The organism is Streptomyces sp. NPDC039465, from assembly GCF_055639315.1.
Genome location: NZ_JBVKAP010000015.1, coordinates 1 through 53,582 on the forward strand (window position 1 = coordinate 1; position 53,582 = coordinate 53,582).

At 70.9% G+C, this 53,582-nt stretch carries 59 protein-coding genes and 2 pseudogenes (1 of these 61 running past the window's edge); 28 read left to right on the plus strand and 33 right to left on the minus strand.

The window, feature by feature from the left end:
* Positions 1 to 94: 94 nt before the first annotated feature.
* The 4 genes and pseudogenes from ACZ7LT_RS32580 to ACZ7LT_RS32595 form a co-directional block, all read right to left on the minus strand.
* Positions 95 to 778 (minus strand): response regulator, encoded by a 684-nt coding sequence (locus ACZ7LT_RS32580; protein ID WP_471239710.1) that lies wholly within the window; start codon positions 776 to 778, stop codon positions 95 to 97.
* Positions 775 to 2,052, minus strand: a pseudogene (locus ACZ7LT_RS32585) (sensor histidine kinase). The gene ACZ7LT_RS32580 and the pseudogene ACZ7LT_RS32585 overlap by 4 nt, the downstream one beginning before the upstream one ends.
* 10 nt (positions 2,053 to 2,062) lie before the next feature.
* Positions 2,063 to 2,842, minus strand: coding sequence for an ABC transporter permease (locus tag ACZ7LT_RS32590; protein ID WP_471239711.1), 780 nt, complete (start codon positions 2,840 to 2,842; stop codon positions 2,063 to 2,065).
* Complete coding sequence (locus ACZ7LT_RS32595) at positions 2,839 to 3,759, minus strand: ATP-binding cassette domain-containing protein (protein ID WP_471239712.1); 921 nt, start codon at positions 3,757 to 3,759, stop codon at positions 2,839 to 2,841. The genes ACZ7LT_RS32590 and ACZ7LT_RS32595 overlap by 4 nt, the downstream gene beginning before the upstream one ends.
* Before the next feature lie 148 nt (positions 3,760 to 3,907).
* Between ACZ7LT_RS32595 and ACZ7LT_RS32600 the strand changes: the two genes are divergently transcribed.
* Complete coding sequence (locus ACZ7LT_RS32600) at positions 3,908 to 4,462, plus strand: GNAT family N-acetyltransferase (RefSeq protein ID WP_471239713.1); 555 nt, start codon at positions 3,908 to 3,910, stop codon at positions 4,460 to 4,462.
* Between the two features lie 38 nt (positions 4,463 to 4,500).
* Here ACZ7LT_RS32600 and ACZ7LT_RS32605 read toward each other — a convergent pair whose 3' ends face one another.
* From ACZ7LT_RS32605 to ACZ7LT_RS32635, 7 genes are all read right to left on the minus strand, one after another.
* Positions 4,501 to 6,048 (minus strand): type IV secretory system conjugative DNA transfer family protein, encoded by a 1,548-nt coding sequence (locus ACZ7LT_RS32605; RefSeq protein ID WP_471239714.1) that lies wholly within the window; start codon positions 6,046 to 6,048, stop codon positions 4,501 to 4,503.
* A 3-nt stretch (positions 6,049 to 6,051) separates the two neighbouring features.
* Positions 6,052 to 7,449, minus strand: a complete 1,398-nt coding sequence (locus ACZ7LT_RS32610) for an ATP-binding protein (protein ID WP_471239715.1) — start codon at positions 7,447 to 7,449, stop codon at positions 6,052 to 6,054.
* Positions 7,450 to 7,460: 11 nt separating this feature from the next.
* Positions 7,461 to 9,014, minus strand: coding sequence for an SCO6880 family protein (locus tag ACZ7LT_RS32615; protein WP_471239716.1), 1,554 nt, complete (start codon positions 9,012 to 9,014; stop codon positions 7,461 to 7,463).
* Positions 9,011 to 10,366 carry a hypothetical protein gene (locus tag ACZ7LT_RS32620; protein ID WP_471239717.1) on the minus strand — a complete coding sequence of 452 codons (1,356 nt, stop codon included), beginning with the start codon at positions 10,364 to 10,366 and terminating at the stop codon, positions 9,011 to 9,013. Before ACZ7LT_RS32620 ends, ACZ7LT_RS32615 begins: the two co-directional genes overlap by 4 nt.
* A complete protein-coding gene (locus tag ACZ7LT_RS32625; protein WP_471239718.1) occupies positions 10,356 to 11,174 on the minus strand; it encodes a hypothetical protein in 819 nt (272 codons plus the stop codon). Before ACZ7LT_RS32625 ends, ACZ7LT_RS32620 begins: the two co-directional genes overlap by 11 nt.
* A 114-nt stretch (positions 11,175 to 11,288) precedes the next feature.
* On the minus strand, positions 11,289 to 11,597 hold the full coding sequence (locus ACZ7LT_RS32630) for a hypothetical protein (protein ID WP_017945892.1): 309 nt from the start codon (positions 11,595 to 11,597) through the stop codon (positions 11,289 to 11,291).
* A gap of 282 nt (positions 11,598 to 11,879) precedes the next feature.
* Positions 11,880 to 12,449 (minus strand): TetR/AcrR family transcriptional regulator, encoded by a 570-nt coding sequence (locus ACZ7LT_RS32635; RefSeq protein ID WP_471239719.1) that lies wholly within the window; start codon positions 12,447 to 12,449, stop codon positions 11,880 to 11,882.
* A gap of 110 nt (positions 12,450 to 12,559) precedes the next feature.
* Between ACZ7LT_RS32635 and ACZ7LT_RS32640 the strand changes: the two genes are divergently transcribed.
* From ACZ7LT_RS32640 to ACZ7LT_RS32650, 3 genes are all read left to right on the plus strand, one after another.
* Complete coding sequence (locus ACZ7LT_RS32640; RefSeq protein ID WP_471239720.1) at positions 12,560 to 13,432, plus strand: NAD(P)-dependent oxidoreductase; 873 nt, start codon at positions 12,560 to 12,562, stop codon at positions 13,430 to 13,432.
* A gap of 22 nt (positions 13,433 to 13,454) precedes the next feature.
* The gene (locus ACZ7LT_RS32645) at positions 13,455 to 14,249 is read left to right on the plus strand and encodes an SAM-dependent methyltransferase (RefSeq protein WP_471239721.1); all 795 of its coding nucleotides are present in this window, start codon (positions 13,455 to 13,457) and stop codon (positions 14,247 to 14,249) included.
* 113 nt (positions 14,250 to 14,362) lie between these two features.
* On the plus strand, positions 14,363 to 15,085 hold the full coding sequence (locus tag ACZ7LT_RS32650; protein ID WP_471239722.1) for a class I SAM-dependent methyltransferase: 723 nt from the start codon (positions 14,363 to 14,365) through the stop codon (positions 15,083 to 15,085).
* A 95-nt stretch (positions 15,086 to 15,180) separates the two neighbouring features.
* Here ACZ7LT_RS32650 and ACZ7LT_RS32655 read toward each other — a convergent pair whose 3' ends face one another.
* Positions 15,181 to 15,312, minus strand: coding sequence for a hypothetical protein (locus ACZ7LT_RS32655; protein ID WP_471239723.1), 132 nt, complete (start codon positions 15,310 to 15,312; stop codon positions 15,181 to 15,183).
* A 214-nt stretch (positions 15,313 to 15,526) separates the two neighbouring features.
* On the opposite strand from ACZ7LT_RS32655, the gene ACZ7LT_RS32660 reads away from it, so the two are divergent.
* Positions 15,527 to 16,546: a C40 family peptidase gene (locus tag ACZ7LT_RS32660; RefSeq protein WP_471239799.1), complete on the plus strand. Its 1,020-nt coding sequence runs from the start codon at positions 15,527 to 15,529 to the stop codon at positions 16,544 to 16,546.
* 213 nt (positions 16,547 to 16,759) lie between these two features.
* Entirely contained in the window at positions 16,760 to 17,467 is a 708-nt protein-coding gene (locus tag ACZ7LT_RS32665; protein WP_471239724.1) for a phosphatase PAP2 family protein, read from the plus strand.
* A 32-nt stretch (positions 17,468 to 17,499) separates the two neighbouring features.
* Here ACZ7LT_RS32665 and ACZ7LT_RS32670 read toward each other — a convergent pair whose 3' ends face one another.
* Complete coding sequence (locus tag ACZ7LT_RS32670; protein WP_471239725.1) at positions 17,500 to 17,670, minus strand: hypothetical protein; 171 nt, start codon at positions 17,668 to 17,670, stop codon at positions 17,500 to 17,502.
* Positions 17,671 to 17,788: 118 nt separating this feature from the next.
* Here ACZ7LT_RS32670 and ACZ7LT_RS32675 point away from each other — a divergent pair, with 118 nt between their 5' ends.
* Both ACZ7LT_RS32675 and ACZ7LT_RS32680 read left to right on the plus strand, forming a co-directional pair.
* A complete protein-coding gene (locus tag ACZ7LT_RS32675; RefSeq protein WP_471239726.1) occupies positions 17,789 to 18,616 on the plus strand; it encodes an SCO4651 family lipoprotein in 828 nt (275 codons plus the stop codon).
* Positions 18,617 to 18,806: 190 nt separating this feature from the next.
* Positions 18,807 to 19,013: a hypothetical protein gene (locus ACZ7LT_RS32680; RefSeq protein WP_471239727.1), complete on the plus strand. Its 207-nt coding sequence runs from the start codon at positions 18,807 to 18,809 to the stop codon at positions 19,011 to 19,013.
* 5 nt (positions 19,014 to 19,018) lie between these two features.
* Here the strand turns inward: ACZ7LT_RS32680 and ACZ7LT_RS32685 are convergent, their stop codons facing one another.
* Positions 19,019 to 19,408, minus strand: coding sequence for a metal-sensitive transcriptional regulator (locus ACZ7LT_RS32685; RefSeq protein WP_471239728.1), 390 nt, complete (start codon positions 19,406 to 19,408; stop codon positions 19,019 to 19,021).
* Between the two features lie 194 nt (positions 19,409 to 19,602).
* Here ACZ7LT_RS32685 and ACZ7LT_RS32690 point away from each other — a divergent pair, with 194 nt between their 5' ends.
* Both ACZ7LT_RS32690 and ACZ7LT_RS32695 read left to right on the plus strand, forming a co-directional pair.
* Positions 19,603 to 20,223, plus strand: coding sequence for a DUF47 domain-containing protein (locus tag ACZ7LT_RS32690; RefSeq protein ID WP_189204381.1), 621 nt, complete (start codon positions 19,603 to 19,605; stop codon positions 20,221 to 20,223).
* Between the two features lie 5 nt (positions 20,224 to 20,228).
* Positions 20,229 to 21,227 (plus strand): inorganic phosphate transporter, encoded by a 999-nt coding sequence (locus tag ACZ7LT_RS32695; protein WP_471239729.1) that lies wholly within the window; start codon positions 20,229 to 20,231, stop codon positions 21,225 to 21,227.
* A gap of 221 nt (positions 21,228 to 21,448) precedes the next feature.
* Here ACZ7LT_RS32695 and pstB read toward each other — a convergent pair whose 3' ends face one another.
* The 11 genes from pstB to mshD form a co-directional block, all read right to left on the minus strand.
* Complete coding sequence (gene pstB, locus ACZ7LT_RS32700) at positions 21,449 to 22,225, minus strand: phosphate ABC transporter ATP-binding protein PstB (protein WP_471239730.1); 777 nt, start codon at positions 22,223 to 22,225, stop codon at positions 21,449 to 21,451.
* 29 nt (positions 22,226 to 22,254) lie between these two features.
* A complete protein-coding gene (gene pstA, locus ACZ7LT_RS32705) occupies positions 22,255 to 23,328 on the minus strand; it encodes a phosphate ABC transporter permease PstA (RefSeq protein WP_471239731.1) in 1,074 nt (357 codons plus the stop codon).
* Complete coding sequence (gene pstC, locus ACZ7LT_RS32710) at positions 23,325 to 24,317, minus strand: phosphate ABC transporter permease subunit PstC (RefSeq protein WP_471239732.1); 993 nt, start codon at positions 24,315 to 24,317, stop codon at positions 23,325 to 23,327. The genes pstA and pstC overlap by 4 nt, the downstream gene beginning before the upstream one ends.
* Positions 24,318 to 24,419: 102 nt before the next feature.
* A complete protein-coding gene (gene pstS / locus ACZ7LT_RS32715) occupies positions 24,420 to 25,553 on the minus strand; it encodes a phosphate ABC transporter substrate-binding protein PstS (RefSeq protein ID WP_471239733.1) in 1,134 nt (377 codons plus the stop codon).
* Between the two features lie 225 nt (positions 25,554 to 25,778).
* Positions 25,779 to 26,204: an NUDIX hydrolase gene (locus tag ACZ7LT_RS32720; protein ID WP_471239734.1), complete on the minus strand. Its 426-nt coding sequence runs from the start codon at positions 26,202 to 26,204 to the stop codon at positions 25,779 to 25,781.
* On the minus strand, positions 26,201 to 27,199 hold the full coding sequence (locus ACZ7LT_RS32725; protein WP_471239735.1) for a CHAD domain-containing protein: 999 nt from the start codon (positions 27,197 to 27,199) through the stop codon (positions 26,201 to 26,203). Before ACZ7LT_RS32725 ends, ACZ7LT_RS32720 begins: the two co-directional genes overlap by 4 nt.
* Complete coding sequence (locus tag ACZ7LT_RS32730) at positions 27,186 to 29,426, minus strand: RNA degradosome polyphosphate kinase (RefSeq protein WP_471239736.1); 2,241 nt, start codon at positions 29,424 to 29,426, stop codon at positions 27,186 to 27,188. Before ACZ7LT_RS32730 ends, ACZ7LT_RS32725 begins: the two co-directional genes overlap by 14 nt.
* Positions 29,427 to 29,625: 199 nt before the next feature.
* Entirely contained in the window at positions 29,626 to 30,540 is a 915-nt protein-coding gene (locus ACZ7LT_RS32735; protein WP_471239737.1) for an ABC transporter permease, read from the minus strand.
* Positions 30,537 to 31,406, minus strand: coding sequence for an ABC transporter ATP-binding protein (locus ACZ7LT_RS32740; RefSeq protein WP_471239738.1), 870 nt, complete (start codon positions 31,404 to 31,406; stop codon positions 30,537 to 30,539). The genes ACZ7LT_RS32735 and ACZ7LT_RS32740 overlap by 4 nt, the downstream gene beginning before the upstream one ends.
* Entirely contained in the window at positions 31,403 to 31,789 is a 387-nt protein-coding gene (locus ACZ7LT_RS32745) for a GntR family transcriptional regulator (RefSeq protein ID WP_471239739.1), read from the minus strand. Before ACZ7LT_RS32745 ends, ACZ7LT_RS32740 begins: the two co-directional genes overlap by 4 nt.
* A gap of 125 nt (positions 31,790 to 31,914) precedes the next feature.
* On the minus strand, positions 31,915 to 32,847 hold the full coding sequence (gene mshD / locus ACZ7LT_RS32750) for a mycothiol synthase (protein ID WP_471239740.1): 933 nt from the start codon (positions 32,845 to 32,847) through the stop codon (positions 31,915 to 31,917).
* Positions 32,848 to 33,004: 157 nt separating this feature from the next.
* Between mshD and ACZ7LT_RS32755 the strand changes: the two genes are divergently transcribed.
* Together ACZ7LT_RS32755 and ACZ7LT_RS32760 are read left to right on the plus strand one after the other, a co-directional pair.
* On the plus strand, positions 33,005 to 34,846 hold the full coding sequence (locus ACZ7LT_RS32755; RefSeq protein WP_471239741.1) for a bifunctional metallophosphatase/5'-nucleotidase: 1,842 nt from the start codon (positions 33,005 to 33,007) through the stop codon (positions 34,844 to 34,846).
* Positions 34,847 to 34,988: 142 nt separating this feature from the next.
* Positions 34,989 to 35,855, plus strand: coding sequence for a phosphatidylinositol-specific phospholipase C (locus ACZ7LT_RS32760; protein ID WP_471239742.1), 867 nt, complete (start codon positions 34,989 to 34,991; stop codon positions 35,853 to 35,855).
* Here the strand turns inward: ACZ7LT_RS32760 and ACZ7LT_RS32765 are convergent.
* The 5 genes from ACZ7LT_RS32765 to ACZ7LT_RS32785 form a co-directional block, all read right to left on the minus strand.
* Entirely contained in the window at positions 35,829 to 37,247 is a 1,419-nt protein-coding gene (locus ACZ7LT_RS32765; protein ID WP_471239743.1) for a sensor histidine kinase, read from the minus strand. The two genes, ACZ7LT_RS32760 and ACZ7LT_RS32765, sit on opposite strands and share 27 nt — an antisense overlap.
* A complete protein-coding gene (locus tag ACZ7LT_RS32770) occupies positions 37,244 to 37,966 on the minus strand; it encodes a response regulator transcription factor (RefSeq protein WP_471239744.1) in 723 nt (240 codons plus the stop codon). The genes ACZ7LT_RS32765 and ACZ7LT_RS32770 overlap by 4 nt, the downstream gene beginning before the upstream one ends.
* 20 nt (positions 37,967 to 37,986) lie before the next feature.
* Complete coding sequence (locus tag ACZ7LT_RS32775; protein ID WP_471239745.1) at positions 37,987 to 38,982, minus strand: S1C family serine protease; 996 nt, start codon at positions 38,980 to 38,982, stop codon at positions 37,987 to 37,989.
* Between the two features lie 360 nt (positions 38,983 to 39,342).
* Positions 39,343 to 40,365, minus strand: a complete 1,023-nt coding sequence (locus ACZ7LT_RS32780) for a LacI family DNA-binding transcriptional regulator (protein ID WP_471239746.1) — start codon at positions 40,363 to 40,365, stop codon at positions 39,343 to 39,345.
* Between the two features lie 24 nt (positions 40,366 to 40,389).
* Positions 40,390 to 41,172: a response regulator transcription factor gene (locus ACZ7LT_RS32785; RefSeq protein ID WP_471239747.1), complete on the minus strand. Its 783-nt coding sequence runs from the start codon at positions 41,170 to 41,172 to the stop codon at positions 40,390 to 40,392.
* A 273-nt stretch (positions 41,173 to 41,445) separates the two neighbouring features.
* Here ACZ7LT_RS32785 and ACZ7LT_RS32790 point away from each other — a divergent pair, with 273 nt between their 5' ends.
* The 8 genes from ACZ7LT_RS32790 (at position 41,446) to ACZ7LT_RS32825 (ending at position 46,585) form a co-directional block, all read left to right on the plus strand.
* Positions 41,446 to 42,273, plus strand: a complete 828-nt coding sequence (locus ACZ7LT_RS32790; RefSeq protein ID WP_471239748.1) for an alpha/beta hydrolase family protein — start codon at positions 41,446 to 41,448, stop codon at positions 42,271 to 42,273.
* Positions 42,274 to 42,317: 44 nt separating this feature from the next.
* Complete coding sequence (locus ACZ7LT_RS32795) at positions 42,318 to 42,572, plus strand: MoaD/ThiS family protein (RefSeq protein ID WP_019887518.1); 255 nt, start codon at positions 42,318 to 42,320, stop codon at positions 42,570 to 42,572.
* A gap of 10 nt (positions 42,573 to 42,582) precedes the next feature.
* Positions 42,583 to 43,797: a hypothetical protein gene (locus ACZ7LT_RS32800; RefSeq protein ID WP_471239749.1), complete on the plus strand. Its 1,215-nt coding sequence runs from the start codon at positions 42,583 to 42,585 to the stop codon at positions 43,795 to 43,797.
* A 120-nt stretch (positions 43,798 to 43,917) separates the two neighbouring features.
* Positions 43,918 to 44,607, plus strand: coding sequence for an LmeA family phospholipid-binding protein (locus ACZ7LT_RS32805; RefSeq protein WP_471239750.1), 690 nt, complete (start codon positions 43,918 to 43,920; stop codon positions 44,605 to 44,607).
* A gap of 204 nt (positions 44,608 to 44,811) precedes the next feature.
* Entirely contained in the window at positions 44,812 to 44,892 is an 81-nt protein-coding gene (locus tag ACZ7LT_RS32810; protein WP_350497993.1) for a putative leader peptide, read from the plus strand.
* Between the two features lie 139 nt (positions 44,893 to 45,031).
* Positions 45,032 to 45,871, plus strand: a complete 840-nt coding sequence (locus ACZ7LT_RS32815; protein ID WP_471239751.1) for a sulfurtransferase — start codon at positions 45,032 to 45,034, stop codon at positions 45,869 to 45,871.
* Positions 45,872 to 45,920: 49 nt separating this feature from the next.
* A complete protein-coding gene (locus ACZ7LT_RS32820) occupies positions 45,921 to 46,208 on the plus strand; it encodes a DUF1416 domain-containing protein (RefSeq protein WP_471239752.1) in 288 nt (95 codons plus the stop codon).
* Between the two features lie 113 nt (positions 46,209 to 46,321).
* A complete protein-coding gene (locus tag ACZ7LT_RS32825) occupies positions 46,322 to 46,585 on the plus strand; it encodes a DUF3099 domain-containing protein (protein WP_471239753.1) in 264 nt (87 codons plus the stop codon).
* Positions 46,586 to 46,631: 46 nt separating this feature from the next.
* Here the strand turns inward: ACZ7LT_RS32825 and ACZ7LT_RS32830 are convergent, their stop codons facing one another.
* Positions 46,632 to 46,997: a DsrE family protein gene (locus ACZ7LT_RS32830; RefSeq protein WP_019887509.1), complete on the minus strand. Its 366-nt coding sequence runs from the start codon at positions 46,995 to 46,997 to the stop codon at positions 46,632 to 46,634.
* On the opposite strand from ACZ7LT_RS32830, the gene ACZ7LT_RS32835 reads away from it, so the two are divergent.
* The 4 genes from ACZ7LT_RS32835 to ygfZ all read left to right on the plus strand — a co-directional run bounded on the left by ACZ7LT_RS32835 (position 46,998) and on the right by ygfZ (position 49,385).
* Positions 46,998 to 47,132: a hypothetical protein gene (locus ACZ7LT_RS32835; protein ID WP_471239754.1), complete on the plus strand. Its 135-nt coding sequence runs from the start codon at positions 46,998 to 47,000 to the stop codon at positions 47,130 to 47,132. It abuts the gene before it with no gap.
* A 215-nt stretch (positions 47,133 to 47,347) separates the two neighbouring features.
* On the plus strand, positions 47,348 to 47,920 hold the full coding sequence (locus ACZ7LT_RS32840) for a heme-binding beta-barrel domain-containing protein (protein ID WP_471239755.1): 573 nt from the start codon (positions 47,348 to 47,350) through the stop codon (positions 47,918 to 47,920).
* A gap of 51 nt (positions 47,921 to 47,971) precedes the next feature.
* Positions 47,972 to 48,409 carry a Fur family transcriptional regulator gene (locus ACZ7LT_RS32845; protein ID WP_471239756.1) on the plus strand — a complete coding sequence of 146 codons (438 nt, stop codon included), beginning with the start codon at positions 47,972 to 47,974 and terminating at the stop codon, positions 48,407 to 48,409.
* Between the two features lie 10 nt (positions 48,410 to 48,419).
* Positions 48,420 to 49,385, plus strand: coding sequence for a CAF17-like 4Fe-4S cluster assembly/insertion protein YgfZ (gene ygfZ, locus ACZ7LT_RS32850; RefSeq protein WP_471239757.1), 966 nt, complete (start codon positions 48,420 to 48,422; stop codon positions 49,383 to 49,385).
* A gap of 25 nt (positions 49,386 to 49,410) precedes the next feature.
* On the opposite strand, the gene dtd is transcribed toward ygfZ, so the two are convergent.
* A complete protein-coding gene (gene dtd / locus ACZ7LT_RS32855) occupies positions 49,411 to 49,836 on the minus strand; it encodes a D-aminoacyl-tRNA deacylase (protein ID WP_028797698.1) in 426 nt (141 codons plus the stop codon).
* A gap of 117 nt (positions 49,837 to 49,953) precedes the next feature.
* On the opposite strand from dtd, the gene ACZ7LT_RS32860 reads away from it, so the two are divergent.
* Positions 49,954 to 50,583, plus strand: a complete 630-nt coding sequence (locus ACZ7LT_RS32860) for an RsiG family protein (protein WP_471239758.1) — start codon at positions 49,954 to 49,956, stop codon at positions 50,581 to 50,583.
* 103 nt (positions 50,584 to 50,686) lie between these two features.
* Positions 50,687 to 51,931, plus strand: coding sequence for a GNAT family N-acetyltransferase (locus tag ACZ7LT_RS32865; RefSeq protein ID WP_471239759.1), 1,245 nt, complete (start codon positions 50,687 to 50,689; stop codon positions 51,929 to 51,931).
* Positions 51,932 to 51,944: 13 nt separating this feature from the next.
* On the opposite strand, the pseudogene ACZ7LT_RS32870 reads toward ACZ7LT_RS32865, so the two are convergent.
* Positions 51,945 to 52,505: pseudogene (locus ACZ7LT_RS32870) on the minus strand (ABC transporter permease); the annotation flags it as partial.
* A gap of 47 nt (positions 52,506 to 52,552) precedes the next feature.
* Here ACZ7LT_RS32870 and ACZ7LT_RS32875 point away from each other — a divergent pair.
* Together ACZ7LT_RS32875 and ACZ7LT_RS32880 are read left to right on the plus strand one after the other, a co-directional pair.
* Positions 52,553 to 53,209, plus strand: coding sequence for a TetR/AcrR family transcriptional regulator (locus ACZ7LT_RS32875; RefSeq protein ID WP_471239800.1), 657 nt, complete (start codon positions 52,553 to 52,555; stop codon positions 53,207 to 53,209).
* A 36-nt stretch (positions 53,210 to 53,245) separates the two neighbouring features.
* Positions 53,246 to 53,582, plus strand: partial view of a TetR family transcriptional regulator gene (locus ACZ7LT_RS32880; protein ID WP_471239760.1) — the 5' portion only. 278 nt of this gene lie beyond the right edge of the window; only the first 337 of its 615 coding nucleotides appear in the window; it begins with the start codon at positions 53,246 to 53,248; its stop codon lies off the right edge, out of view.

The window sequence follows — 53,582 nt, forward strand, 5'->3', positions numbered from 1 at the left end:
GTACTGCAGGGGGGACCCTGTGGGAGAGTAGGACGCCGCCGAACAATCATTGTGGGAAAGCCCCGCACCGTTATGGTGCGGGGCTTTTCTGCGTTTAGGCCGGGGTCACCAATTGGGTGTCGTACGCCAGGATCACCGCCTGGACCCGGTCCCTCGCTCCCGTTTTCGCCAGGATTCGGCTCACGTGTGTCTTCACCGTCGATTCCGCGAGGTGCAGGCGTTCCGCGATCTCCGTGTTCGTCCAGCCCTGGCCGATGACCGTGAGGATCTCCCTTTCCCGCTCGGTGAGCGAGGCGATCCGGATGTCCATGGCGGCCGGCGCACCAGGCGCACCTGTCGCACCCGGGCTCGGCGGGAGGTGCTGTACGTACGCGTCCAGGAGGCGTCGTGTCAGGCTGGGGGCGACGACCGCGTCGCCGCTCGCGACCGCGCGGATGCCCGAGAGGAGCTCCTCCGGGAGGGCGTCCTTGATGAGGAAGCCGCTGGCGCCGGCGCGCAGGCCCTCGTAGGCGTACTCGTCGAGGTCGAACGTCGTCACGATCAGGACGCGAGTGCGCTCGCCCGTGGCGACGATGCGGCGGGTGGCCTCGATGCCGTCCAGGCCGGGCATGCGGATGTCCATCAGCACGACGTCCGGGTGGTGCTGGTCGGCCAGGCGGATCGCCTCGGCGCCGTTCCCGGCTTCGCCGACGACGGTCATGTCGTCCTGGCTCTCCAACAGCATGCGGAAGCCGAAGCGTTGCATCGGCTGATCGTCCGCTATGAGCACGGTCGTCACGACGGGGTGTCCTCCAGGGGCAGTCGTAGATGGACGAGCCAGCCGCCGGTCGGCAGCGGGCCAGCTTCGAGTGTGCCGTCATAGAGCGATGCGCGCTCCCGCATACCCGTAAGTCCCTGCCTGGTCCCATCCGCTGAAGTGCCGTCAGCGTCCGTCCGCTGTCCGGTGTCCGTCACGAGGACCTCCAACTCGCCCTCTCCGTAGGAGAGGGCCACTTCCGCAGTCGCGGCAGGGCCACCGTGCTTGAGGGTGTTCGTCAAGGCCTCCTGGATGACCCGGTAGACGGTGAGTTGGCGCCCGGCCGACAAGGACAAGGGCCCTGGGCCGGCGGGGGCATGGACGTGGTGGCGTACGGGAAGGCCCGCCGTGCGTACGCCGTCGATCAGGGAGGCGAGGTCGTCCAGGGTGGGCTGCGGGGCGCGTACCGCCTCCGGGGGCTGCTCGCGCAGGACACCGAGGAGGCGGCGGAGTTCGTCCAGGGCCTGGCGGCTGGTCGTACCGATGGCGCCGAGGGCCTGGGCGGCGCGTTCCGGGCTCTTGGCGGCCGCCTAGGAGCCGCCGTCGGCAAGGCCGGTGATGACGGAGAGGTGGTGGCCGATGATGTCGTGCATCTCGCGGGCGATACGGGTGCGTTCGGCGGCGGCGGCGAGCTGGGCCTGCTGGTCGCGTTCCACTTCGAGGCGGCGGGCCCGCTCGACCAGGGCGGCTGTGTAGTCCTGCCGGGACCGGACGGCGACGGCGAGCAGGGCGACCATCGCGTACGCCCAGATCGTTGGTACGACGTGCTGGTCCCAGCTGCCCTGCGGGTGGCGGGCGGCGCCGACCACGAGCGGGATGGTGATGGGGGCGAGCGTCCACAGCAGTCTGCGCAGGGGCAGGTGCAGGGCGATGTTGAAGACGACGACCGCTTGGAGGAAGTTGGCCTGGAGGAAGGCGCCCGACCAGGCGTTCACGACGGCCGTGGCCGACATGAAGGTCAGGATCGTCATGGGGTGGCGGCGGCGCCACAGCAGGGGGACGGAGAAGGCGAGGCTCATCATGACGACGAGCCAGACGGGCACGCTCGGGTCGCGGGCCAGGTTGCGCCAGCCGCCGGACGCGTCCACGAGGGCGGCGCCCATCCAGAAGAGGGTCAGCAGGGTGTCCCAGAGCCAGGGGCGGCGCTGGTCGACGGCGCGTACGTGCTGGACCTTCCGCTGGATGTACTGGCTCAGCGGCGGGGCGCCCGCGGTCCATTCCTGGTCCGGGGCGCCCTTCGTCGTCTCCGTCGTCACCTGGTCATCCTCATACGTCGCGGCGCTTGAGCAACAGGGCCGGTACGAGCAGGGCGGCCGCGGCCCAGAGCAGCAGGGCGAGCAGGGCCGCGCCGGGGGTCGCGGCGCCCGGGAGCGGGTCGGCGGAGCCGAGGGCGCCGGCGGCCTGGGTCGGGAAGTACGTGATGGCGGTGTCCACGGCGTCGTACGGCAGCATGCCGAGCACCTCGGGCAGGACCATCACGCCGCCGATGTAGGCGCCGATCGCGCCCGGCACCGAGCGGAGCGCGGCGCCGAGGCCGAGGGCGATGACGGCGAGGAGGGTGACGCCGGTGGCGTTGCCCGCGACCGCGCCGAGGACGCCGGGGTCGGTGAGGGAGGCGGCCTGGTCGGTGTCGGAGAGGAAGAGCTGGGCGGTCAGGAAGGTGATCAGGGCCGTGGTGAGGGAGAGCACGAAGACGGTGGCGGTGAAGACGGCGGCCTTCGCCCACAGGACGGGGAGACGGGTGGGGACGGCGGTGAGGGAGGAGCGGATCATGCCGGTCGCGTACTCGCCGGCGCTGACCAGGATGCCGAGGACGGCGAGGCAGACGCCGCCGAGCTGGGAGCCGTAGAGGGTGAGGATCACGGTGTCGACGTCGGAGTCGCCGCCGTCGCTGGTGTAGGTGGCGCCCATGAGGATGCCGACGCCGAGGACCAGGGTGGCCGCGGACAGGACGGTGATCCAGGTGGAGCGCAGGGACCAGAGCTTGTGCCACTCGGAGCGCAGGACGCGGGCCGGGGTGATCCGGTGGAGGGCGGGGGAGGTCATGCCGCGGCACCTTCCAGGGTGGCGGAGTACTCCACCGAGTCGTGGGTGAGGTCCATGAAGGCCTGCTCCAGGGACGGGGTCTGCGGGGTGAGCTCGACGAGCGGGATGGCGTGGGCGGCGGCGGTGCGGCCGATGTCGGCGGCCTCGGCGCCGGTGACCTGGAGGGCGTCGGCGGTGCGGGTGATGCGTACGCGCGGCTCGGCGGTGAGGAGCGTGAGGAGCCGGTCGGCTTCCGGGGTGACGACTCTGACCGAGCGGCCGCCGGCGTCCCGTACGAGGTCGGCGACGGTGGTGTCGGCGAGGAGCCGGCCACGGCCGATGACGACCAGGTGGTCGGCGGTCAGGGCCATCTCGCTCATGAGGTGGGAGGAGACGAAGACCGTACGGCCCTCGGCGGCGAGGGACTTGAGGAGGGTACGGATCCACAGGACGCCCTCCGGGTCGAGGCCGTTGACGGGCTCGTCCAGGATGATCGTGGCCGGGTCGCCGAGGAGTGCGGCGGCGATGCCGAGGCGTTGGCCCATGCCGAGGGAGAAGCCCTTGATGCGGCGGTGAGCGACGTCGGTGAGGCCGGTGAGGTCGAGGACGTGCTCGACGCGGCGGCGGGGGATGCCGTGGGTGTGGGCGAGCGCCATGAGGTGGTTGAAGGCGGAGCGGCCCGGGTGCACGGAGCGGGCCTCCAGCAGGGCGCCGACTTCGGTGAGCGGGGCGGGGTGGGCGGCGTAGGCGCGGCCGCCGATGGTGGAGCGGCCGCGGGTGGGGGCGTCGAGGCCGAGGAGCATGCGCAGGGTGGTGGACTTGCCGGCGCCGTTGGGGCCGAGGAAGCCGGTGACGCTGCCGGGGTGGACGGTGAAGTCGAGGTCCTGGACGACGGTCTTGTCCCCGTATTTCTTGGTGAGTTCGTAGGCGCGGATCATGTTTTCGACGGTAGGGATCGGGGGGTGGCCGATCGTCCGACCTGGGATGGCTGCTGGGCGGGGGGTGTAGTACCCGGGTACGACGGGGGCCGGGCCGGAGCCGGGGAATCTGGTTGCCCGGGGGGCGGGTGCTGGTCAGGATGCGGTCATGGACTACGTGATACGGGCCATCAGGGCCGACGAGTGGGAGAAGGCGCGCGAGCTTCGGCTTGTGGCGCTGCGGGATCCGGTGGCTTCGGTGGCCTTCCTGGAGACGTACGAGGGCGCTGTCGCCCGTGACGACTCCTTCTGGCAGGAGCGGACGGCCGGGGCGGCGGAGGGGACGTCGGTCCGTCAGTTCGTCGCGGAGGGGCCGGACGGGAGCTGGGTGGGGACGGTGTCGGTGCTGGTCGAGCGGCCGGGCGAGGAGACGCGCTTCGGCGACGCGGCGAGCGTCGACCAGACGCATCTGGTGGCTGTGTACGTCCGCCCCGAGGCTCGCGGGACGGGGGTGACGGACGAGCTGTTCCGGGCGGCGGTGGAGTGGTCCTGGTCGCTTTCGGAGCCGGTGATCCAGCGGGTCCGGCTGTATGTGCACGAGGACAACCCGCGGGCGGAGGCGTTCTACCGGCGGTTCGGGTTCGTGGAGAGCGGAGAGACGGTGGGGGTGCCCGGGGACGAGGGGACGCGGGAGAAGGAGTACGAGCTGAGGCGGGTGGGGTAGGGGGCGGCCCACACAACGGCACGCCCCGCTGCTCCGCCTCAGGGTTGGGGCAGCGGGTCCGGCCAGCGGGAGCGGCCCTGTTCGCGGGAGCGGAGCAGGACCAGGGTGGGCAGGCCCTGCTCCTGGCCCGCTGCCAACAGCTCCGGAAGCCCGGGAAGCGGAGCCACGGCGGCGACGTCGTCGAGGACGAGCGTCATTGGTGGGTCGAGCCGACCGTCGGATGACCGTGCGGCCATGCGGCGGCCGTGCTCGACCACGCTTGAGGCGAGTGCGGTCAGCAGGGGCATCGCGCCGGGGCGGGAGCGCGGGTCCTCGATTGCTTCACCCACCACATACAGAGTGCCCCCCTCGCGGACGAAAGATTCCAGCGTGAGCGAATCCGTTCGATTCGGGGTGCAGGCGTCCCTGATGTGGACCGAGGAGAGCGCGCCGAGCGCCCGGCTCGTCAACTCCTGAGCCATTTCGCGGCGTTCGGGGTGGGCGGTCAGGGCCGACTCCAGCAACCCCGCCTGTCCCCCGGCGGCCTTGGGGTGCGTACGGAGGATCCGTACGGGCTCGTGCGCGCCCGCGCCCTGGGCCCAGCGGTGGACCTGTTTGAAGGGGCGGGCGTCCACGGCGGCGGCGTGCAGCCAGCAGCGCAGGAGCGTTTCCGCGGTGTCGGCCACGGCGGCGTCGAGCCGGGCGTGGGGCCGTACGGGGGCGAGGAGCGCGGCGGCCCGTTCCTGGGCCGTGGCGGGGTCCTCGCAGCCGGTGGCCGGGGACCAGTGGATGCGGCCGGGGGTGTCGCAGAGGTGGCCGGGGTCGTAGACGAGGACGGGGCCGAGCTTGGCCCGGGCGTCCTTGGTGTCGCTCCACAGGGTGGGGTCGGAGGTGACGACGAGGGCGGGGCCTTCGGCGTCGTGGATGGCCTGGAGGGCGGAGGGGCGTCGGGTGGTGGCGTCGCCGTAGAGGAGGCGGGGGGTACGGGTCCGGGGGGCCGGTACGGTCACCGCCGCAGGGGCGGGTTCCACGGCGGCCGGCGCGGGCTCGGGCGCCGCGACGGGTTCCGGTGCGGGTGCGGGCTTGGGGGCCGTGAGTGGTGCGGGCCCGGCGGCCGGCACGGATTCGTACGCCGGCTCGGGCTGGGCCGGCTGGGGCTGAGCCGGTACGGGCCTGGACTCAGCCGGTACGGCCCCGGATGCCGACCCGGGCCTGGACTCAGCCTCTACGACAACGGGGCCGGCCTTCGCTTCCGCGCGCCGCGTCGCCCGTACCGTCCGCCAGCGCGCCAGCGTGCCGAGCACGAACACCGTCAGGACCACCAGCACCATCGCTTCGCCGATGAGCAGGCCCCAGAACAGCCCGTACCCCGACAGCTGCCCGGCCGGGGTCTCCGGCCAGGCGGCCGGGAGGTCGTCGGGCCGGGCCACCAGGTCGCGCATGGCGAAGGGGGTGTTGGTGAAGGTCACCCCGTCCGGCCACGCGCCGTGCGCGAGGAGCCCCGCGACACCGGTGGCCGTCCACACCATCAGCGTCAGACCGAACAGGAGGCCCAGCAGGCCCACCAGCAGACCGTCGGGGATCCCCTGTTCCTCTTTGGGCGGCATGCGTCAGGCCACCGTCGATTCGGGGGACTCGCTCAGCTGCTGCTGTTCGATGAGGGCCGCGCGCTGTTCCGTCTCCCACTCCAGCTCCGGGTCGCTGGACGACGACTCGGTCATGGCGCGGTCGGTGTAGACGAGGGGGCGTTCGGACTCGGTGATGAGGTGTTTGACGACCTGGACGTTGCCGTTGACGTCCCAGACGGCGATGCCCGGGGTGAGCGTGGGGATGATCTCGACGGCCCAGCGGGGCAGGCCGAGCACCCGTCCCGTCGCTCTGGCCTCGTCCGCCTTCTGGGCGTAGATGGTCCGGGTGGAGGCCATCTTCAGGATCGCCGCAGCCTCCCGCGCCGCGGCGCCGTCGACCACGTCGGAGAGGTGGTGGACGACCGCGACGAACGACAGACCGAGGCGCCGGCCGAACTTGAGCAGGCGCTGGAAGAGCTGGGCCACGAAGGGGCTGTTGATGATGTGCCAGGCCTCCTCGACCAGGAAGATGCGCTTCTTCCGGTCGGGGCGGATCCAGGTGTGCTCAAGCCAGACGCCCACGATCGCCATCAGGATCGGCATGGCGATGGAGTTGCGGTCGATGTGGGAGAGGTCGAAGACGATCAGCGGGGCGTCGAGGTCGATGCCGACGGTGGTGGGGCCGTCGAACATGCCGCGCAGGTCACCGTCGACCAGGCGGTCCAGGACGAGGGCGACGTCCAGGCCCCAGGCCCGTACGTCGTCTATGTCGACATTCATCGCCTCCGCCGACTCCGGCTCCGGATGGCGGAGTTGCTCGACGATGTCGGTGAGGACGGGCTGCCGGTCGGTGATGGTGTCGTTGACGTACGCGTGGGCGACCTTGAGCGCGAAGCCGGAGCGCTCGTCGAGGCCGTGGCCCATCGCGACCTCGATGATGGTCCGCAGCAGCGCGAGCTGGCCGGTGGTGGTGATGGCGGGGTCGAGGGGGTTGAGGCGGATGCCGTCGTCGACGGCCACCATCGGGTCGAGCCGGATGGGGGTTATCCCCAGCTGCTGGGCGATGAGGTTCCACTCGCCGACGCCGTCCTCGCCCTGGGCGTCGAGGACGACGACTTGGCGGTCCTTGAACCGCAACTGCCGCAGGACGTACGTCTTCTCCAGCGCGGACTTGCCGTTGCCGGACTCGCCGAGGACCAGCCAGTGGGGGGCCGGGAGCTGCTGTCCGTAGAGCTGGAAGGGGTCGTAGATGTAGCCCTTGCCGCTGTAGACCTCGCGGCCGATGATCACGCCGGAGTCGCCGAGGCCGGGCGCGGCGGTCGGCAGGTAGACGGCCTGGGCCTGGCCCGTGGAGGTGCGGACGGGCAGCCGGGTCGTCTCGACCTTTCCGAAAAGGAAGGACGTAAAGGCTTCGGTGAGGACGGACAGCGGATCTCGCATCGGTCTGGCCCCTATCGGCGGATGCCGGTCGCGAACGGCAAGGTGTTCACAAAGGCCCGGTGGTGCTCGCGGTCGCACCACTCCAGCTTCAGATACGACTTGCCGGCCGAGGCCCTGATCGTCCGCTTGTCCCTGGCCAGGGCCTCGGGCGAACGCGACGACACAGTGATGTACCCGACGAGGTTGACTCCTGCCGCGCCGCTGGCGAGATCTTCACCCCGCTGGTCGAGTCGGCCGTGTGCGGCGATGTCGCGGGGGTCGACGGTCCGGTTCATCTTCGCCTGACGGGAGGCCTCCGCCTCGTCGTTGGTCTTCTCGGTCAGCATGCGTTCGATGGCGACCTCGGTGGGCTCCAGGTCCATGGTGACGGCGACCGTACGGATGACGTCGGGGGTGTGGACGAGCAGCGGGGCGAGGAAGTTGACGCCGACCGGGGTCATGGGCCACTCCTTCACCCAGGCGGTGGCGTGGCACCAGGGGGCGCGGGTGGACGATTCGCGGGTCTTGGCCTGGAGGTAGGTGGGCTCCATGGCGTCCAGTTCGGCCGGCCAAGCGTTTCGTTTCGTCATCGCCTGGATGTGGTCGATGGGGTGGTCGGGGTCGTACATGGAGTGCACGAGGGAGGCGAGGCGGCTCTGGCCGAGCGGCTGGCGGACCCTGATGTCGGCCTCGGCGAGCCGGGCGCAGATGTCGGTGAGCTCGCGGGCCATGACGACGGCGAGGCCGGCGTCCTTGTCGAGCCGCTTGCGGCCGGAGGCGTGGGCGGCGGCGCGGGCCATGGCGTGGGCTTCGGCGGCGAGGTCGCGGGTGTAGTGCATGCAGGCGACGAGGTAGGCGCGGTGCTGCTCGCTGGAGGTGGAGACCATCGACTGGAGCTGGTCGTACGACTCCTGGAGCCAGGCCGGGGCGTCGCGGTCGCCGCGCTGGGCGACGTCCTTGGCGTGGGCGTCGGGGTCGGCGGGGAGGGTGCGGGCGAGCATCTGAAGGCGAGTCACGAAGCCGTCTCCGTTGGCGACATGCTTGAGGAGCGTGCCGAAACGGTCCACCAGGGCTTCTTGGTCCTCGCTGTCCCGCAGTCCGACGCCGGGTCCTTCGATCTCGATGGCGGCGGTGACCGTGCGGCGGTCGGCGTGCAGCAGCACAGCGATCTCGTCGGGGCCGAAGGGGGCGGAGAGCCAGCTGATGCGGCCGATGCCGGGGGGCGGGCCGACCTCGACCTCCCGGCCGTCGAGGCGGGTGCCGGCCTCGACGGCGCTGGAGCGGTAGGCGGTGCCGCGCTTGAGGGACCGCTTGTAGCTGCGGTTGATTTCAAACCACTTGTAGAAGGTCCGCTGCTTGTACGGGACGTAGACGGCGGCGAGCGCCAGCAGCGGGAAGCCCATGAGCAGCACGATCCGCAGGGACAGGACGGGGACCAGCAGTCCGCTCATCATGCCGAGGAACGCGCCGGCGATGATCAGCGCGATCTCGCCGGTCTCGCGGTTCTTGCCGACGATCGCGTTCGGCCTGGCCCGGCCGATGAGATACGTACGGCGGGGCGTGACCGGATGGGACTGGGTCGTCAACGCCCTCCACCTCCTGTGGGTCCTGTGCCTGAGCTCTTGCGGTTGCTGTGCGGGGTGCCTGTGGTGGGCCCGGAGCCGCTACGGGGCGGGGGCGCGGCGGCGGGGACAGCTCCGCCACCGGCTCCGCCGCCCGCGGCCGTGGACGTACGGGCGCTGTGCGCGGCGACGCCGCCGGCGAGCGGGTTCCCGGGCCGGGCGCCGCCACCGCCGCCGCCTTCGGCGCGGGTGCTGTGGGTCTTGATGCCCTGGGAGACGAGGGCGGCGGGGGAGGAAATGACGGCCGCGGCGGCGTTCTCGGTGCCGTGGTGGAGGCGGTTGTTGCGGGAGGCGATGATCTCGTCGCCGAAGCCGGGAACGAAGCGGTAGATCATGGCGGAGGCGAAGATGGCCAGCAGGATGATGGCGAGCCCGGAGACGACGGCGGAGAAGGAGTTCGGCCCTTCGCCGGAGGAGAGCGCGCCGGCCAGTCCGAGGACGATCACGATGACCGGCTTCACGAGAATGACGGCGATCATGATGCCGGCCCAGCGGCGGACGTGGCCCCACATGTTCTTGTCGACGAGCCCGGCGTAGACGACGACGCCGAGGAGGGCGCCGACGTAGAGCAGGACGGCGCGCAGGAACAGCTCGAGGTAGAGCACGCCGGCGGCGAGCACGGTGACGAGCGACACGATGATCAGCATGATCGGCCCGCCGCCGATGTTCTCGCCCTTCTGCAGGGCCTGCTTGAAGCTCCCGAAGAAGACGTCGGTCTGCTCGCCGGTGCCGGAGGCGATGACTTCGGTGACGGCGTCGGTGGCGGAGACGACGGTGTAGAGGATCAGCGGGGTGAAGGCGGAGGCCAGGACGGTGAGCCAGAGGAACCCGATGGCCTCGGAGAGGGCGGTGGCGAGGGGGACGCCGCGGATGGCGCGCTTGGCGACGGCGAGGAGCCAGAGGAGGAGGGTGAGGAAGGTGGCGGCGGCGAAGACGACGGCGTAGCGGGCGAGGAAGGTGGGGTTGGTGAAGTCGACGTCGGCGGTTTCTTTTACGGCGGTGGAGAGGTGGTCGACGATGGTGACGGCGGCGTCGGCGCAGCCGCGGGCGAGGGAGGAGAGGGGGTCGAGGGCGGAGGTGGGGTCGGTGGGGGTGCGGTTGGGGGTGCCGGCCTTCTCGCCCTCCTCGCAGTACTCCCGGGCCAGCCCGACGATCAGGTCGCACGGATTGTTGCTCGCGCCCGGCGACGGCGTCGGGCTGGGAGGGGGCGGCGTGGGCGCCGCCGACGCCCGCGTGGCGAACAGCAGGATCGCTGCCGGAACAGTGGCAGCGGCAGCGCCGAGTGTGCGGGAGCGGAAGCGTCGGCTACCGGGCATAGGTGAAGCCTCCGTATCCCTGGACCGCGCTTGCGATCTCGTCGGACGAGGAGGCGCGGTTGTCGCCGTTGACCGGCGTAGGCCCCTCCTTCTGGCTCGATGACTCGATCTTCCAGTCGTTCCCGACCCACTTGAGCTTCTGCGTGATCGTGAACCAGGTCTCTGTCACCGGCTTGGTGGATTCGGCGCCCGCCAGACCCACGAGTCCGGTGCACCAGACCTCGACGGTGGCCGTGTCGCTGCCTTGCTGCGTCACCTTCGTACCCACCGGGATCGTGCGCGAGACGAACGTGAGTCCCGTCGGGGCGGTGCCGTCCTCGTTCAGGCCGACGGCCTTCAGGAAGTTGCCGGAGTACGCCTTGTCCAGGCTGCTCAGCAAGGAGTCGGTGACGGCGGGGACGTGCATGGAGCGGACGAGGTCGCGGCGGGTCGCCGCTTTGAACATCCCGTCAGACCCCAGCGCCACCGCGTAATTCGCCGCCGCGCTCTGCGCCCCCTGCTCGTCCCGGGCGAAGCCCGACGCGATGCCGCCGTTCTTGCCCGGGACCGGGCGGGTGCCCGTGGCCGCGGTGGGGGTGTCGGCCTGGGGGGTGTTCTTCGAGGTGGCGGGGTCGTCGTCGCCGCGGTTCGCGAATGCGATGGCCGCGATGAGCAGGACGACCACGCCGACGACCGTGATGAGGGATCTCGAGGTGCGGGCCGGGCGGCGTGGGGGGGCGTAGGGGTCGGCGGTGTCGGGGAGGCGGGTGCGGGTCTGGCCCGTGCCTCCCATGCCGTCGAAGCCGTCGTTCTCGTTGCCGAGGCTCATGACGGGTTCGTCCCCTCCTCCGCTGGCGGGTTCTCGTCGGCCGGTCGGGGCCGTGCTGTGTGGTGACTGGACATCAGGGAGACGCAACCTCGGGAGTGGGGGGCCGCGGGGTGGCTAGACGGCCATCCCGTACACGATGGTGAAGAGCGTCCCCAGCGAACCGATGATGAAGACACCGGTCAGGCCCGCCACGATCAGGCCTTTGCCCTGTTCGGCGCTGAAGGTGTCGCGGAGGGCGGTCGCGCCGATGCGCTGTTTGGCCGCCCCCCAGATCGCGATGCCGAGGCAGAGGAGGATGGCCACCGCCATCACGACCTCGATCATCACGCGGGCCTCGTTGCCCAGGCTTCCGAAGGGCCCCCAGTTTGGGGCGATTCCACCGATGATGGTGGTGATGTCGCCTTTCTCGGCCGCCAGGTACATGTAACTCACCGCCCCTGTTGGGTAGTTCGTCGCCCCTGCCGGATGGCATGGGTCGTCGACCCTATCTTCGCTGATGAAACCGCCCACGTATGCCGACTTGGCGGCTCTCTTTACCCGATTCCCGCACGCGTGACCGATCCGACCGCCCTGACCTGCGGAGTGTGGACCGGTTGTATGCGAGGAGCCGTATGGTCACTCTGTGTATCACGGGGGGTGACTGCGGGCAATGACTGTCGTTGGTGCACCTTTGGGGCGCATACGCGTGAGGTTGGTGGGGCTCGGTCAGCGGTACGAGGCGACGAGGCGCGACAAGTGACGGCCCGCCAGGAGGAGCGGGGTGTCGTCGCGGTTGACCTGGGCGGTCACTTCGGCGCCTTCGAGGGTGTTGATGACCGTCACGGCGAGGTTGTGGGCGTCGGGGGTCGGCAGGCCGCAGCGCAGGAGTTTGTCGGCGACCTGGGCCTGCCAGGCGCTCAGGGCGGCGGCGCAGGCGCGCTGGATGTCGTTGTCCGTGCCGAGGGTCTCCAGGGCGGCTGCGGTGATCGGGCAGCCGTCGGTCCAGCCGGAGGCGCGCAGTTCGGTTGCCAGCGTGCGGGCGCAGGCCTCGACGGCGGCGGCCGGGTCGTCCTCGCTGTCGAGGGCGGTGCGCAGGACCGCGGCGAACTCCTCGCGGCTGTACTCCATCGCCGCGACGGCGACGGCTTCCTTTCCGCCCGGGAAGAAGTGGTAGACGGAGCCGAGGGTGGCCTCGGCCTCCTTGGCGATCTGCTTGATGCCCGTGCCGACGTAGCCCTGCCGCTGGATGAGGCGGGCGGCGGCGACGACGATGCGGTCGCGGGTGCTGGTCTGCATGGGGAAAGCGTATCCCCCGATTAATTAGAGCGTTCGTTCCAGTGACGTGCTACGGTCCTTCCATGCTCTGGATAGAGCGTTCGTTCTAGTCGTCCTCGGAGGGATACGACATGGAGAAGCAGAACGTCACCGTCATCGGTCTCGGACCCATGGGGCAGGCCATGGCCGGCGCCTTCCTGGACCGCGGACACCCGGTCACGATGTGGAACCGCACCCCGGGCCGCGCCGACGGCCTCGTGGCGCGCGGGGCGGTACGGGCGGAGTCCGTACGGGAAGCCCTGACCGCGAGCGAGCTGGTCGTGCTCAGCCTGATCGACTACGACGCGATGTACGCGACCCTCGGCGACGTGGACCATGACGCGTTCGCCGGCCGCGTTCTGGTGAACCTCAGCTCCGACACGCCCGACAAGGCGCGCGCGGGCGCCGCCTGGGCCGCCGTGCGCGGCGCCACCCATCTGACAGGGGGCGTCCTCACCCCGCCCTCCGGCATCGGCGGCGCCGAGTACGCCACCTACTACAGCGGGCCCCAGGAGGCCTTCGACACCCACCGACCGGCCCTGGAGGCGCTCACCCGGGCCGAGTACCGGGGCGAGGACCCAGGCCTGGCGGCGCTGCTCTACCAGCTGAACATGGTCATGTTCTGGACCTCCCTGACCAGCTACTGGCAGGCGGTCGCCCTGGCCGATGCCCACGGCCTGACGGCGGGCGACATCCTGCCGCTCGCCACCAGCGCGCTGGACCTCACGCAGTTCCTGGAGTTCTACACACCCCGCGTCGACGCCGGCGACCACTCCGGCGCCGTGGACCGGCTCTCGATGGGCCTCGCCAGCGCGCAGCACGTCCTGGACACCGTCAGGGACGCGGGCGTCGACGGCACCCTCCCGGCGGCGGTCGTCGACCTCTTCCGGCGCGGGGTGGAGGCCGGGCACGCGGCCGACAGCTGTTCCAGCCTCGTCGAAGTCCTGAAGAAGGCGGCCGCGTAAGGCAGTTGGTTACGGTGGTCGGGTGACCGACGACATCCGATCGAGGATCGACACGAGCAGGCCGCACACGGCACGGATCTGGAACTACTGGACCGGCGGCAAGGACAACTACCCCGTCGACCGCGAGGCGGGCGACCGGATACGGGCCCTGCACCCCGGGATCGGCGACTACGCCCGCGCCGACCGGCTGTTCCTGGGGCGCGCCGTGCGCCACCTGGCGGCGGAGGCGGGCGTCCGGCAGTTCCTGGACATCGGTACGGGGCTGCCGAGCGCCGACAACACCCACGAGGTGGCCCAGCGCGTCGCGCCCGAGTCCCGGGTCGTCTACGTCGACAACGACCCCCTCGTCCTCGCCCACGCCCGGGCCCTCCTGGTCGGCACGCCCGAGGGCAGCACCGACTACCTCGACGCCGACCTGCGCGACGTCGACACGATCCTGGAGCGCGCGGCCCGCACCCTCGACCTCAGCAGGCCCGTCGCGCTGATGCTGCTCGGCGTGGTCATCTTCATCGAGGACGACGAGGAGTCGTACGGCATCGTGCGCCGCCTCATGGACGCCCTGCCGTCCGGCAGCCATCTGGTGCTGTCCCACACCATCACCAGCCCGGCGATGCCGGACGTCGACGCGGCCGTCGTCTTCTGGAACGAACACGGCACGCCCCGGCTCACCCAGCGCACCCCGGACCAGGTCGCCCGCTACTTCGACGGCCTGAAGCTGCTGGACCCGGGCGTGGTGTCGTGCTCCCACTGGCGCCCGGAGGGCGGAGAGCTGCCCGCCGAGGTCGCGATGTACGGGGGAGTGGGCCACAAGCCGTAACAGGCCGCGGCCCGCCCGCCCGGCAACGCGCCGACCCGCCCCCGGCCTCCACGTCCGGACCAATGCGGCCGCCGCGTCCGTGCCGTCCCGCCGCCCGGGGGCGTTCACCGGGCATGGAGCAGTACGACATGATCGGGGCGCGCTTCGAGGAGTCGAAGTCGACCGCCGCCTTCTCCGCCGCAGACACCTTCACCCTGGCCGGCGCGCTCGGTGACGTATCGGACCTGGCCGTCCTCGACCTCGCGTGCGGATACGGGTACAACACCCGGCTGCTCGCCGAGCGCGGCGCGCGCAAGGTGCTCGGCGTGGACATCTCGGAGGAGATGGTCCTGCTCGCCCGGGCCCACGAGGCCCGTCGGCCGCTCGGGGTCGAGTACCTGGTCTCCGACGTGGCCCGGCTGCCGCGTGTCGGCCCCTTCGGGCTGGCCACGGCGGTCTATCTGTTCAACTACGCGCCGAGCCGTGCGGCGCTGCGGGACATGTTCCGAGCGATTCACGCCAATCTCGCCGCCGGTGGCCGTCTGCTGGCGATCGTGCCCAACCCCGCTCCCGTCCCCGAGGACGACTGGGAGGCGTACGGCGTACGCCGGCTCGAGCGGATCCCGAACGGCGAGGCGCCGATGCTGCGCATGGAGTTCCTGACCGAACCGCCCACGCCGTTCCTGCACTACGAATGGCAGCTCGCGGACTTCGAGCGCGCGGCGCGGGACGCGGGCTTCGCCGCGGTGGGGTGGCAGCCGGTGTCTCCGCCGCCACCGGACGGGGAGCGTGACGAGGCGTTCTGGCGGGTGTACCGGGAACGCCCCATCAGCTCGCTGATGACGTGCTCCGTGTGATGCCCCTCAGGGATTCACGGCCGACGTCAGCAGGGCGGGACCGGAAGGCCGCCAAGTAGGCAGCTCCGGCCCCGCCCTGTCGGGCGGTCAGCTCGTCACTGGATGGCCACCATGTAGCCGAGCAGTACGACGGCCACCGCGATGAGCGCGATGAACACCACCGTGGCGGTCGTTCCCCCGGCGTCTCCGCCTCGGCGAGCGGTCGCCCTGTTCTCCACGTTCCCCACTTGTATCTCCTGTGTTGCCCGACCCGTCGTTGGTCGTCGACGGGCGCTTTTCCGTGCAGCTTTCCCAGCTGCGTGACACACAGTAATGGCTACTGGTCCAGACCACATGAGCAGGGGGGTGTCTCGGCCTCACCTTCCCGTCCGCCCCTGAAATCGGGGTGCGCCACCTAGACTGATGGGCGGTGGACTGCCATGAGCCGAGGGGTGGTTGACGGTGCGTAAGGCGTGGGTGGTCACGGGGATCTCCATCGGGGCCTGCCTCAGCTTCGTCGCGCTCCTCGTCGTCGGCACCTACACCGCCGCCGCCGGACTCATCGGCGGCGCAGGCAACGGCAAGAACGGCACGATCGCGCTGGCCAAGGGCGCCGTGCCCGCCGCGTACCAAGGGCTCGTGCAGAAGTGGGGGAACCTCTGCCCGGCCATCAACCCCGCCCTGCTCGCCGCCCAGCTCTACCAGGAGAGCGGCTGGAACCCCCGGATCGTCAGCCCTGCCAACGCGCAGGGCATCGCGCAGTTCATCCCGGGCACCTGGGCGAGCCACGGCATCGACGGGGACAAGGACGGAGACCGCGACGTATGGGACCCGGCCGACGCGATCCCGTCCGCCGCCTCGTACGACTGCGAACTCGCGGGGTACGTGAAGAAGGTGCCCGGCGACCCCACCAACAACATGCTCGCCGCCTACAACGCGGGGGCGTATCGCGTCATCAAGTCCGGTGGCGTCCCGCGCATCAGCGAGACGCAGAACTACGTGCGCATCATCAGGAACCTGGAGAAGAGCTTCGCCCGCCCCGTGGGGCGTGTGGAGCCGTCGCGGCAGGCCGCAGGGGCGATCTACTTCGCGCAGAAGAAGCTCGGCACCAAGTACCTGTGGGGCGGCAACGGAACGCCCGAGCAGGGCGGGCGGTTCGACTGCTCCGGGCTCACGCAGGCCGCGTACCGCACCGTCGGCATCGAGCTGCCGCGTGTGGCCAACGACCAGTACAACGCCGGACCGCACCCCTCGCGCGACGAGCTGCTCCCCGGCGACCTGGTCTTCTTCTCCGACGATCTGACCAACTCACGGGCCATCAGGCACGTCGGGTTGTACGTCGGCGGGGGCTACATGATCAACGCGCCCTACACCGGGGCCGTGATCCGCTTCGACAAGATCGACACGCCGGACTACTTCGGGGCGACCCGGGTGACGAAGGAGGGGGCGGCCGCGCTCCCCACGGGCCTTCCGCAGGCCTGACGCCATATCCGCAGGTCGACCGTCTGACGCACCGTCGGCCGTGGCCGGAACTCTCCGTAAACCCAAGGCCCTGAGCTGCGGCAACGCGTCACTCTTCGATAACGTCATGGTGATTTTCGGTGGAGAGTGGAACGCGGGAGCGGAGCAGATCGTTCCCTGATCTGACCACATCTGACCACGGGGGTTGGAACACTAGGCAAGGGGCAGCAGCAGATGGCTGGACTCGCATCGGATGGTTCGAACCCCGATGTCAGCCTGCTCTACGACATCAACGGGCTGGCGAAGGACGCCCCGACGTGGTTCGACCGCGTCATGGAGTTCGTCGGCGAGTACGGAATCCTGCTCGCGATGGTCCTCGTCGTGCTCTGGTGCTGGTGGAGCGTGCGCCGCCAGGGTTCCCTGAGCGACTCCGTGACCGCCCTCGCCGGTCTCGTCTGGGCGCCGCTCGCCGCCGGTATCGCGCTGCTCGTGAACATCCCGATCCGCGGCTTCGTGGAACGGCCGCGTCCGTTCCTGGACCACCAGGGGCTGGAAGTCCTGGTGGCGGGCAAGACCGACTACTCCTTCGTCAGCGACCACGCCACGATGGCGATGGCCATCGGCGTCGGTCTCTTCGTCGCCCACCGGAAGTTCGGTCTCGCCGCGATCGGTCTCGCCCTCGCCGAGGGCTTCTGCCGGGTCTACATGGGTGTGCACTACCCCACCGACGTCGTCGGCGGCTTCGCGCTCGGCACGGCCGTCGCGCTGCTCCTCGCGCCGCTCGCGCTGGCGCTGCTCACCCCGCTGGTGTCGGCCGTCGCCGGGTCGAAGCTGGCGGGCCGGCTCGTACGGTCCCGTAAGGCGCCCGCCTGGGAGCGGGCCGAGCACCTGGACATCCCCGAGCCGCGTATGGACAGCGGCGAGAACGACCTGGCGGCCTGACCCCCGGCCGACGACCTGGTCCGCCTGAAGACTCAGTCGTCGTCCGTGGCGTGCCCCGTGGCGTCCGTACGTGCCCGGTCGCGGGAGCGGCGTGCCGGGCCCGACCAGCCGCAGCTGCAGCGGGCTATGCAGAACGAGCCGCGTTCGGCGGTCGTGGTCCGGTGGACGGCGGGGGCGCCGTCGGGTGGGGCCTGCTGATGCACCCCTCCACGGTACCCGCCTGCCGGTGCCGTCCGGCGTGACGGGGAGCCCGGGTGGTCGTTATCCGGACGAGCGGTGGTCTCGGGCAAACAGCGGTCACGCGTTGGGGGTTGGCAGGCGATGGTGGTGCAGCAGCACAGGCTCAGGTGCGGGGCGGTCGCTGCGGCCGTCGCCGTGGTGGGGGCGGTGGCCAGCGGGTGTTCCGGTGAGGCCGGCGCCCGGACGGACGCCGCGCCCGGCGGGGACCCGGGGCATACGGTCCGTACGGCGTCGGACGTGCTGGCCAGGGCGGGTACGTCCAAGGCGAAGACGTCCATGGAGATGGCGGCCGGCGGGACGCGGGTCACCATCAGGGGCGAGGGGGGCTACGACTTCCGTCGCGCGGTCGGGCGGCTCAAGGTCGTGCTGCCCAAGGACGCCGCGGGCGCCAGCGAGCACCGCCCGATCACCGAGCTCCTCGCGCCCGGCGCGCTCTACATGAAGAACCGCGGCGCGGGCGTCCCCGCCGACAAGTGGGTCAGGATCGACACCACGACCCTGGAGGACGGCAACCTCGTCACCGGCGGGGCCACCGACCCCGCGGCCGCCGTCGAACTGCTGCGCGGCGCGGGGCAGGTGTCGTACGTGGGTCAGGAGCGGCTCGCCGGGGTGGACGTGTGGCACTACCGGGGGGTCACCGACATCGCCCATGCCGCGCGGGCCGCCTCGCCGCGGGTGCGCGGGGCGCTGGCGGCCGCGGCGAAAGGGTTCGCCAAGGACAGCGTTCCGTTCGACGTGTATCTGGACGCGGAGGGGCGGCTGCGGAAGGTGCGGCACCAGTTCAGCGTCGTGAACCAGGGGCGTACGGTCGCGGTCGCGTCGACGACCCTGCTGTACGGGTTCGGTGCCCCCGTCGACGTACGGCTGCCGGATCGGCGGGACATCTACTCCGGGAAGATCAAGGCCTGATCCGGCCAGAATCATGGCGGCGGCGGGAAGACCGGTGGCCGTGGGCGCGGTGGCCGGAAACAGGTGGCCCGGGCACGGTCCTGTGGGGCCATTCCCGGCCTCCGAAGAATGGTCCGGACGTGCCATGCGCGGAATGTGTCCCGATCCCTACGCTAGGAAGTCGACACCGGCCCGGAAGAGGTGACCGCGCGTGGCTCCGCCCAGTTCGACGACCGTCCAGGACCACGTCGCTCTCGCCGAGATCGAGCTGTGCGGTGAGCTGATGATCGCGGCGTCGTCCGCGGACGGGGAACGGCTCAGCCCGGACCGGATCGACGAGGTGCTCAGGGTGGCGGCCGACCGGCTCGCGGGCCCGGCCCCCCGGCCGACGGAGCGCCGGGGTGGCCCGTCGCACTAGGGCTGTCAGGTCCGCATCATCCGGGCGATGGCCTTGGTGGCCTCCTCGACCTTCGTGTCGATCTCGTCCCCGCCCTTGAGGGCGGCGTCCTTGACGCAGTGCCGCAGGTGCTCCTCCAGGAGCTGGAGCGCGAAGGACTGCAGGGCCTTCGTCGAGGCGGAGACCTGCGTGAGTATGTCGATGCAGTAGACGTCCTCGTCGACCATCCGCTGCAGGCCGCGGATCTGGCCCTCGATCCGGCGCAGCCGCTTGAGGTGCTCGTCCTTCTGCTTGTGGTAGCCGTGCACGCCGTGGTCGTGGTCCTGGGCGTCGTCGGCGGGTGTGCCCTCGGCCACGGTGGCCGCGTCGGTGGCGGGGTCCGTGACCGTAAGGCCGGTCGCCTCGGTGGTCGTCATCGCGTCCTCCCGTTGTCCTGAAAGGGTGTGTATACCCCTCGTGGGTATATGGTACCGATCCCCGTCTACCGCTGCGGGGGCCCGTGCGGAACACTGTGCCTGATGGGCGACACTGAAGGGACGCCGGTTAGCCGTGGCCGGATGATGCGCCTAGCATCAGCCTGACCGAAACCCATGCACCCCGAGGACCCCACGTGCGTTTTCGTCTGACCCCCAGGGAGACGAGCTTCTACGACATGTTCGCCGCGTCCGCGGACAACATCGTTACGGGCTCGAAGCTCCTGATGGAACTGCTCGGGGCGGACTCGTCCGCCAGGGCCGAGATCGCGGAACGGATGCGGGCGGCGGAGCACGCGGGGGACGACGCGACCCACGCGATCTTCCACCAGCTGAACTCCTCCTTCATCACGCCGTTCGACCGCGAGGACATCTACTCCCTCGCGTCCTCCCTCGACGACATCATGGACTTCATGGAGGAGGCCGTCGACCTGGTCGTCCTCTACAACGTGGAGGAGCTGCCGAAGGGCGTCGAGCAGCAGATCGAGGTGCTGGCGCGGGCGGCCGAGCTGACCGCCGAGGCGATGCCGCATCTGCGGACCATGGAGAACCTCACCGAGTACTGGATCGAGGTCAACCGCCTTGAGAACCAGGCCGACCAGATCCACCGCAAGCTGCTCGCGCATCTCTTCAACGGCAAGTACGACGCGATCGAGGTGCTCAAGCTCAAGCAGATCGTGGATGTGCTGGAAGAGGCCGCCGACGCCTTCGAGCACGTGGCGAACACGGTGGAGACCATCGCCGTCAAGGAGTCCTGAGCTTCGTGGACACCTTCGCTCTGGTCGTGACCATCGGTGTCGCGCTCGGTTTCACCTATACGAACGGGTTCCACGACTCGGCGAACGCCATCGCCACCTCGGTGTCGACCCGTGCGCTGACGCCGCGGGCGGCGCTCGCGATGGCGGCCGTGATGAACCTCGCCGGTGCCTTCCTCGGCAGCGGGGTCGCCAAGACCGTCAGTGAGGGCCTGATCGCGACGCCCCAGGGCTCGCGCGGCATGGGGATCCTCTTCGCGGCGCTCGTCGGAGCGATCGTGTGGAACCTGGTCACCTGGTACTTCGGGCTGCCGTCCTCGTCGTCGCACGCGCTGTTCGGCGGCATGGTGGGCGCGGCGCTGGCCGGTGGGACGGATGTGATCTGGTCGGGAGTGGTCGACAAGATCGTCATCCCGATGTTCGTGTCGCCGGTCGTGGGCCTGCTCGTGGGCTACCTGGTCATGTGCCTGATCATGTGGATCTTCCGCAAGGCCAACCCGCACAAGGCGAAGCGCGGCTTCCGGATCGCCCAGACCGTGTCGGCGGCGGGCATGGCGCTCGGCCACGGTCTCCAGGACGCGCAGAAGACGATGGGCATCGTGGTGATGGCCCTGGTCATCGCCGACGTGGAGGACGCGGGCGACCCGATTCCGGTCTGGGTGAAGATCGCGTGCGCGGTGATGCTGTCGCTGGGTACGTACGCGGGCGGCTGGCGCATCATGCGTACGCTTGGCCGCAAGATCATCGAGCTGGACCCGCCGCAGGGTTTCGCGGCGGAGACGACGGGCGCGTCGATCATGTTCGGCTCGGCGTTCCTCTTCCACGCGCCGATCTCGACGACGCATGTGATCACCTCGGCGATCATGGGCGTGGGCGCGACGAAGCGGGTGAACGCGGTGCGGTGGGGCGTCGCCAAGAACATCATCCTCGGCTGGTTCATCACGATGCCGGCGGCGGCGCTGGTGGCCGCGTTCAGCTTCCTTGTGGTGAACCTGGCGTTCGGCTGACGCGGGCGCCGGGGGCCTTTCGGGCTGGGGGTCCGGGGGTCATCCCCCGGGAGATGCAGTATCACGATGCCGGCGGCGGCGCTGGTGGCGGCGTTCAGCTGCTTGGTCGTGAACCTGGCGTTCGGCTGACGACGGTACGTACGTGAATGGGCCCGCCCCCCGGGAGAGGGGGCGGGCCCTTCGCCTTGCAGTGGCACCGCCATGCAGCACCGCAAGGGGCTTTATCCGAAGCGGCCGGAGATGTAGTCCTCGGTCGCCTGGACGGACGGGTTCGAGAAGATCCGCTCGGTGTCGTCCAGTTCGATCAGCTTGCCCGGCTGGCCCACGGCCGCCAGGTTGAAGAACGCCGTGCGGTCCGAGACGCGCGCCGCCTGCTGCATGTTGTGCGTCACGATGACGATCGTGAAGCGCTCCTTGAGCTCACCGATCAGGTCCTCGATCGCCAGCGTGGAGATCGGGTCCAGCGCCGAGCAGGGCTCGTCCATCAGCAGGACGTCCGGCTCGACCGCGATCGCGCGGGCGATGCACAGGCGCTGCTGCTGGCCGCCGGAGAGGCCCGAGCCGGGCTTGTTGAGGCGGTCCTTGACCTCGTTCCAGAGGTTCGCGCCCTTGAGGGAGCGCTCGACGATCTCGTTGAGCTGGGCCTTCTTGTACTTGCCGTTCAGCCGCAGGCCCGCCGCCACGTTGTCGAAGATCGACATCGTGGGGAACGGGTTCGGCCGCTGGAAGACCATGCCGACCGTGCGGCGCACGGCGACCGGGTCGACGTGGGAGCCGTACAGGTTCTCGTCGTCGAGCATCACCTTGCCCTCGACGCGGCCGCCGGGGGTGACCTCGTGCATGCGGTTGAGGGTGCGCAGGAAGGTGGACTTGCCGCAGCCGGACGGGCCGATGAAGGCCGTCACGGAGCGGGGCTCGACGGTCATGGAGATGTCGTCGATCGCCTTGTGGGCGCCGTAGTAGGCGGAGAGGCCGCTGACGTCGATTCGCTTGGCCATGGGAATCACTGCTTCTTTCGTGACCGCGGTCAGCGGCCGGTCTTCGGGGCCTTCCAGCGGGCGATGCCGCGGGCCACCAGGTTGAGGATCATGACGAAGGCGATCAGCACGAGGGCGGCCGCCCAGGCGCGGGAGATCGCGGCGTCGGTGCCGACGGCGTACTGCTCGTACACGTACAGCGGCAGCGAGGCCTGAGCGCCTTCGAAGGGGTTTCCGTTGATCAGCTTCGTACCGAAGACGAGCAGCAGCACGGGGGCCGTCTCGCCGGTGATACGGGCGACCGCGAGCATGACGCCCGTGGTGATGCCGCCGATCGCGGTGGGCAGGACCACCTTGAGGATCGTGCGCCACTTGGGGACACCCAGGGCGAGGGAGGCCTCGCGCAGCTCGTTGGGGACGAGCTTGAGCATCTCCTCGGTGGAGCGGACGACCACCGGCATCATCAGGATGGCCAGGGCCATCGCGCCGGCGAATCCGGAGGGCCCGAAGCCCAGCATCAGATTCCAGGTGGCCAGGATGAACAGGCCCGCGACGATCGAGGGGACACCCGTCATGACGTCGACGAAGAACGTGACGGCCTGGGCGAGCTTCCCGCGTCCGTACTCCACCAGGTACACCGCGGTCAGCAGCCCGATGGGGGCGGCGATCAGGGTGGCGAGGAGGACCTGCTCGATGGTGCCGAGCAGCGCGTGGTAGATACCGCCGCCGACCTCGGCGTCGAGGACGCCGTTCATCGAGTGGGACAGGAAGTACGGGTCGAGGGTCTCCATGCCCTTGCTGATCGTGACCCACGCCAGCGAGAGCAGCGGGATGACCGCGAGGATGAAGCAGACCCAGACGAGGCTGGTGGCGACGCGGTCCTTGGCCTGGCGGCTGCCTTCCACCTTCGCGGTGACGGCGTACGTGCCGACGACGAAGAGCAGCGCGGCGAGCAGGCCCCACTGGATGCGGCTGTGCCAGCCGGCGGCGAGGCCGATGCCGATGCCGGCCGCGATGGAGCCGGCGGCGATGGCGAGCGGGGACCAGCGGGGGAGCCGCGCGTGCCGGAGCGGGTCGTGGCGGACCGCGGTCTGGACGGGCCGGTCCTGAATGGCGTGGCTCATGCGTTGGCCCCCGAGTACTCCTTGCGGCGGGCGATGATCCACCGGGCCGCGCCGTTGACCAGCAGTGTGATGGCGAAGAGCACCAGGCCGGAGGCGATCAGCGCGTCGCGGCCGAACTCGTTCGCCTCGTTGAACTTGGAGGCGATGTTCTGGGCGAACGTGCCGCCGCCCGGGTCCAGGAGGTGCCCGGAGATGACGAAGCTCGGGGAGAGGACGACGGCCACGGCCATGGTCTCGCCGAGGGCTCGGCCCAGGCCCAGCATGGAGGCGCTGATGATGCCGGAGCGGCCGAAGGGCAGCACCGACATGCGGATGACCTCCCAGCGCGTGGCGCCGAGAGCGAGGGCGGCTTCTTCGTGCATCTTCGGGACCTGGAGGAAGACCTCACGGGTCACGTTGGTGATGATCGGCAGGATCATGATCGCCAGCAGGACGCCCACGGTGAAGAGGTTGCGGGCCAGGCCGTCGCTGGACTTGTCGAAGATGTAGGTCCAGCCCATGTACTCGTCGAGCCACTTGTTGAGGCCGTCGAGGTACGGGACGAGGAATATCGCGCCCCACAGGCCGTAGATGATGCTGGGCACGGCGGCGAGCAGGTCGACGACGTAAGCGAGCGGCGCGGCGAGCTTGCGCGGGGCGTAGTGCGAGATGAACAGCGCGATGCCGATGGCGACCGGGACCGCGATGAGCATCGCGATGACGGAGCTGACGATCGTGCCGAAGGCGAGGACGGCGATGCCGAAGACCGGCGGGCTGCCCGCCGGGTTCCACTCGGAGGTGGTGAGGAAGTTCGCGTCGTCCTTGGAGATGGCCAGGGCGGCGCGGTAGGTGAGGAAGATCGCGATCGCGGCCATGATCACCAGGAGGGTGATACCGGACCCGCGGGACAGACCGAGGAAGATCTTGTCGCCGGGGCGGGCCGTGCTCTTGGACCGAGGGGCTTCCGCGTCGGTGCCCTTCGGGGGTGGTGATGTGGTTGTCGTAACCATCGAACTCTCCGGTCTGCGGAGCCCGGGGGCTCCTGGCGGCGGTGCACCGGATGCCGGGGCCGGCCCGTCAGGGGTGCTGGACGGGCCGGTCCCGGCCTGGGATCAGGACAGGGTGGGGACGATCTCGCGGACCTTGGTCGCGATCTCGGCCGGGAGCGGCGCGTAGCCGGCGTCCGAGAGGACCTTCTGGCCCTCGTCGCTGACGGTGTAGTTGAGGAACGCCTTCAGGGTCGGCAGGGTCTCCGCCTTGTTGCCCTTGTCGCAGGCGATCTCGTACGTGACCAGGATGATCGGGTAGGCGCCCTCGGCCTTGGTCTTGTAGTCGAGGGACAGGGCCAGGTCGTTGCCGGTGCCCTTGATCTTGGCGGCGGCGATGGCCTTGGAGGCGTTGGCCGTGGTGGCCTCGACCGGGGCGGCAGCACCGGTGTTCAGCTTGACCGTCGAGATCTTGCTGGCGGTCGCGTAGGACAGCTCGAAGTAGCCGATGGCGCCGTTGGCGTCCTTGACCGCGGAGGCGACGCCGGAGGAGCCGTTGGCGGCCTGGCCACCGGGGGCGGGCCACGACTTCGACTTCGGGTCGTGCTTCCAGTCGGCCGGCGCGGCCTCGCTGAGGTACTTGCCGAGGTTCTGGGTGGTGCCCGACTCGTCGGAGCGGTGGAAGGCCTGGATGGAGGTGTCCGGCAGCTTGACGCCCGGGTTCAGCTTGGCGATCGCCGGGTCGTTCCACTTCTTGATCTTGTCGTCGAAGATCTTGGCGATCGTGGGGGCGTCGAGGACGAGGTTGTCCACGCCGTCCAGCTTGTAACCGATGGCGATCGGGCCGCCGACCATCGGGAGGTTGATGCCCTTGCCGCCCTTGCAGATCTTCTGCGAGGCCGCGACCTCCTCCTCCTTCAGCGCGGAGTCGGAGCCGGCAAGGGCGACCTGGCCCTGGTTGAACTTGGTGATGCCGCCGCCGGAGCCGATGGCCTGGTAGTTGACCTCGACACCTTCACAGGCGGCCTGGAAGTTCTTGACCCACAGGTCCATGGCGTTCTTCTGCGCGGTCGAGCCGGCCGCGAGGAGCTGGCCCTTGGCGCCGTCGCACTTGATGTTCGAGGCGGCGGTGGTCTTCTTGTCGCCGTCCTTGGTGCCGGTGTTGTCGTCCGAACCACACGCCGTGAGGACCAGGGCGCCGGAGACGACGAGGGCACCGATCGCAGTGGCGCGAAGCCCGTTCTTGCGCGAAAGCTTCACTTTCGGGTGTTCCTTCCAGAAGCCGCCTGCCGTGAACCTGAATGTCCTGGCCGTTGTACGGCGGCGTGTGTCGGGGTGTGTGGTGCAGCGCATCCACGTGCACCGTGTACGGCCGAAATTAGGCAGATCAGGTGAAGCCGCCGACGGAGGAGAGTGAACGGAGAGTGAACCGTGCCGTAAGGCGCGGTGCGGCAGCGCCGGAGGGGGACGTCCGGGCGGGTGGTTTCAGGCTGCCGCGAGGGCTCTGAGCAGGGCATCGACCAGAATCCGGTCTCGGGGCTGGGTCAGTCGGTCGCGGGCGGCCGCCGGGGGGAGCCACAGGAGGCGGTCGACCTCGGTGGTGGGTGTGAAGGTGCCCGTACCCGCCTCGGCGGCCCAGTAGACGACCTCCTTGTGGCGGCCGTTCGCCACATAGCGGGTCGTGGGGAGGCGGGCACCGAGCACGCACGCGTGCCCGGTCTCCTCGCGGACCTCGCGTACGGCGGCGGTGGCCGCGTCCTCGCCGCGCTTCAGCTTGCCCTTCGGGTGCGACCAGTCGTCGTACTTGGGCCGGTGGACCAGGCAGATCTCGGTGCCCCCGGACCCGTACGGCGAGCGGCGCCACAGCACGCAGCCCGCCGCCAGGACCGTGCCGTCCCGGCCGGTGATCATGGCACCGAGACCGTCGCCCGCCGCCACGTGCGCTGGAAGGCGAACCGGGCCGCCTCGACGTCATGGCGCTGGTCGGCGTGGAGCACGCCGAGGGCGTAGGCGGTGGCCGGGGCGATCCGCGGGGTGCGGGCGGCGGTGGCCGCGGCCGCCGCCGCCTCGGCCGCGTCGCGGTGCCGGTCCAGGGCGTGGCCGGCCTCGCGCAGGGCGGGGTCGGGGTCGGTGGTGGTGCGGACCTCCTCGGCGTAGCGGTGCAGCCGCAGCAGCAGCCGTACGTGGTGCCAGGGCGCGTCCTGGGCCTCTCCGGCGCCGGCCGCGCCCAGGCCGTGGACCAGGGCCTCGGCGTTGTACGGGTGGGCGGCGCGGCCCAGGGGCAGGGCGGCGACCGCGTCCAGCAGGCGCCTCTCGACCGTCTCGGCGGGCGCGTCGAGGACCTCGAGGGCGGGCGCGGCCGCGGCGGGGCCGAGCGGTACCTCGGAGGCGAGGACCGCGACGGCGTCGGCGACCGCGTGGAAGCGGGAGGAGCCCAGGGCTTGGAGCGCCGCGGAGTGCGCCCGCGTACGGGCCAGGGTCAGCTGGCGCTCCAGGAGTGCTCCGGCGCGCGCCGCGCCCACGGTCAGGCCGCCGCCCGCGGACGCGGTGCCCCGGGCGGCGGGCACGGGACCGGTGCCCGACAGGCGGGACAGCGCGTCCAGCAGGCGGACGAGCCGGGCGGTGCAGGCGTGCTCCAGGGCGAGCGTGCCCGACAGCCAGGCGAGCTCGGCCCGCAGCTGGTCCGACCACGCCGTGTCGAGGAGCGGCCGGAAGGTGTGCAGGGTTCCGCTGATCCGCCGGGCCGCGCAGCGCAGCGCCTGGGCGGCCTCGGCGGCGCCGGCCGTGTCGACGCCGGCCTCGGCGTGCAGGCGCAGGCTGCGCAGGAACGCGGCCGCCTGGGTGTGCAGGTAAGGCGCCAGGACCTCCCCCGCGGTCACGTCCCGGGTGTATTCAGGGCTGTGCACGCCGGCGCCTCCGCGCGTCTATGAGCATCGCCTGGACGTGCCGCAGCGGCTGGCCCTCCGCGTCGGTGGAGTGCCGCGTCCAGTTGCCGTCCGGGCCCAGGTGCCAGGACGTGGTGGTGTCGGACATCCCGGTGTCGAGGAGCCGGGTGAGGGCGGCCCGGTGGGCCGGGTCGGAGACCCGGACCAGGGCCTCTATACGGCGGTCCAGGTTCCGGTGCATCATGTCGGCGCTGCCGAGCCAGACCTCGGGTTCGCCGCCGTTGCCGAAGGCGAAGATCCGGGAGTGCTCCAGGAAGCGGCCGAGGATCGAGCGGACCCTGATGTTCTCGGAGAGGCCGGGGACGCCGGGGCGTACGGCGCAGATGCCGCGGACCCAGACGTCGACCTGTACGCCGGCCTGGGAGGCGCGGTAGCAGGCGTCGATGACCGCCTCGTCGACCATCGAGTTGACCTTGATCTTGACGTAGGCGGGCCGCCCGGCGTGGTGGTGGGCGACTTCCTTGTTGATCCGGGTCACGAGCCCGTCGCGCAGCGACTTGGGGGCGGTCAGAAGCCGGCGGTAGGTCTCGCGGCGCGAGTAGCCCGACAGGCGGTTGAAGAGGTCGGAGAGGTCGGCGCCGACCTGCGGGTCGGCGGTGAGCAGGCCGAGGTCCTCGTAGAGCCGGGCCGTCTTGGGGTGGTAGTTGCCGGTGCCGACGTGCGAGTAGCGGCGCAGGGTGTCGCCCTCCTGGCGGACCACCAGCGAGAGCTTGCAGTGCGTCTTCAGGCCGACCAGACCGTAGACGACGTGGCAGCCGGACTCCTCCAGCTTCCGCGCCCATTTGATGTTGGCCTGCTCGTCGAAGCGGGCCTTGATCTCGACGAGGACGAGGACCTGCTTGCCGGACTCGGCCGCGTCGATGAGGGCGTCGACGATGGGGGAGTCGCCGGAGGTCCGGTAGAGCGTCTGCTTGATCGCGAGGACGTCCGGGTCGGCGGCGGCCTGTTCGAGGAAGGCCTGGACGGAGGTGGAGAAGGAGTCGTACGGGTGGTGCAGCAGGACGTCCCGCTCGCGCAGCGCGGCGAAGATGTCGGGCGCGGACGCGGACTCGACCTCGGCCAGGTCGCGGTGGGTGCCGGCGACGAACTTCGGGTACTTCAGCTCGGGCCGGTCCTGGGCGGCGACTCCGAAGAGCCCGGTCAGGTCCAGCGGCCCGGGCAGCGGGTAGACCTCCGACTCGGACACCTTCAGCTCGCGGACGAGCAGGTCGAGGACGTACGGGTCGATGGACTCCTCGACCTCCAGGCGGACCGGCGGGCCGAAGCGGCGCCGCATGAGCTCCTTCTCCAGGGCCTGGAGGAGGTTCTCGGCGTCGTCCTCCTCGACCTCCAGGTCCTCGTTCCGGGTCACCCGGAACATGTGGTGGGCCAGCACCTCCATGCCCGGGAAGAGCTCTTCCAGGTGGGCGGCGATGACGTCCTCCAGGGGGACGTACCGCTGGGGGGAGGCCTCCAGGAAGCGGGTCAGCAGCGGCGGGACCTTCACCCGGGCGAAGTGGCGGTGGCCGCTGACCGGGTTGCGTACGACGACGGCCAGGTTGAGCGAGAGGCCGGAGATGTACGGGAAGGGGTGCGCCGGGTCGACGGCGAGGGGGGTGAGGACCGGGAAGATCTGCTGGCGGAAGAGGGTGAACAGGCGGGCCTGTTCCTTTTCGGTCAGCTCGGGCCAGCGGATGAGGTGGATGCCTTCGTCGGCGAGGGCGGGGGCGACGTCCTGCTGGAAGCAGGCGGCGTGCCGGGCCATGAGCTCGCGCGAGCGGGTCCAGATCAGGTCGAGGACCTCGCGGGGCTGGAGCCCGGAGGCGGAGCGGGTGGCGACTCCGGTGGCGATGCGGCGCTTGAGGCCGGCCACCCGGACCATGAAGAACTCGTCCAGGTTCGAGGCGAAGATCGCGAGGAAGTTGGCCCGTTCGAGGAGCGGGGTCGCGGGGTCCTCGGCGAGTTCGAGGACGCGCTCGTTGAAGGCCAGCCAGCTGCGCTCACGGTCGAGGAAGCGGCCTTGGGGCAGCTCGGCGCCGTAGCCGTCGGCCTCGTAGGAGTCGAGGTCGGCGTCGATCTCCGGCTCCAGGTCGGAGACCGGGTGCGGGGAGACGGTGGGGGCGCGGTGCGCGGCTATGGACCCGACGGACGGCTGGGTGGCGGGCTGTGCGGAGGACTGGACCGGGACCTCGGCGGGCTGCTGGCTCATGGCCCCATTCTTCCGCGCGAAGGGGTGGTCGGGCGCGTCGGAGCGGGCCGTGGTGGAGGGAAGTCTCCCTTTGGGGAGGGCTGGCACGGCGGGCTTCATTCACCGAGCGTTGCAAGCGTGTCTGAATGGCCGGTAACGGTGACATGACGTGCGGGATATCGAGGCGGGCCCGGGAGGTGGGTTTCCCGGGCCCGGCAGGCTACGCGTGGCGGGCGCGCAGCACCTTGAAGGCGGCGACGAGCACGAGGGCCGTCAGCGCGAGGACGATACCCGTCTCGATGAGCTGGGTGGGCCAGAAGTGGGAGGCCGGGTGGTAGTCGACGTACTGGGCGGCGATGTCCACGTCGGACCGGCAGATCCCGTTCTCGTTGAGCGGCTCGGGGCAGTACCAGCCGGGCAGCCGCTGCCCCGAGGTGCTGATCAGCCCGGAGTCCACGTACATGCCCATGTCGGGTACGAGGAGGGTCGGGCCGTACGGGCCGGTGACCGTCCGTACCGCCAGGAAGTCCCAGCGCACCGCGGTGAGCACGAGCAGCACCACGCCCAGGACCACCCCGGACACCGCCATGGCCACCACGGTGCGCCGCACGAGCTGACCGACGAGCGCGCCGACGGCGACGGCGAGCAGGCCGTACGCGACGAGGACGGTGCCGGTCGCTTCGTACGTACCCCGCTCGTCCCAGGTGAACAGGTACTCGTTCGCCACCCGGGGCAGGCCGAGTGCGTAGACCCCCATCAGCGCGAGCGTGCCGACGGCCGTCACGGCGGCCGCCATGACCAGCTTCGAGGCGAGCCAGCGGCTCGCCGTGACGGACTGGGTCAGGGCCAGTTTGTACGTCCCCGATTCCAGCTCGCGGGCGACCATCGGGCCCGCGACGAACACGCCGACGAGGAGCGGGAGGAAGGTCATGCCCAGGGCGAAGTACTCCATGCCCCACCGCAGCAGCGTGTGGCCGTTGTCCTGGTTGGTGCCCGGGATGCGGGAGTCCCACAGCATCAGGCCTCCGACGCAGACCAGGCTCAGGAGCACGACCGCTCCGACGCTCCGCAGCGCCTTGCGGTGCTGGCGAACGACGACCCAGCGGGGGCCGGTCAGGGAGAGGAGGGTGCTCACGCGGCGGCTCCTTCGGTCAGCAGGGTCGGGGCCTGGGGGGAGCGCAGGTGGGCCAGGAGCAGCTCCTCCAGGGTGGGTTCGGAGGTCTCCCAGGGGCCGTCGACCGGGCCTTGGGCGCGGATCAGGGCGGTCAGCTGACGGCCCGTCGTGCGTGATTCGACGACGGTGTGCGGGGCGAGGTCGGCGACCGGGCCGGTGAGCAGGGTGTGGGCGGCGAGGAGGTCGTCGATGGGGCCGCCGAGGCGGATGTGGCCGCCGTCGACGAGGAGCAGATGGTCGCAGGCGCCTTCGAGCTCGGTGAGGATGTGCGACGACATCACCACGGACGTGCCGTGTTCGGCGGCGTCGGCCATGAGGGCGCCCATCAGCTGGTGGCGGGCGAGCGGGTCGAGGTCGGCCATCGGCTCGTCCAGGAGGAGCAGTTCGGGCCGTTTGGCGAGCGCGAGGGCGAGCGCGACGCGGGTGCGCTGGCCGCCGGAGAGGGCGCGGACGCGCGTGTCGGGGTCGAGCCCGCCGTCGGTGACGATCCGCCGGGCGAGGGCTGCGTCCCAGCGTCCGGGGTTGAGTTCGGCGCCCATGCGCAGGGTCTCGTCGACGGTGAGCTGGGGGTAGAGCGGCTTGTCCTGGGCGACGTAGGCGAGCTGGTCGCGGCCGGGGGCCCGGATCGCGCCCTCGGTGGGGCGCAGGAGCCCGGCGGCGAGGGCGAGCAGCGTGGACTTTCCGGCGCCGTTGGGGCCGACGAGGGCGCAGACGCGGCCCGCGGGGAGCTGGAAGGAGCAGTCCCGCAGGGCCCAGCCCCGTCCTTGTGCCCGTCCTCGTCCGTAGCGTTTGCCGAGGCCTTCCGCCTCGATCACCAGCTCGTTCATGCGGTGTCCCCCTTGAAGTGTTCGTCGAGTACGGAGGTGAAGAGCGCGGCCACGTCGTCCCTTTCCAGGCCGGCCGCGCGGGCGCGGCGGGCCCAGTCGGTGAGCTCGTCGTGCAGGGGCGAGTCGGCGGGCGCGCCGCCCAGGGACTTCCGTACGAACGTGCCCAGGCCGCGGCGGGCCTCGACGAGGCCCTCGCGTTCGAGTTCGCGGTAGGCCTTGAGCACGGTGTTCGGATTGATGGCGGTGGCTTCGACGACCTCGCGTGCGGTGGGCAGCTTGTCGCCGGGCTCCAGCAGGCCCAGGCGCAGGGCCTGTTTGGTCTGCTGGACGATCTGGAGATAGGTGGCGACGCCACTGCGCCGGTCGATGCGGTACTCGACCACGATCCTTGCACCACCCTTTCACTAATTGAGTAGTGAAAGGGTGGTGCAAAAGAGGGGGCGGTGTCAACCGCCCCCTCATTCAAGGTTTGTTCGGGGCCCCGATCAGGACTCCGTGCGGACCCGGATCAGGACTCCGTGCGGTACATCAGGTCCACCTCGTGGGTCACGAAGCCCAGCCGTTCGTAGACCGTCAGCGCGGCCACGTTGTCCGCGTCCACGTACAGCATCGCCGTCGGCATCCCCTGCGCCGCCAGGTGGCGCAGCCCGATCGCCGTGAGCGCCTTGCCCAGGCCCCCGCCCTGCGCCTCCGGCAGGATCCCGACCACGTACACCTCGCCGAGCTGCTTCTCGGCGTGCACCTTCGTCCAGTGGAAGCCGACGATCTGCCCGTCCGACTCCCGGACGGCGAGGAAGAAGCCCTTCGGGTCGAACCACGGCTCGGCCTTGCGGTCGTCCAGGTCGCGCTGGGCCAGCGAGCCCTGCTCGGGGTGGTGGGCGAAGGCCGCCGCGTTGGCCGCGAGCCAGGCCTCGTCGTCCTCGCCGGGGACGAAGGTCCGGATGGTGATGCCATCCGGAATCACCGGCTCCGGAATGTCCAGCGGACTCAACGGGCGGCGCAGCTGACGCAGTTCACGGAAGAGGGTGAGCCCGAGCACCTGCGCCAGATGGCGGGCCGCCGACTTCCCGCCGTGCGCCCACACCCGCAGCCGCTTGCCCGAGGCGCCCAGCAGCGCGGAGCCGAGCGCCCGGCCGTGGCCGCGGCCGCGGTGCGCCGGATGGACGACCAGCTCGGCCGCCGGCGCCTCCACCGGGTCGGTCTCCTCCAGCTGCGCGTACCCGAGGAGTTCGAAGCCGACGGTCAGCAGGAAGTGCCGCACGCCCTCGCGCCGGCCGCCCCGCATGTACAGCCGGCCCTGCTCGGAGACCGGCTCCATGCCGTCGGCCCGGGCCGCGGCCGCGAGCAGGGTGTTCACCTGCTCGATCTGCTCCGGGTCCAGCTCGTCGAGGGTGCGGATCTGCCGTCCTGGCTCAAGGGCTGCTGGTGCGTCAGTCGTCATACGTACGAGCGTACGGCGGCAGGGCTCCGCCCCGAGGGCGACCGGGCCCACAGCAATGGCAACCAGCTCGTAACCCGCGCCCCCCTGTTGCGCTACGCGCGTTGACTCTAGGCTGCGCTGGCTACACAAGACTCACGCTGAACTCACGAGGGGACAGATGTCAGCGACACCGCAGAAGAGCCGGGCCATTCGGCGCCTGCTCGCCGCAGCCGCCGGGCTGACCACCGTCGGCGCCCTGGTCGCCGCGATTCCGAACGCCGGTGCCGACGACCGCGGTCCTGGTCAGGCAGCCGCGAAGGGGCGGACGGTCGACGTCCAGCTGCTCTCCTTCAACGACCTGCACGGCACCCTGGAGGAGCCCCAGGGCTCCTCGGGCAATGTGCAGGAGCGGCAGCCCGACGGCACGGTCAAGGCCGTCCCGGCCGGCGGTATCGCCAATCTGGCCGCGCACCTGCGGGAGGCCCGGCAGGGCAACGAGTACTCCATCACGGCCGCCGCGGGCGACATGATCGGCGGCAGCCCGCTGCTGTCCGGTCTCTTCCACGACGAGCCGTCCATCGAGGCGATGAACAAGCTGAAGCTCGATGTGACGAGCGTCGGCAACCACGAGTTCGACGAGGGCCGTGCCGAGCTGCAGCGCATGCAGTACGGCGGCTGCCACCCGAAGGACGGCTGCTACGAGAAGGACGAGAACGGCGAGGAGAAGATCTTCTCCGGCGCCGCCTTCCCCTATCTCGCCGCCAACGTGACGGTCGAGAAGACCGGCCGCCCGCTGCTGCGCCCGTACTGGGTGTGGAACCACAAGGGCGTCAAGATCGGCTTCATCGGTGTGACCCTGGAGGGCACCCCGGACGTGGTCACCGCCGAGGGCGTCAAGGGCCTCAAGTTCGGCGACGAGGTCGAGACGATCAACAAGTACGCCAAGGTGCTCGAGAAGCAGGGCGTGAAGTCGATCGTGGCGCTGGTCCACGAGGGCGGCGCGCCGACCTCGCCCGCGTACAACTACAACTGCGACAGCCCCGGCCCGGGCGACGGCATCTCCGGCCCGATCGTGGACATCGCCAAGAAGGTCACCCCGCAGGTCGACGCCTTCGTCACCGGGCACACGCACCAGGCGTACGCGTGCAGCATCCCGGACCCGTCGGGCAAGCCGCGTACAGTCACCTCCGCCGCCTCCATCGGCCGGCTGTACACCGACACCACGCTCACCTACGACCGCAAGACCAAGGACATCGTCCGCACGAGCGTCCGGTCGATGAACCACGTGGTCACCCGCGACCCGGCGAAGGTCGAGAAGTTCGCCCCGGACATGCCGCTGCTGATCGACCGGTGGAAGACGCTGGCCGCCCCGATCGCCAACCGGCCCCAGGGCTACATCTCCGCGAACATCGACGGCCGCGGCTCGACGGCGTACGAGAAGCCGCTCGGCAACCTGATCGCGGACGCCCAGCTGGAGGCGCTCGCCCCGGCCGACAAGGGCGGCGCGCAGATCGCCTTCATGAACCCCGGCGGAATCCGCTCGGACCTGGCGTACGCCAAGTCCGGTGACGAGGCGGTCGACGGCATCGTGACGTACGGCGAGGCCTTCACGGTCCAGCCGTTCACCAACATGATGAACATCGTCGACCTCCCCGGCTCGCAGGTCATCGCCGCGCTGAAGCAGCAGGTCAGCGGCGCCAACGAGGCCTCGATCCGGATCCTGCAGGTGTCGAAGGGCCTCACCTACACCCTCGACCTGACGAAGACCGGTGCGGACCGTGTGGTCACCGACTCGATCAAGCTGAACGGTGTCGCGATCGACCCGGCGAAGACCTACCGCGTCGCGATGAACGAGTTCCTCGCGGGCGGCGGCGACGGCTTCCCGGCGCTGGGCACCGGCACCAACAAGCTGGTCGGCGCCTCCGACCTGGACGTCTTCAACGCCTACCTGGCCGCGCACTCCACCCCGAGCGCCCCGCTGGCGCCGCCGGCGACGGGCCGGATCACGGTCGTCAAGTAGCCCACGGAGCCGGGTGAGCGCTCCTGGCACATGTCCGGCCCGAAGGGGACGGCGGCTCGTCCGCCGTCCCCTTCGCGCTGCCCGTCCCCTTCGCGCTGCCCGGACCCTTCCGTGCTTGTCGTGCACGCGTCACAATCCGCGCATGGATCGCAGACGCTTCCTCGCGGGCGCGCTCGCCGCGTCCGGGGCCGTACTCCTCGGCGCCGCACCCGCCGCACGGGCCCTCGGCACCCAGGACTGGATGGCCGGCCAGAAGGACACCACCCGCCTCCAGGAACTCACCATCCCCGGCACGCACGACTCAGGCGCCCGCCAGGGCGGCCTCTGGGCGGCCTGCCAGAACATGACCGTCCCTCAGCAGCTCGACGCCGGCATCCGCTTCCTCGACGTGCGCTGCCGCGTGACCGGCGGATCCTTCGCCATCCACCACGGCGCCGCCTACCAGCACCTGATGTTCGGGGACGTTCTCGTCGCCTGCGCCGACTTCCTCGCCGCCCGCCCCTCCGAGACCGTGCTGATGCGGGTCAAGCAGGAGTACTCCACCGACAGCGACCAGACCTTCCGCGCGATCTTCGACGACTACCTCGACAACCGCGGCTGGCGGCCGCTCTTCCGCATCTCCGACACCCTCCCCGCCGACCTCGGCGCGGCCCGCGGCAAGGTGGTGCTCCTCGCCGACAACGGCGGCCTGCCCGGCCTGCGGTACGGCGACGGTTCCGTCTTCGACATCCAGGACGACTACATGGCCGAGCCGTTCGCCAAACGCGGCCGGATCGAGAACCACTTCCGCAAGGCCGTCCAGCAGCCCGGCAAGCTCTACGTGAACTACACCAGCACCTCCGCCTACATGCCGCCGCGCTGGAACTCCGACCGCCTCAACCCCCAGGTCCACGGCTTCGTCGACGGCGGCGAGATGGCCGGCCGGACCGGGCTCGGCATCGTCCCCATGGACTTCCCCGACACCCGCTCCGGCCTCGTCGCCTCACTGCTGCGGCACAACCCCGCCTGACGGTCCCGCGGGCGGTGGTGTCGGCGCCCCCGGCAGCCGCACCACCGCGCGCGTACCGCCCCCCTCGGCCGCGAAGAGGGCCACCGTGCCGCCCGCCTGCTGGACCGTGCGGGCCACGATCGACAGACCGAGCCCCGAGCCCGGCAGCGAACGGGCTGAGGGGGAGCGCCAGAAGCGCTCGAAGACGTGCGGCAGCTCGTCGGCGGGGATGCCGGGCCCGTGGTCCCGTACGGACAGCTCGCCACCGGTCAGCGCCACCTCGACCGTGCCGCCGGGCGGCGAGAACTTCACCGCGTTGTCCAGCACGTTCACCAGCGCCCGCTCCAGAGCGGCCGGCTCCGCCCGTACGTACCAGTGCCGCAGCTCGGCCGTGAAGGTCAGCTCGGGGCCGCGCAGCCGCGCCCGCTCCAGGGCCGCGTCGACGATGTCGTGCAGGGCGACGACCTCCAGCGGCCCCTGGTGGGCGGCGTCCGGCCGGGACAGCTCCTGGAGGTCGCCGATCAGCGCGGCCAGCTCGGTCATCTGCGCCTTCACCGACGCCATCAGGGCCCGCCGGTCGTCCGGCGGGATCGCCCGCCCGGTCTCCTCGCTGCGGGCCAGCAGCTCGATGTTGGTCCGCAGCGAGGTCAGCGGGGTGCGCAGCTCGTGCCCGGCGTCCGCGATCAGCTGGGCCTGCCGGTCCCGTGAGGTGGCGAGCGCGGCGGTCATCGCGTTGAAGGACCGGGAGAGCCGGGCGATCTCGTCCTCGCCCTCGACCGGGATGCGCACGGTCAGGTCCTCCGTACGGGCCACGTGCTCGACCGCGCCGGTCAGCCGGTCGACGGGCTTGAGCCCGGCCCGCGCCACCCACAGCCCGGCGGCCCCGGCGCCGACGACACCGACCCCGGCGAGCAGGCTCAGCAGCAGGGCGAGCTGGTTGAGGGTGGAGTCGATCTCGGTGAGCGGCCGTGAGACGGAGACGGTGAAGCGCTCCACGCCGACCTGCTGCCGGGCGGTGTGCACCCGCACCTCCGTGCCGTCGTCGGTGGTGCTGGTGTGCAGCGCCTCGTCGACCAGCCCGTTCGCCACCCGTACGTCCGCGGTGGTCACCTTCACCGGCTGGTAGTACGGGGGGGTGCAGCGCTGCCCGTCCGGCAGCACGATCTGGATGTACGCGAAGGTCCGCTGCCCCGGGGGCGGGGCGGCCGTCGACCCGCACGCGACGCGGGCGTCGCGGATCGTCCCGGTCGGCGCGCTGGTGTTGCGCAGCGACGTGTCCAGCTCGTCGTGGAGCTGCGCCCGCGTCACGAACCAGCAGACCACCGACACCGCGGCCACCGCCACGGCGACCGCCGTCGCCGTCAGCAGGGCGAGCCGCGAACGCAGCGGCAGCGCCCGGAAGCGACGGATCACCCCTCACCGCCCGAGGCGCCGGTGCGCAGCACATAGCCGACGCCCCGCACGGTGTGCACGAGCCGCGGCTCGCCGCCCGCCTCGGTCTTGCGCCGCAGGTACATCACGTACACATCCAGCGAGTTGGAGCTCGGCTCGAAGTCGAAGCCCCATACCGCCTTGAGGATCTGCTCGCGGGTGAGCACCTGCCGGGGATGGGCGAGGAAGAGCTCCAGGAGCGTGAACTCGGTCCGGGTCAGCTCCACCGTCCGCCCCGCCCGGGTCACCTCGCGGGTCGCCGGGTCCATGCGCAGGTCGGCGAAGGACAGCACGTGCTCCTCGTCGCGCGGGCCGGGCCGCTGCGCGTACGAGCTGCGCCGCAGCAGGGCCCTGATCCGGGCGAACAGCTCGTCCAGTTCGAAGGGCTTCACGAGGTAGTCGTCGGCGCCCGCGTCCAGGCCGGTGACGCGGTCGCCGACGGTGTCGCGGGCGGTGAGCATCAGGATCGGCACGCGCGATCCGCCCGCCCGGATGCGGCGGGCGGCGGTCAGCCCGTCCATCGTGGGCATCTGGATGTCGAGGACGATGAGGTCGGGTGCGTACGCCTCCGCCTTGGCGAGCGCGTCGAGCCCGTCCACGGCGACCTCGGTCCCGTACCCCTCGAAGGCGAGGCTGCGCCGGAGCGCCTCGCGCACGGCGGGTTCGTCGTCGACGATGAGGATGCGGTCGCCTTCGTTCATTCCCTCAGCCTCGCACGCGGTCAGCGGTCGCCGCCGGAGCGGAGGCTGTCCAGGTCCGCCTTGACGGTGTCGACGGGGATGGCGAAGCCGAGGCCGACGCTGCCGGCGTTGGACCCGCCGGTGGAAGTGGGCGAGTACATCGCGGAGTTGATGCCGATGATCTCGCCGTTCATGTTGATGAGCGCGCCGCCGGAGTTGCCCGGGTTGAGCGAGGCGTCGGTCTGCAGGGCCTTGTACGTCGTCTTCGAGTCGCCGGTGTCGCCGTTGAACTGCTGACCGCCGAATTCGAAGGGCCAGCCCTGGCGCGGGTCCTGCCGCTGTCCGCCCTCGTCCTTGGAGACGGTGACGTCGCGGTCGAGCGCGGAGACGATCCCGCTGGTGACCGTGCCGGTGAGGCCCTCGGGGGAGCCGATCGCGACGACCTGGTCGCCGACGCGGACCTTCGAGGAGTCGCCGAGGGTGGCCGCCTTCAGGCCCTTGGCGCCGTTCAGCTTGATCAGGGCGAGGTCCTTGCCGGGGTCGGTGCCGACGACCTTGGCGTCGTACGTCCTGCCGTCGCTGAGCCGGACCTTGACGGAGCTCGCGCCCGCGATGACGTGGTTGTTGGTGACGATCTCGCCGTCCCCGGTGATGATCACGCCGGAGCCGGTGGACTTGCCGCCGCCCCCCGTGGCGTTGATCTCGACGATGCTGGGCGAGACGGCCTGCGCGACCCCGGCGACCGTGCCCTTGCTGGACTGCGCGATGCCGGTGCCGCTCACCCCGGTCGAGGAGGTGCCCTGGTCGCCGGTGAGCTGCTGCACGGCGGTGGCCGCCCCACCGCCGATCGCGGCGGCGGCGAGCGCGACGGCGACGAGCAGCGCGACGGGCCGGCGGGCCCGCGCGGGGGCGGCGTGCGCGGGCCCCGCGGGCGCGGGCGCCGGGGCGTACGGAGGCGGGGGCGGGTAGGCGCCACCGGCCGGCTGCTGGATGGTGTCCTGGCCCTCGGGTCCGCCGTGGCGGTAGTGGTCCGTCATGGATACGACTCTCGGCGGCGTCCATGAGAAACGTCTGAGGACGCCCTGAGAAGCCCGACAGAAGCTCGTATGCCCGATATAAGAGCGGGGCGGGGGCGGGACGGGGGCGCGGGCGTACGCGGTCCCGGTACGGCGGCCCGCGCCCGGCGCACTGCTAGGCCGTCGTGGGGGGGCCCGCTCCAGGCAGCGGGCACCGTGGTCCGGGCGTGCGCCGCGCCGTGCCCGGCGCACTGCCAGGTCGTCGTCATCGCGCCGCGCCGCGCCGCGCCGACCGGCCGGCGGCCGGCCCGGGGCCGGTGGCCGCGGGGAGCCGGTTCGCGCGGGGGTGCGGGTGCCCGCGGGGCCTTCGGTCCCGGCGGGTCAGTTGCAGCCGCAGCTGCGCCGGACCACCAGCGCCGACGGGAACTGCTTGACCCGCTCCCGACGCGACCCCGTCACCCGCAGGCCGTCGTCGAGCACGAGATCGACCGCCGCCCGGGCCATCGCCGGGCGGTCGGAGGCCACAGTCGTCAGCGGCGGGTCGGTCAGGCCCGCCTCCTTCACGTCGTCGAAGCCGGCCACCGCCAGCTCGGTCGGTACGTCGATCCGCAGCTCGCGGGCGGCCCGCAGCACCCCGATCGCCTGGTCGTCGGTCGCGCAGAAGATCGCCGTGGGCCGGTCCGGAGCCGAGAGGATCTTCAGGGCGACGAGGTAGGCGTCGTAGCGGTTGTACGGGGCCTTGAACAGTCGGCCATCGACCGGGCGGCCGGACTCCACCATCGCCCGGCGCCAGCCCTCGACGTGGTCGGCGACCGGGTCGCCGACCGCAGGGGTCGACTCAACACCGCCGAGACAGGCCACGTACGCGTGCCCGTGCTCCAGCAGATGGCGGGTGGCGAGCTGCGCGCCGCCGATGTCGTCCGTGACGACGGCGACGTCGTCGATCGCCTCGGGCCGTTCGTGCAGCAGCACCACGCGCGCGTCCCACGCCTCGATCTCCTGCGCGGCCCGCTCGCTGGGGCCCTGGCTGACCAGGATCAGTCCGGAGACCCGCATGCCGAGGAAGGCACGGAGATAGTGGACCTCGCGTTCGTCGCGATAGTCCGAATTCCCGACGAGGACCATTTTTCCGCGCTCGGCCGCGGCCTGTTCGACCGCGTGGGCCATTTCCGCGAAGAAAGGCTGGCGCGCGTCCGGGACGATCATGCCTATGAGGTCCGTGCGTCGCGATGCCATCGCCTGGGCGACCCGGTCGGGCCGGTACCCCAGTTCCTTGATCGCGGCGAGGACACGCTCGCGCGTGGCCGGGGCGACCGGCCGGGGTCCGTTGTTGATGACGTAGCTGACGACCGCGGTCGAAGTACCCGCCAGTCGTGCCACATCGTCCCGCGTCACCTTGGCCACGCGCGGAAGTCTACGCGGGGTGACCTACCTCTTGGCAGGTCGTACCGCTGCTTCTTCCAGCGTGATCCTGTCGTCCGAAGGAGTGACGGTGGTGCTCGCCTCCTTGACCCGGGCCTCCTCGGCCGCCCTCTCCACCTTCTCCGGGGTGACGAATCGGTAGCCGACGTTGCGGACCGTTCCGATCAGCGACTCGTGCTCGGGGCCGAGCTTGGCCCGCAGCCGCCGTACGTGGACGTCCACCGTCCGGGTGCCACCGAAGTAGTCGTACCCCCAGACCTCCTGGAGGAGCTGGGCGCGGGTGAAGACCCGGCCGGGGTGCTGGGCGAGGTACTTCAGCAGCTCGAACTCCTTGAAGGTCAGGTCGAGGACCCGGCCCTTCAGTTTCGCGCTGTAGGTCGCCTCGTCCACCGACAGGTCGCCGTTGCGGATCTCCATCGGGGAGTCGTCGGAGACGATCTGCTGGCGGCCCGTCGCGAGCCGCAGCCGGGCCTCGACCTCGGCCGGACCGGCCGTGTCGAGCAGGACGTCGTCGATACCCCAGTCGGCGGTGACGGCGGCCAGGCCGCCCTCGGTGACCACGAGGATCAGCGGACAGCCGGGGCCGGTGGAGCGCAGCAGCTGGCACAGCGACCGGACCTGTGGAAGGTCGCGGCGGCCGTCGACGAGGATGACGTCGGCACCGGGGGTGTCGACGAGGGCCGGCCCCTCGGCGGGGGCCACTCGCACGTTGTGCAGCAGCAGACCGAGGGCGGGTAGCACCTCTGTCGACGGCTGGAGGGCATTGGTCAGGAGCAGCAGAGAGCTCATCGCGCCCCACCTGCCCGGGTCGTCGTCTCTTGGTCGTGCACGGTTCGCTCGCCCATAACGTCGGTTCCTCCTCGGTCCCTGCGAGGACGTGGCGGTGCTTCGTACGTATTCCCACGCTCCGGACTCCCGCGCCCTGAGAAGTCCAGTGTGAGCCTTTGTTCACCTGGTCGTAACAACGGTCGGCAAACACAAAAGGACCCGGGGGCTGCGCTGCCCGGATCCTCTGCCAGCAGAATAGCCCACAGGGGTTCCGAGGCAGAGGGCGGATTTCACATGGTGGATGTTTTCTCGCTCACGTCCGGCCTTCGCCGTGCAATCTTGACGACATTCGACGGTGTCCCGATCGAGGCTGTGTACGAGCCGTCGGAGCGGGGAACGGCGGCCACCGCGGTGGTCGTCGCCCATGGCTTCACGGGGTCGGTCGACCGGCCCGCGGTCCGGCGGGCCGCACGCGCGTTCGCCCGGCGGGCGGCTGTGGTCACCTTCTCCTTCCGGGGGCACGGCGGCTCGGGCGGGCGCTCGACGGTCGGGGACCGTGAGGTCCTGGATCTCGCGGCGGCCGTCGCCTGGGCGCGTGAACTCGGCCACGCGCGCGTGGTGACGGTCGGCTTCTCCATGGGCGGCTCGGTGGTCCTGCGGCACGCGGCGCTCCACCGGGAGCACACGGGGCGCACGGAAGCACACGCTCCGGGAGCCCACCGGGCCGGCTCACACGCCGGCACGCACACGGACGCAGTCGCCGCCGTCAGCGCGCCCGCCCGCTGGTTCTACCGGGGTACGGCTCCGATGCGCCGCCTGCACTGGGTGGTCACCAGGCCCGCCGGGCGGCTCGTCGGCCGGTACGGCCTCGGTACCCGTATCCATCCCAGGGACTGGGACCCCGTCCCCCTGTCGCCGGTCGAGGCCGTGCCCCTGATCGCGCCGACGCCGCTGCTGATCGTGCACGGCGACCGCGACCCGTACTTCCCGGTGGACCATCCCCGGATGCTGGCCGCGGCCGGTGACACCGAGCTGTGGCTGGAGCGCGGCATGGGCCACGCCGAGAACGCCGCCGACGACGCCCTGCTCGCGCGGCTCGCGGACTGGCTCACGCGCGCATAGCCCAGAATGGAGGCGGCGCGCACACGAACGAAGGGAGCGCCGCTATGGCAGCGGGGACCATCCGCTACTGGGCCGCGGCCAAGTCCGCCGCCGGTGTCGCCGAGGAGCCGTACGCGGCGGAGACCCTGGCGGAGGCGCTGGACGCCGCCCGCGCGAACCACCCGGGCGAGCTCGTCCAGGTGCTGCGGCGGTGTTCGTTCCTGGTCGACGGTGACCCCGTCGGGACCCGCGGGCATGAGACCGTACGCCTTGCCGAGGGCGGCACGGTCGAGGTGCTCCCGCCGTTCGCAGGAGGGTGAACCACACGTCATGAGCAGCGATCAGCAGTATCCGTACCCCGAGCCCCATCCGCAGGATCCGTACGGACAGCAGCAGTACGGGCAGCAGCAGTACGGGTACCAGGACCCCAACGTCACCCAGACGTGGGAGGGCCAGACGTGGGACACGCAGTACCAGCCCGCCGTCCGTCCGGCCGCCGCCGCGGACACGGCCTACCTGCCGCCCCAGACCCCGGCCCCGCAGACCGCGCACCCGCTGCCGCCGGAGGTGCCCGGCCCCGCCCCCTACGAGCCGCGGCACGCCCAGCCTCAGCCGATGCCGCAGCCCATGCCGCAGGCCGTGGCTCAGCCGTACGAGACGTATGAGGCGTACGAGCCGCACCTCGCGCCCGCGTCGCCCGCGTCGCCCGCGGAGCAGCCCGCCGCGTACGAGCCCCCGGCCGCTGGCGGCCCCTCCTACAGCGCCCCCACGACCATGGGCAACGCCCGCATCACCGACGCGCAACGCGCGCGTGCCGAGGGCCGGTCGCCGATCATCGAGCCCGGCATGCAGCCCGCGGCCCTCACCGCCGTTCTCGGCGTGCTGCTGGCGGTCGGCGCGGGCATCGGCTCGTACGGGCTGCTGGTGCCGCTCGTCCTGCTCCAGGCCGTCACCGCCGCCGGATGGTTCCGGCTCAACGGCATGTGGCCCGCCCGCCAGGGCATCGCGCTCGCCTTCCTCGGCGGCGTCACGGCCGACGTCGTCCTGCTCGCCGTCGGCCGGGAGAACGCACCGGCCGCGATCATCGGCACCCTCGGCGTGTGGGTGCTGCTCACCCTCGTCCTCCAGCTGCGCAGTCGGGCGGCCGCCGACGAGCGGATGTACGGGCTGATGGCCACCGTCGCCTCGGCGGCGCTGACCATCGTCGCGGCCGGGCACCTCGGCGCCGATCCGGACGCCGTCGTCGTCGGCGGGGCCGCCGTCGCCGTCGCCACCCTGGCCCGCGCGCTGCCCCTGCCGGGCCCCGTGTCCGTCGTGGCGTCCCTGCTGGCCGCCACCGGCGCCGGGATCGCCACGGGCGGCCTCACCGACCTGGGCTCCTCGGGTGCGCTGCTCGGCCTCGGGGCCGGGGTGTGCGCGCTGGTCGGGCTGCGGGCGGCGAGCTACGACTACCCGTCGCGGTTCGTGCACATGACCGCCGGTGTCGCCCTGCCGCTCGCCGCGGCCGCGCCCGCCGTCTACCTGCTGGGCCGCGCCCTGGCCTGACCCCGGGCCCCTCTTCCGGTTCTCCCAGGGGAACCATCCGGCCCTCCGGCACGTCGATCATCTTGGACAAAGGGTCGGACGCCGAGGGCCGGGCCGGGGCGGGCGGGGGACTTACAGACCATGCGAGCACTGCGCATTCTGCTGATCGTCGCCGTGATCCTCGGCGGCGTCTTCGTCGCCGTGGACCGAATAGCGGTGAACTACGCGGAGTCCGAGGCCGCGGACCGCATCAAGGTGGGGGCCGCGCGGGCGGCCTCGACGGATGTCTCCATCAAGGGCTTCCCCTTCCTCACCCAGGCCGTCGACAAGCGCTTCGACGAGGTCGACGTCACCCTCAAGGGCGTCGAGGCCAGCGCCGGCAGCCGCCGCATCACGATCAGCGAGATGACGGCCGCCTTCCAGGACGTGAAGGTCGACGACGACTTCTCCGAGGCGACCGCCGCGACCGCCTTCGGCACCGCGCTGATCTCCTACGAGGACCTCACCCGGGCCGCCCGCAACGACGTCACCGTCTCGTACGGCGGCAACGGCAAGGTCAAGGTCACCGGCGGGTTCCAGATCTTCGGGCGGACCCTCTCGCGGAGCGTGGTCTCCACGGTGACGCTGGCCGACGGGAACACGATCCGGGTCAGGGCCGACAAGGTGCCCGGGGAGGGCATCCCCGGGCTCGCCGACCTCATCCGCAAGCGCACCGACTTCGACCGGCAGATAGGTGCCCTGCCGCAGGGCATGAAGCTGTCGAAGGTCGAGGCGCGCGAGGATGGCGTCGCGATAACGGTCACCGGCAAGGACGTCGTCCTGGCGGGCTGAACCCCGCCCAGCCCCCTCCAGCCTCGGCTCTGCCACATACTGAGACACCGTTGTCCGCTCCGCAGATAGGGGCGCTCGACACCCCGTCCCACACCCTGCCCCGAGCCCCCGTTCCAGCGATCACATCCCACATCGCGGACGATCGTGTCTCAAAATACGACACACCGGTGACATGGCCGTCCGTCCGTCCCTACGATCGGACGCATGAAGCGACAGGCGGACCTCACGAAGCGGCGGGCAGTAGACCTGTGCCGCGTCGCCGCCATGCTCTGTCGTTCCGTCTGAGCGGGACGCTCACCGTCCCGTATTCCTCAGGCCCTTCGACTTCGTCGGGGCCACCCCGTGTAGCCGTACGCACGCCGATGACGCGTACCCGAAACACCCCGCACCACCCCGCCGCACACTGCCCCGGAGGAGAAACAGCATGGCTCGCAGCGACGTCCTGGTAGACGCCGACTGGGTCGAGGCCAACCTCGACAACCCCCAGGTCGCGATCGTCGAGGTCGACGAGGACACCTCGGCCTACGAGAAGAACCACATCCGCAACGCCATCCGGATCGACTGGACCAAGGACCTCCAGGACCCGGTCCGCCGCGACTTCATCGACCAGGAGGGCTTCGAGAAGCTCCTCTCGGCGAAGGGCATCGCGAACGACACCACCGTGATCCTCTACGGCGGCAACAACAACTGGTTCGCCTCCTACGCCTACTGGTACTTCAAGCTCTACGGCCACCAGGACGTCAAGCTCCTCGACGGCGGCCGCAAGAAGTGGGAGCTGGACTCCCGCGACCTGGTCGCCGAGGTCCCGCAGCGCCCCGCGACCGAGTACAAGGCCAAGGCCCAGGACACCTCCATCCGTGCCTTCCGTGACGACGTCGTGGCCGCGATCGGTGCCCAGAACCTGGTCGACGTCCGCTCGCCCGACGAGTTCAGCGGCAAGCTGCTCGCCCCGGCCCACCTCCCGCAGGAGCAGTCGCAGCGCCCCGGCCACGTGCCCAGCGCCCGCAACATCCCGTGGTCGAAGAACGCCAACGACGACGGCACCTTCAAGTCGGACGACGAGCTCAAGGTCCTCTACCAGGAGGAGCAGGTCGACCTGGCGAAGGACACCATCGCGTATTGCCGTATCGGTGAGCGCTCCGCGCTGACCTGGTTCGTGCTGCACGAGCTGCTCGGTGTCGAGAACGTCAAGAACTACGACGGCTCCTGGACCGAGTACGGCTCCCTCGTCGGCGTGCCGATCGAGCTCGGCGCCAACAAGTAGAACCCCGGACGTCAGACCTCCGGACCCCTCGACCGTAAGGACAGAAAACATGTGTGGAGCGCAGCCCGGCGGCCCCGACGCCTCGACGATCAAGCCCGGTGAGACCACGATCCAGGGTTACGTGACCAAGGACGGCGAGCCCGTCAAGGGGTACGTGCGCCTGCTGGACTCGACCGGTGAGTTCACCGCCGAGGTGCCGACCTCGACGACCGGCCAGTTCCGCTTCTACGCGGCCGAGGGCACCTGGACCGTGCGCGCCCTCGTCCCGGGCGGCACCGCCGACCGTACGGTCGTGGCGCAGAAGGGTGGTCTCGCGGAGGTCGCCATCGCGGTGTGACACCGCACACCGAACCGGCCGAAGGGCCGCACCTCCTGGGGGGTTGGACGCCGACCAGGACCTGAGGTGCGGCCCTTCGGTCATGCCCGGGTGCGCGGGCGTACCGTGAAGGTATGTACGCGCGGCGCCGGCACGTCTACTTCGTGATGATGGGGGCCTGCCTGGCGCTCTTCGTGGGCGCCTGGGCCGTCGTCAGGCTGTGGTCGATGCCGGTCGCGATCGGGATGTGCGTCGTCGCCATGGTCATTCCGCCGGTCGCCGCGATGATCGCCAACCGGCGGGGGCCGGAGGACCGCTGGTGGGACGACCCCTCGGGTGACCCGAAGTCCGACGAGTGGTGGGACGAACTGGACGGCAAGAAGCGCCGCGGCCTCTGAGCCCCCCGCGCCTCTTCGCAGCGCTGGTGCATGGGCTCCTGGACCGCTAGTACACGAGCGCCTGGACGCCGTCCACGAGCGCCTCCGAGACGAACACCTGCGCCCCGGCGATCCGCGCCCCCTCGATGAGGTCCTTCTCCTCGATACCGCGCCGGGCGGCACACTGCGTGCAGACGGTGATCCGCCCGCCCCCCGCCTGGATCCCGTCGATCAGATCGGGTAGCGGCGCGGCGTGCGGGAGCTCGAACTCGGCGGCCCGCCCGGGCAGCGCGAACCACGAGGACTCCCCGGTCAGCCAGAGCGACACCTCGACCCCACTGGCCACGGCGACGGCGGCCACGGTGAAGGCCTGCGAGCACCGCTCGGGAGCGTCGGCCCCTGCGGTCACCTTGATCACGAGCTTCTTCGCCATATGCCGAACTGTAATACGCGGCGGTACGACCAGGGCCGCTTCCTGCAGCTCAGTTGGGTGCGCGGGCACCCCTTCACCCCGGGCAACACCGGCGAGGTCCACCACGCCGACCTGCGCGCGCTGCTGCGCGGCTGACGCACACCTCACAGCGAGCGCCGGACCCCAGCCCATTAAGCTGGAGTCCGGCCCGTTCTGCCTTCACGCTCATTCGAGGAGCACCCGTGATCGTTTTCTTCGAAGCTCTGCTGGTCCTGGTCTGCGTCGGCGTGCTCGCCTTCACCGGACTGGCCGTGAAGAAGCTGTACCAGGGCCAGCGCTAATCCCCCAGAGAGACCGGCAGAGCTGAACTCATGATCGAGATCCCGTCCGACCTCAACCCGGACCTCGTCCCCCTCGCCTTCCTCCTCGGTACGTGGGAGGGCGCGGGTGTCTCCGACTTCCCCGGCGCCGAGAAGTGCAACTTTGGCCAGTCGGTCACCTTCAGTCACGACGGTCGGGACTTCCTCGAGTACGTCTCGCACTCCTGGGTCCTCGACACCGAGGGCAACAAGGTCCGCCCGCTGGAGAGCGAGGCCGGCTACTGGCGTATCGACAAGGACCGCAAGGTCGAGGTCACGATGGTCCGTGACCAGGGCATCGTCGAGGTTTGGTACGGCGAGCTGGCCGACCAGAAGCCGCAGATCGACCTGGCGACGGACGCCGTCGCGCGTACCGCCGCCTCCGGGCCGTACAGCGGTGGCAAGCGGCTGTACGGCTACGTCAAGAGCGACCTGATGTGGGTGGGCGAGAAGGCGACCCCCGAGGTCCCGCTGCGGCCCTACATGTCGGCGCATCTGAAGAAGGTCGTCACGCCCGAGGATGTCGCCGAGATGGCGCGCGGCCTCGGTGACCTGCCGGACGACGGCATCGCCTTCTTCAAGTAGGTCTTCTTCACGCCTGTGGGCGGCTCGCCGCGTCCTCCTACACTGGAGGGCGTGGTGAGCACCGACTGGAAGAGCGACCTGCGGCAGCGCGGCTACCGGCTGACGCCTCAGCGCCAGCTTGTCCTGGAGGCCGTGGACACCCTGGAGCACGCGACCCCCGACGACATCCTCGTCGAGGTGCGCAAGACCGCGTCGGGGGTGAACATCTCGACGGTGTACCGGACGCTAGAGCTCCTGGAGGAGCTGGGTCTGGTCAGCCATGCCCATCTCGGGCACGGCGCCCCGACCTACCATCTCGCCGACCGGCACCACCACCTCCACCTCGTCTGCCGGGACTGCACGGACGTGATCGAGGCGGAGGTCGACATCGCCGCCGAGTTCACCGACAAGCTCCGCGAGACCTTCGGCTTCGAGACGGACCTCAAGCATTTCGCGATCTTCGGGCGGTGCCGGGACTGCTCCCTGAAGGCGCGGAGCGCCGAGTCGTAGGCTTGCCCGTATGAAGAGCCCTCTGCTGTCGCTGCCCGGCGCTGTCCCCGCCGAGGGAAGCGACGAAGGTGTCGCCGCCCACTACGGCGACCTGTTCCGTGAGCAGCGCACCCTCGCCGACGGACGTGGCCTGGTCGATCTGTCGCACCGCGGTGTCGTCTCCGTCTCCGGTGAGGACCGGCTGAGCTGGCTGCACCTGCTGCTGACCCAGCACGTCAGCGAGCTCCCGCCCGGCCAGGCCACCGAGGCGCTGATCCTGTCGGCGCACGGCCACATCGAGCACGCGCTCTATCTCGTCGACGACGGCGAGACGGTCTGGGCGCATGTCGAACCCGGGACGCAGGAGGCGCTCATCGCCTACCTGGAGTCGATGAAGTTCTTCTACCGGGTGGGCGTCGCCGACCGCACGGACGAGTTCGCGGTGGTCCACCTGCCGGCCGGTTCCATCTCCCCGGTCCCGGACGGCGTGGTCGTACGGGAGACCGCGCACGGCCGCGATCTCTTCCTGCCGCGGGCCCAGCTGGAGTCGTACGCCGCCGAGCACGGGCCGGCGGTCGGCATCCTGGCGTACGAGGCGCTGCGGATCGAGGCGCACCGCCCGCGGCTCGGCTTCGAGACCGACCACCGGACCATCCCGCACGAGCTGGGCTGGATCGGCAGCGCGGTGCACCTCCAGAAGGGCTGCTACCGCGGTCAGGAGACCGTGGCCCGCGTCCACAACCTGGGGAAGCCACCGCGCCGGCTGGTCTTCCTGCACCTGGACGGCAGCGAGGTGCATCTGCCGGGCCATGGCACGCCCGTACGGCTCGCGGCCGACGGCGCCGAGGGCCGGCAGCTCGGCTTCATCACCACCTCGGCCCGCCACCACGAGCTGGGGCCGATCGCGCTGGCGATGGTGAAGCGCAATGTGCCCCTGGACGCGGAGCTGGTCGCGGGGGACACGGCGGCGGCGCAGGAAGTCGTCGTCGAGCCGTAGAGCCGACGGGCCAGGGGGTCGGGGGTCAGACCTCGACGATCACCGTGAACGGGCCGTGATTCGTGAGCGAGACGCGCATGTCCGCTCCGAACCGGCCCGTTTCCACGCGCGCGCCGAGCTTCCGCAGCTGCGCCACCACCTCGTCGACGAGCGGTTCGGCCACCTCGCCGGGGGCCGCCGCGTTCCACGTGGGGCGGCGGCCCTTGCGGGCGTCCCCGTAGAGGGTGAACTGAGAAATCACCAGCAAGGGCGCATTCACGTCCGAACAGGATTTCTCTCCCTCCAAAATACGGACGGACCACAGCTTTCTGGCCAGCTGCGCCGCCTTCTCGGGTGTGTCCTCGTGGGTGACTCCCACCAGCACACACAGTCCCTCGCCGACGATCTCGCCGACCGTCTCACCGGCCACGACGACGCTCGCGCCGTCGACCCTCTGCACCACTGCACGCATACAGACCAACCTATCCGGGGGCCGAACGGGTGCAGAGCGCCTGCACGTACACGGTGAGGAGTGGCACGATGCCAGTCAGGCGGTGCGGCTCTGCACCGGTCGAGGGGACTGATGTGGATGAGTACACCTGGCGCCGGGCAGACGCCCGGTCCGGTATCGACGGCACGGGCTCGTGCGGGCGGCGGGAGTATGCGTCCGCCCGTGCAGCGGAGTGCCGACATGGCCCTGCCCGACCAGCGGCGGCCTGAGATCACGGAGCTGCGCCTTCCTGAACTGCGGGCGCTGCGCCGTGACGCGCAGGGCGACGAGGCCGATCTGAGTTACGTACGGCGGCTGCTCCAGGGCCGTATCGACATCCTGCGGGCGGAGCTGTCGCGCCGTTCCGACTCGGACTCGCCGGTGGTGGACCGGGATGTCGTGGACCGGGGGGTGGTGGGCCGGCTGTCGGAGATCCTGGCCGACTCGCCCTCGCAGCACCGCACCTCGGCCCGTCATGTGACGGTCTCCACGCCGCGAGGTGAGGAGTACCGCCTGCTGGCGGCCGAGATGCTCGGCGAGGTGGAGCTCTCCGACCTGGGGGCGCGCACGGACGAGGAGCTGAAGGCGGCGATGGGGCGGCTCGCCGCGTACGAGCATCAGGTCTCGCGGCGCCGTCAGCAGTTGCAGCGGACGGCCGACGACTGCAGCGCGGAGATCGCCCGCCGGTACCGCGAGGGCGAGGCGCAGGTCGACGATCTGCTGATGTGAGGAGGGGGCCGGAGAAGGGGCCCGGTTTCCTGGTCTGTTGATATGACCGGGGCTGTGGAAATCGGGGTGCGGCTCCTTCCCGCGGGCGCCTAGCGTGGACGTCATGAGCCTCGATGTCCGTACGGTCAGCGCATCCGAATTCCCCGACTGGTTGAAGGCCCTGAAGACCGGCTTCCTGCGGCCGCCGGAGAGTTCGGCCGAGGAGGCGGCACGCCGGCTGCCGCATGTCGACCTCTCCCGCGTTCACGGAGTGTTCGACGGCGGCCGGATCGTCGCCACGTATCGTTCGTTCGCCCAGGAGCTGACCGGTGTCGGCGGCGCCCCGCTCGCCGCCAACGCCGTGACGCAGGTGACCGTTTCGCCGACCCACCGGCGCCGGGGGCTGCTCAGCCGGATGATCACCGCCGATCTCGCGACGGCGAAGGAGCGGGGTGACGCGGTGGCCACGCTGATCGCCGCCGAGTATCCGATCTACGGCCGGTACGGCTTCGGCCCCGCCACGTGGACCATGGAGTGGTCCGTGGACGTGGGCCGCGCCGGGATCGATCCGCGCTGGTCGGGGCCCGAGGACGGTGGCCGGATCGAGCTCGTGGACACCAGCGAGATCCGCAAGACCGGCCCTGAGGTGCACGATCGGCTGCGCGCCGGGCAGCACGGCGTGGTGAGCCGTCAGGCCCGGGACTGGGATCTGGCGACGGGGCAGGTGCGGGAGGAGACGTATCCGTACACCGAGCCGTTCTCCGTGCTCTACCGCTCGGCGGCGGGGGAGACCGAGGGGCTGCTCACCTACACCGCCGACGACAAGTGGGGGGACAGCAAGCAGCCGTTGAACACCGCCACGGTCAAGGACTTCCTCGCCCTCACCCCGGCCGCGGAGCGGGCGCTCTGGCACTACCTCTGCTCGGTCGACTGGATCACCACGGTCCGCAGCGGCTACCGCGCCCCCGACGACCTGCTGCCGCTGCTCCTGCCGGACCCGCGCGCGGCCAGGGTCGTCACGCACGCGGACATGCTGTGGGTGCGGGTGCTCGATCCCATACGGCTCCTCGAGTCGCGTACGTACGGCGCGTCGGGGCGGCTGGTGCTGGAGCTGCGCGACGGGCTGGGGCTGGCCGGTGGCCGCTACCGGCTGGAGGCGGAGCCGGCCGGCGCGTCCTGCGCCCCGACCACCGAGTCGCCCGATCTGGTCATGGACATAGCCGAGTTGGGGACGCTGAGCCTCGGCGACGAGTCGGTCGTACGGCTGGTGGCGCTCGGCCGGGTCGAGGAGGCGACACCGGGGGCGGCCGCGCTGGCGGACACGCTGCTGCGCACGTCGCGGCGGCCCTGGTGCCCGGACGTCTTCTGAGCCCACGTGCTCCTCAGCGGGTGCGCCGCCGGAAGAGGACGCCGGAGAGGGTGACGGCCACGGTCAGCAGCCCCGCGCGCCAGGCGAGGGCGATCCAGGGGGCGTTGCCCGCCGGCTGGTTCAGAAGCAGGGCGCGCAGGGACTCGATGACGGAGGTCACCGGCTGGTGTTCGGCGAAGCCGTGCAGCCAGCCGGGCATCGTCTCGATGGGGACGAACGCGCTGCTCGGGTAGCGCAGGAACATCATGAAGAAGGTGAATCCGGCGGCCGCGTCGGGGGTCTTGGCGAGCAGTCCCGCCGCTGCCGAGAGCCAGGAGATGGCGACGATGAAGGCGAGCAGGATGCCGAGCGCGGCGAGCCAGCCGAGTGCGGTGGCGGAGGGGCGGAAGCCGATCAGGAAGGCGACGCCGAGCACGAGCGCGGTGGAGACCAGATTGCGCAGGGTGCTGGCGCCGACGTGACCGGCGAGGATCGGGGTGCCGCCGATGTCGAGGGAGCGGAAGCGGTCGATGATGCCTCCCTTCATGTCCTCGGTGACGCTGACGGCGGTGCCGGCCGAGCCGAACCCGGCGCAGGGAGCGCCCGGCGAAGGGCCCCAAGCCCGGTCTGACCGTTGACCGGATCGTCGGCGCGGCGGTCGGCCTGGCCGCGGCCGAAGGGCTCGGTGCGGTCTCCATGGGCCGGATCGCCAAGGAGCTCGGCGTCTCGACCATGTCGCTCTACCGGTATGTCTCCGCCAAGGACGAGCTGTACGTTCTGATGCAGGAGGCCGCGATCGGCGCCCCGCCGCCGGGGCTCGGCCCGCAGTCCGGCTGGCGCGAGGCGCTCGCCTCCTGGGCCTGGGACATGCGCGCGGTCTACTACCGCAATCTGTGGATCGTCCGGCTGCCCATCTCCGGGCCGCCCGCCACCCCCCACATGGTCGCCTGGTGGGAGCGGGCGCTGACCGCGCTGGCGGACACGGGTCTGGACGAGGGGACGAAGATCTCCGTCACGATGCTGCTCGGTGGCCACGTCCGCAGCGAGGCGGCCATGATGGCGGACCTCGTCGCGGCGATCGCCGCGAGCGGCTCCTCCCCGGACGAGGTCCTCGCCGGTTACGCCCGCCTGCTGCGCAGGCTCGCCGACCCGGAGCGGTATCCGGCCGTCGCCCGCCTGCTGGACTCGGGGGTGATGGACCAGGCGGACGACCCCGATCATGAGTTCCGCTTCGGGCTCGACCGGATCCTCGACGGTGTTCAGGTCATGATCGAGCGGCAGGGGGCGGGCGGCGCGTAAGCCGGGGTGCCCGGCGGGGCCTCGTACCCTCCTCGTATGGAGACCACCGGACTGCGTGAGCGCAAGAAGCGGCAGACTCGCCGCGCCCTCTCCGACGCCGCCATCGCCCTCTTCCTGGACCGGGGCTTCGACGCCGTCTCGGTCGCCGAGGTCGCGGCCGCCGCCGATGTCTCCAAGCCGACGCTGTTCCGGTACTTCCCGGCCAAGGAGGATCTGGTCCTGCACCGCTTCGCGGACCATGAGGCCGAGGAGTCCCGGGTGGTGGCCGCCCGCGCGGAGGGGGAGTCGCCGCTGGCCGCGCTGCACCGGCACTTCCTGGACGGGCTGGCCCGCCGTGATCCCGTGACGGGGCTGAGCGACGACGCCGACGTGC

What these genes read in the sequence shown, in the direction of transcription:
- ACZ7LT_RS32590 (WP_471239711.1), bottom strand. Translation starts at nt 2,842, where the DNA reads ATGACCTCCCCCGCCCTCCACCGGATCACCCCGGCCCGCGTCCTGCGC.
- ACZ7LT_RS32595 (WP_471239712.1), bottom strand. Translation starts at nt 3,759, where the DNA reads ATGATCCGCGCCTACGAACTCACCAAGAAATACGGGGACAAGACCGTC.
- ACZ7LT_RS32600 (WP_471239713.1), top strand. Translation starts at nt 3,908, where the DNA reads ATGGACTACGTGATACGGGCCATCAGGGCCGACGAGTGGGAGAAGGCG.
- ACZ7LT_RS32605 (WP_471239714.1), bottom strand. Translation starts at nt 6,048, where the DNA reads ATGCCGCCCAAAGAGGAACAGGGGATCCCCGACGGTCTGCTGGTGGGC.
- ACZ7LT_RS32610 (WP_471239715.1), bottom strand. Translation starts at nt 7,449, where the DNA reads ATGCGAGATCCGCTGTCCGTCCTCACCGAAGCCTTTACGTCCTTCCTT.
- ACZ7LT_RS32620 (WP_471239717.1), bottom strand. Translation starts at nt 10,366, where the DNA reads ATGCCCGGTAGCCGACGCTTCCGCTCCCGCACACTCGGCGCTGCCGCT.
- ACZ7LT_RS32625 (WP_471239718.1), bottom strand. Translation starts at nt 11,174, where the DNA reads ATGAGCCTCGGCAACGAGAACGACGGCTTCGACGGCATGGGAGGCACG.
- ACZ7LT_RS32630 (WP_017945892.1), bottom strand. Translation starts at nt 11,597, where the DNA reads ATGTACCTGGCGGCCGAGAAAGGCGACATCACCACCATCATCGGTGGA.
- ACZ7LT_RS32635 (WP_471239719.1), bottom strand. Translation starts at nt 12,449, where the DNA reads ATGCAGACCAGCACCCGCGACCGCATCGTCGTCGCCGCCGCCCGCCTC.
- ACZ7LT_RS32640 (WP_471239720.1), top strand. Translation starts at nt 12,560, where the DNA reads ATGGAGAAGCAGAACGTCACCGTCATCGGTCTCGGACCCATGGGGCAG.
- ACZ7LT_RS32650 (WP_471239722.1), top strand. Translation starts at nt 14,363, where the DNA reads ATGGAGCAGTACGACATGATCGGGGCGCGCTTCGAGGAGTCGAAGTCG.
- ACZ7LT_RS32665 (WP_471239724.1), top strand. Translation starts at nt 16,760, where the DNA reads ATGGCTGGACTCGCATCGGATGGTTCGAACCCCGATGTCAGCCTGCTC.
- ACZ7LT_RS32675 (WP_471239726.1), top strand. Translation starts at nt 17,789, where the DNA reads ATGGTGGTGCAGCAGCACAGGCTCAGGTGCGGGGCGGTCGCTGCGGCC.
- ACZ7LT_RS32685 (WP_471239728.1), bottom strand. Translation starts at nt 19,408, where the DNA reads ATGACGACCACCGAGGCGACCGGCCTTACGGTCACGGACCCCGCCACC.
- pstB (WP_471239730.1), bottom strand. Translation starts at nt 22,225, where the DNA reads ATGGCCAAGCGAATCGACGTCAGCGGCCTCTCCGCCTACTACGGCGCC.
- pstA (WP_471239731.1), bottom strand. Translation starts at nt 23,328, where the DNA reads ATGAGCCACGCCATTCAGGACCGGCCCGTCCAGACCGCGGTCCGCCAC.
- pstC (WP_471239732.1), bottom strand. Translation starts at nt 24,317, where the DNA reads ATGGTTACGACAACCACATCACCACCCCCGAAGGGCACCGACGCGGAA.
- ACZ7LT_RS32720 (WP_471239734.1), bottom strand. Translation starts at nt 26,204, where the DNA reads ATGATCACCGGCCGGGACGGCACGGTCCTGGCGGCGGGCTGCGTGCTG.
- ACZ7LT_RS32730 (WP_471239736.1), bottom strand. Translation starts at nt 29,426, where the DNA reads ATGAGCCAGCAGCCCGCCGAGGTCCCGGTCCAGTCCTCCGCACAGCCC.
- ACZ7LT_RS32740 (WP_471239738.1), bottom strand. Translation starts at nt 31,406, where the DNA reads ATGAACGAGCTGGTGATCGAGGCGGAAGGCCTCGGCAAACGCTACGGA.
- mshD (WP_471239740.1), bottom strand. Translation starts at nt 32,847, where the DNA reads ATGACGACTGACGCACCAGCAGCCCTTGAGCCAGGACGGCAGATCCGC.
- ACZ7LT_RS32755 (WP_471239741.1), top strand. Translation starts at nt 33,005, where the DNA reads ATGTCAGCGACACCGCAGAAGAGCCGGGCCATTCGGCGCCTGCTCGCC.
- ACZ7LT_RS32760 (WP_471239742.1), top strand. Translation starts at nt 34,989, where the DNA reads ATGGATCGCAGACGCTTCCTCGCGGGCGCGCTCGCCGCGTCCGGGGCC.
- ACZ7LT_RS32770 (WP_471239744.1), bottom strand. Translation starts at nt 37,966, where the DNA reads ATGAACGAAGGCGACCGCATCCTCATCGTCGACGACGAACCCGCCGTG.
- ACZ7LT_RS32775 (WP_471239745.1), bottom strand. Translation starts at nt 38,982, where the DNA reads ATGACGGACCACTACCGCCACGGCGGACCCGAGGGCCAGGACACCATC.
- ACZ7LT_RS32785 (WP_471239747.1), bottom strand. Translation starts at nt 41,172, where the DNA reads ATGAGCTCTCTGCTGCTCCTGACCAATGCCCTCCAGCCGTCGACAGAG.
- ACZ7LT_RS32790 (WP_471239748.1), top strand. Translation starts at nt 41,446, where the DNA reads ATGGTGGATGTTTTCTCGCTCACGTCCGGCCTTCGCCGTGCAATCTTG.
- ACZ7LT_RS32795 (WP_019887518.1), top strand. Translation starts at nt 42,318, where the DNA reads ATGGCAGCGGGGACCATCCGCTACTGGGCCGCGGCCAAGTCCGCCGCC.
- ACZ7LT_RS32800 (WP_471239749.1), top strand. Translation starts at nt 42,583, where the DNA reads ATGAGCAGCGATCAGCAGTATCCGTACCCCGAGCCCCATCCGCAGGAT.
- ACZ7LT_RS32805 (WP_471239750.1), top strand. Translation starts at nt 43,918, where the DNA reads ATGCGAGCACTGCGCATTCTGCTGATCGTCGCCGTGATCCTCGGCGGC.
- ACZ7LT_RS32810 (WP_350497993.1), top strand. Translation starts at nt 44,812, where the DNA reads ATGAAGCGACAGGCGGACCTCACGAAGCGGCGGGCAGTAGACCTGTGC.
- ACZ7LT_RS32815 (WP_471239751.1), top strand. Translation starts at nt 45,032, where the DNA reads ATGGCTCGCAGCGACGTCCTGGTAGACGCCGACTGGGTCGAGGCCAAC.
- ACZ7LT_RS32820 (WP_471239752.1), top strand. Translation starts at nt 45,921, where the DNA reads ATGTGTGGAGCGCAGCCCGGCGGCCCCGACGCCTCGACGATCAAGCCC.
- ACZ7LT_RS32825 (WP_471239753.1), top strand. Translation starts at nt 46,322, where the DNA reads ATGTACGCGCGGCGCCGGCACGTCTACTTCGTGATGATGGGGGCCTGC.
- ACZ7LT_RS32830 (WP_019887509.1), bottom strand. Translation starts at nt 46,997, where the DNA reads ATGGCGAAGAAGCTCGTGATCAAGGTGACCGCAGGGGCCGACGCTCCC.
- ACZ7LT_RS32835 (WP_471239754.1), top strand. Translation starts at nt 46,998, where the DNA reads ATGCCGAACTGTAATACGCGGCGGTACGACCAGGGCCGCTTCCTGCAG.
- ACZ7LT_RS32840 (WP_471239755.1), top strand. Translation starts at nt 47,348, where the DNA reads ATGATCGAGATCCCGTCCGACCTCAACCCGGACCTCGTCCCCCTCGCC.
- ygfZ (WP_471239757.1), top strand. Translation starts at nt 48,420, where the DNA reads ATGAAGAGCCCTCTGCTGTCGCTGCCCGGCGCTGTCCCCGCCGAGGGA.
- dtd (WP_028797698.1), bottom strand. Translation starts at nt 49,836, where the DNA reads ATGCGTGCAGTGGTGCAGAGGGTCGACGGCGCGAGCGTCGTCGTGGCC.
- ACZ7LT_RS32860 (WP_471239758.1), top strand. Translation starts at nt 49,954, where the DNA reads ATGAGTACACCTGGCGCCGGGCAGACGCCCGGTCCGGTATCGACGGCA.
- ACZ7LT_RS32865 (WP_471239759.1), top strand. Translation starts at nt 50,687, where the DNA reads ATGAGCCTCGATGTCCGTACGGTCAGCGCATCCGAATTCCCCGACTGG.